The organism is Streptomyces sp. NPDC024017, assembly GCF_040638895.1.
GTDB lineage: Bacteria > Actinomycetota > Actinomycetes > Streptomycetales > Streptomycetaceae > Streptomyces.
This window is the reverse complement of sequence record NZ_JBEZYZ010000002.1, coordinates 622,765-680,128: the sequence shown is the minus strand read 5'-3', so window position 1 is coordinate 680,128 and position 57,364 is coordinate 622,765. Positions and strand designations below refer to the sequence as shown.

Here is a 57,364-nt window from a genome sequence, read left to right as displayed (position 1 = left end):
GGAGCTCACCTTCCGCGAGGCCCTGCGCCTCGGCCACAACTACATCGGCACCGAGCACATCCTGCTCGCCCTCCTGGAGCACGAGAACGGCGAGGGCGTCCTCAGCGGCCTCGGCATCGACAAGGAGCGGACCGAGCGGTACGTCGCGGCAGCGCTGGAGAAGATCGTGCAGGCGCAGCAGGACGTGCCGGGCGAGTCCTGACAGCGCCCGGCGCCGACGGGGCCGCGTTGTCAGACCCCCCTGGCACACTCGCAGCATGGCCGACCGGTGGGCGCTCGCTCCGGCCGAGGACGGTGGCGTGGACGTCGCCCCCCTCGGTCCGGACGGGCTGCCCTCCGGCCCGGTGCGGCGGGAAGCGGATCCCGCCGAGGCCGTGCGGAGCCGTCCCGGCGTCACGCGGTGGGTGTGGCGTTCCACCGCCGAGGTCTACCCGCGCCTGCTCGCCACGGGGGTGCGAGTCGAGCGGTGCTACGACATAGAGGCCGCCGAGACCCTCCTCCTCGGCCACGAGGGGCGGTACGGGGAACCACGCTCGGCCGCGGCCGCCCTGGCCCGGCTGCGCGGCGGCCCCGTACCGCCCGATCCGCCGCAGCGGTCCGCCGAACCGGGCTCCCAGTCCTCCCTGTTCGAGCCCCAGGGCGTCCACCTGCCCCTGCCCGACCTCCTCGCGGTCTACGCCGAGCAGCAGCGGCGCCACGAGAGCGCCGAGCACCCCGACCGCATGCGGCTGCTGACGGCAGCCGAGTCGGCGGGCATGCTGGTGGCCGCCGAGATGAACCGCGCGGGGCTGCCCTGGAGCACCGAGGTGCACCGCGCGCTCCTTCACGACCTGCTGGGCGAGCGGTACGCGGGCGGCGGCGAGCCGCGCCGCCTGGCCGAGCTGGCCGACGAGGTCTCCACCGCGTTCGGCCGCCGCGTCCGCCCCGACCTGCCCGCCGACGTGGTCAAGGCCTTCTCCCAGGCCGGCATCAAGGTCACCTCGACCCGCCGCTGGGAGCTCGAGTCGGTCGACCACCCTGCCGTGAAGCCCCTGATCGAGTACAAGAAGCTGTACCGCATCTGGGTCGCCCACGGCTGGTCCTGGCTCCAGGACTGGGTCCGCGAGGGCCGGTTCAGACCCGAGTTCCTCGCGGGCGGGACGGTGACCGGGCGCTGGGTCACCAACGGCGGAGGCGGACTCCAGATCCCCAAGGTGATCCGGCGGGCCGTGGTCGCCGACCCCGGCTGGCGGCTCGTCGTCGCCGACGCCGACCAGATGGAGCCGCGCGTCCTCGCGGCGATCTCCCGCGACCCCGGCCTGATGGAGGTCGCCGGCCGGGAGAGCGACCTGTACCAGTCCGTCTCCGACCGCGCCTTCTCCGGCGACCGCTCCCAGGCCAAACTCGCCGTGCTCGGCGCGGTCTACGGCCAGACCTCCGGCGACGGCCTGAAGAACCTCGCCGCGCTCAGACGCCGTTTCCCCAGGGCGGTGGCGTACGTCGACGACGCGGCCCGGGCCGGTGAGGAGGGCCGGCTCGTGCGGACCTGGCTCGGCCGGACCTGCCCGCCCGCGGCCCGGGGGACGGACGACGCGAGCGAGGAGGCCGGCATCCCGACGGCTGCCGTCGCCCCGGGGGAGGACGGCCAGCCGGACGGCGGGCAGTGGGTGCCCGGCTACGCCTCCACCAACGCCCGCGCCCGCGGCCGCTTCGCCCGCAACTTCGTCGTCCAGGGCAGCGCCGCCGACTGGGCGCTGCTGCTGCTCGCCGCGCTGCGGAAGACCTGCGCGGAGCTGGCGGCCGAGCTGGTCTTCTTCCAGCACGACGAGGTGATCGTGCACTGCCCCGAGGAGGAGACGGAGGCGGTCGTGGCGGCGATCCGCGAGGCGGCGGCCCTGGCCGGACGGCTGACCTTCGGGGAGACGCCGGTGCGGTTCCCGTTCACGACGGCGGTGGTGGAGTGCTACGCCGACGCCAAGTAGTCCGCCAGGGTGGGGTGTTGTGAGGACGGCAGCGGTCAGCCGACGGGCGCGAGCAACGCGCGCAGCTCCGTGACCACCGCCTGCTCGTCCGTCCCCTCCAGTGCCGCGAGAGCCGAGCCCCACTCCTCGCGCGCCTCGCCGATGTGTCCCCGCTCCCGCAGCAGCAGCCCGTGCTGGTGGCGGGCGAGAGCGGCGGTGTAGCGGTCGGCCCGGGCGTCGGCCCGGGCGAGCAGCTCGGCGCACTCGCGGGCGGCCCGCCCGCTGCGGCCCAGCAGACGCAGGGCGCGGACCAGGCCGAGCCGGGTCTGGGACTCGCCGTGCCAGTCGCCGTGCCCGCCCAGGATGCGCAGGCTCTCCTCGAAGTGCGGGAGAGCGGCGGCCGGTTCCCCGAGCCGCAGATGGGCGTACCCGATGTTGCAGTGCGCGGAGTGCCGCACGATCACGGCGCCGATCTCGTCCCCGAGCGCCAGCGACCGCCGGTGCTGCTCGATGGCGGCCCGCGGGTCGGTGTGCTCGAAGAGGTTGCCGAGGTGGCTGTGGGTGACGGCCTCGCCGTACGGGTCGTTCAGCCGCCGTGCGTACTCCAGGCTCCGCGTCAGCGCCTCGCCCGCCTCCCTGTGCCGGCCGAGCCCGTCCAGCAGCAGGCCGCGGTTGTTGAGGCAGCGGCGGATCCAGGACGGGTGGTCCAGCCGCCGCCAGATGACGAGCGCGCGGTCGTTGAGGGCGAGGGCGTCGTTCTGCCGGCCGGTCAGGAAGTGCAGCCCGGCGAGGTCGACCAGCGCGTACGCCTCCGCCGCCGCGTCACCGAGCCGCCTGGCCACCCGGAGGCCGGCCTGCCCGAGCACCTCCATCTCGGCGACGCGTCCCCGGCGATGCGCGTAGGGGAAGATCAGCCGGACGAGCGTGGAGACCAGGCTCGCGCGCTGCCCGGAGGGGTCGTCCGCGTACCGCTGAACCAGGGTGACGACGTTCTCCAGCTCCCCGTCTCCCCAGACGAAGGCCTCTTCGGGGCCGGCGAAGGGGGCGACGCTGTCGACGTGGGCCGGGTGGCCGCTCGGCCGGCTCGCGGTGGGCCGGCGGCGGTCGCTCTGGTCGGGTCCGGGTGCCACGATCGCGGCGAGGACGCGCTCGGCGACAGCGGCGTACCAGTGCAGCGCGGTGTCGACGGCGTCCCGCTCTCCGGCCAGTTCACGGGCGAAGTCACGCACCAGGTCGTGCGGTGCGTAGCGGCCGTACGTCGTCTCCTCCAGCAGGGCCACGTCGAGGAGCCGGTCCAGGGCGGCCTCGGCGCGGGGTTCGCCGGTGCCGGTGAGGTGGGCGAGCAGGCCGGCGCCGTAGGTGGGCAGGTCGAGCGCGCCGATACGGCGCAGGGTGCGGGCCGCGTCCCGGTCGGTCTCGCGCTCGGAGGCGGCGAGCGCGTCGTGCGCGACGGCCAGGGAGCGGCGGACGCTCAGGTCGTCGTACTCCAGGTGGTGCAATCGCCCGTCCTCGGCGGCGAGTTGTCCGGCGAGGGCGTCGGCGGTGAGGGCCCGGCGGGCGGCGAGCCGCGCGGCGACGACCCGCAGGGCCAGCGGGAGCCGGCCGGTGAGCTTGACGAGGAGCCGGGCGGCGTCCGTACCGTCCAGTCCGTCGCGGCCCGAAGCCCTGCGCAGGAGTTCGGCGCTCTCCTCGTCCGACAGCGGGGCGAGCGCGAACCGGACCGCGCCGTCGAGAGCGGTCAGCGGCGAACGGCTGGTGACGATCACCCCGCACCCGGCGCCGCCCGGCAGCAGCGGCCGCACCTGCGCGGCACTCGCGGCGTCGTCCAGCACCAGGAGCGTGCGCGTCGGCGCGAGCAGCGAACGCAGTAACGTGGCTGCGGCGTCCGGCCGTTCGGGGATGCGGCAGGGCTCGGTGCCGAGGTCAAGCAGCAGGGCGGTGAGGGCCTGAGCAGGGGTGAGAGGGGTCATGCCCGGGGTGGCGCCGTGCAGGTCGAGGTGGAGCTGCCCATCGGGGAAACGTTCCGCCAGCTGATGGGCGACATGCAGCGCGAGCGCGCTCTTGCCGACGCCGGCCATGCCGCTGATGACGGCGGCGGGATACGGATCGGGTGCCGTGAGCGTGCGATGCAGGGCGTCGCGTACGGCGGTGCGGCCGATGAAGTGGGTCGGGGGCGGGGGAAGTTGGGCGGGCGAGGGAATCGGCCCGCCCGGTTCACCCTGCTTCCCCGGACGCCCGTCCCCCGCGGCCCCCCGCAGCACCTCCACATGGGCCTCCCGCACCCCCGGCCCCGGCTCGATGCCGAGTTGGCCGACGAGGCGGGTGCGCAGCTCGCGGTGGACGGCCAGGGCCTCGGCCTGACGGCCGGTGCGGTGCAGGGCGAGCATGAGCTGCCGGTGGTACACCTCCCGCAGCGGATACTCGCCGGTCAACGCCGCCAGCTCCGGCACCAGCTCGTGCAGCCGCGGGCCGCCCAGCGCCAACTCGGCTTCGTAGCGCCACTCCAGAAGCAGCAGCCGGGCCTCGCACAGCCGCTGCGTGAACGCGTACCCGCCCACCTCGGGCGGCAGCCCGGCGAGCGGCGCGCCCCGCCACAGGGCGAGCGCTGCCGTGCACGCGCGCACGACCCGTTCCCGGTCCTGGCCGGTGTGCGCGGCACGCGCCTCGGTGACGTGGGCGTCGAAGACGTGGACGTCCAGCTCGCCCTCGTCGACCCGCAGCACGTACCCGGACGGTACGGTGCGCAGCCGTGCGGGATCGTCGAGCAGCCGCCGCAGCCGGGCGATGTGATTGTGCAGCGAGGCCTGGGCGGATACGGGCGGCGCCCCGCCCCACAGCGCGTCCTTGAGCGACTCGACGGAGACCACCCGCCCGGCGTCGAGGAGCAACGCGGCCAGCAGCACCCGGGACTTGGGGCTGGCGATGCCCCGGGCCTCACCCCGGCCGCCGCCCTGGACGTCGTGGAACAGCACCGGCGGCCCCAACAGCCCGAACCGCATCATCGCGCCCTTACCCCCCGTGCCCCGCCCCTTGACGAGTTTCCACCCCTGGGCAGCGGATTTCCGCCACCTCGGCCTCCGGCCGCTCCGCCGGGATCAGCCGTTGCCCAGGCCGTCGTCGACCTCGGTTCGGCGACTTCCGGCCAATCGGCAGACGACTCAACGGCGAACCGTTGGCCACATGTTAGCGATCCGTTGGCAAAGCCTGATGTGATCACTACATCGGATCTGGCCCGGCGGTGCGCGCGTCTGGACGCGCAACTCGGGGGAGTGTCGCCGCCGCGGCCGGGTCCGGGTCCCGGTCGGCGGAGGTGAACGGCCGGGGCCCACACCAACTTTTCAGCGCGTCGGACCGGCTCTTCAGCGCGTCGGACCGGCTCTTCAGCGCATCAGATGACGGGCGGCCGCCCCAGCCGGGTGAGCCGCCACACCGTCCGCCACCGCATCGGCCGCCGCTCCCCCGCCGGCTCCCGTACGCCTTCCACGAATCCGCCGAACCACGCACGCAGCCCGGCCCCCGACCGGTTCCGGGCGAGGGTGAGCAGCACCCACACGCCCAGGTGGACGGGGACGAGCGCGAGCGGCAGCCGGCGGCGGGCCAGCCAGACCCGGTTGCGGGCGTTCACCCGGTAGTAGATGGCGTGCCGTGCGGGCGAGGTCTTCGGATGCCGGAGCAGCAGCTCCGGCGCGTACAGGATCCGCCACCCGGCATCCACCGCGCGCCACGCCAGGTCGGTCTCCTCGTGCGCGAAGAAGAACTCGGCGGGCCAGTCGCCGACCTCGTCGAGCATCGCCATCCGCAGCGCGTGCCCGCCGCCGAGGAAGCCGGTGACGTAACCGCCCCGGTTCGGGTCCGAGTTGCCGATCCGGGGCACGTGCCGCTGCTGCGTCTCGCCGAGCTCGTCGGCAATGCGGAAGCCGACGATGCCGAGCCGCTCGTCGGTGGCGTACAGGTCCCGCACGCGGCGCAGCACATCGGGGTCGACGAGCAGACCGTCGTCGTCCAGGTCCACCACGACGTCGATGTCGCCGAACTCCCGCAACCGCGCCAGGGCCGCGTTGCGTCCGCCGGGGCAGCCGAGGTTCTCGTCGAGCTCGACGGCGGTGACCTCGCCGGGCAGCGACAGCCGCCCGGCGAAGTCCGGCAGCGGGCAGCCGTTGCCGACGATGACGATCCGCTCGGGTGGCACGTCCTGCTTGGCCACGGACTCCAGCAGGGCGTCGACCTCTTCGGGCCGGTTGCCCATCGTCACCACGGCGACGGCGATCCTGGGCGCCCCCATGTCCTCACCTCATCCGGTCGGCAACTGACGGGTTGACGGGCGATGCTAGCCGTTCACGGTGGGGACGCCTCCCATACTCCTGCCGGACGGCGGTTCGCCTACGTCGTTCGACGCAGACGGCACCCGACCGGAACGGGCACAGGATGTCGGGTGCGGCAGAGCACGCGCCGCCTAGCGTGAGGGCACGAAACGGAAGGAGACGGGACGTGCTGGATCAGCTCAACCAGGCGATGGACCGGATCGAACGGAACCTCGACCACACCATCGACGTGGCAGATCTGGCGCGTACGGCATGCACCTCGGAGTACCACCTGCGCCGCATGTTCTCCGCCCTGGCAGGCATGCCCTTGTCGGAGTATGTCCGCCGCCGCCGGCTGACGGTCGCGGGCGCGGAGGTGCTGTCGGGTGACGCGACGCTCCTGGAGATCGCGGTCCGCTACGGATACGGCTCCGGCGAGGCGTTCGCGCGGGCGTTCCGCACGATGCACGGCGTGGGCCCGGGCGAGGCCCGGCGCACCGGCGCCGCGCTCGTCTCCCAGCCCCGGTTGGCCTTCCGCCTCACCGTCGAAGGGAACAGCAGCATGCACTACCGCGTCGTGGACCGCCCGGCCTTCACCGTCACGGGCTTCAAGGCCCGGATCCCCCTGGTGCACTCCGGCCCGAACCAGGCGATCATCGACTTCGTCCGCGGCCTCGACAAGCCCGCCGTGGAACACCTGGAGAAGCTGTCCGACCAGGAGCCGCAGGGCATCGTCGCGGTCTGCGACGACCTGGACCCGAGCCGTGCGGAGGGTACGGAACTCGACTACTACCACGCCGTGATCACCTCGGCCTCGGCCCCCGACTCGGCCCCCGAAGGCACCACCACCCTCCCGGTCCCACCGGGCACCTGGGCGGTCTTCACCACGTCGGGCCCGGCCCCGCAGGCCATCCAGGAGCTGTGGCGCGACGTGTTCACCGAGTGGTTCCCGTCCAACCCGTACCGCACCCGCCCCGGCCCGGAGATCCTCCGCACCCGCATGTCGCCCGACGGCACGGAGGCGGACGCCGCGCTGTGGCTGCCGGTCGAACGGGAAACCACCCGCTGAATCACGCGAGAACCCCAGGCCGGATTCCGTCCGGCCTGGGGCGAGTGCCGACCCTGGGTGCTCAGGGGCGAGCGGCGGTGTGCTGAGGGCGTCAGCGCACGTCGACGTAGTCGGCCGCGCTGGTGGCGACGCCGGTCGTGGAGTTGCCGTAGTACACCCAGCGGAAGGAGCCGTCGACCGAGGCGGTGACCGTGGTCTTCAGCCCCCCGGTGCTGCTGGTGATGGCCTTCTTGACGGTCTTGAAGGCGTCGGCGCCCTTGGCGCGGAACTGGAGGCTGACCGTACGGCCGCTGTAGGCGTCGTACCTCTTCGTACTCCAGTTCGCCCGGGTCAGCTTGCCCGTGACGGTGATCGCCTTGCCCTTGGTGACCGGCTCCGGCGAGGCGTTGACGGTGGCCTTGGCCGCGCGCTTCAGCTGGGCGGTCAGGGACCGTGTCTCGAGCTCCCCGGTCTTGAGGCCGCCGTCGGCCTTCCACAGCCGTAGCGTTACGCCGACCTTCCACGTCGTGGCGTCGCTGTTGGAGTCGACGTGCTCCTGGCTCGGGTGCGGGTCGATGTAGAGGCCGCCCTCGCAGCGAGCATGCTTGGAGTCGGTCTCGTAGCAGGTGTAACTGCCCGGCCCGATGAAGTTCTCTCCCGTGTCGGCCGCCGTCGTGATGCCGCCGCGGTAGAGGAAGGGGTACGCGTCGTAGCGGGAGGGGTCAGCGGTGCTGTACCCGGAAGGCAGAGCGATGTCGAAACTGATGGGCGGCTCCACCTCCTTCGACGTGCCGACGACGATCGGCTTGCCGTTGTTGATGACGATGTTCGACACGGTGATACCTGTGTCCGCCGCCTGAGCCGCCGGCGCGTTCAGCACCGAGAACCCCAGCGCCCCCACGAGCGCGGCCACCGCGACGCTTCGTCTGCCTGTTTTCATTCACACCTCTTCAGGAGGATGCCATCACAAGAGGCGGCAGCCTATCTGACGAGTTCATGCCTGACACACCCGCTCTGCACGACGAAACCCCAGGTCGGAGTTACATCCGGCCTGGGGTTCCAGTGGAGCCGCCTTCGGGATTCGAACCCGAGACCTACGCATTACGAGTGCGTTGCTCTGGCCATCTGAGCTAAGGCGGCGCGCTGTCCGCACTATGGTGCGATCAGCAACGACGGTAAGTCTACACAGTTTCCGAGGGTGCTCCGCACCAGCCCCGGAGGCCTGCCCTCCGGGGCTGGGATCAGGGCTATGAGCAGCGCTTTCCGTCCGTGGGCGGGGTGCCGCGGAGGAGGTAGGCGTTGATCGTCCGGTCGATGCAGGAGCTGCCGCGGCCGTAGGCCGTGTGGCCGTCGCCCTCGTAGGTCAGCAGGCGCGCCGAGGACAGCTGGCCGGCCAGGGCCCGCGCCCAGCGGTAGGGGGTCGCGGGGTCCCGGGTCGTGCCGACCACGACGATGGGGGCCGCGCCCTTCGCCTCGATGCGGTGCGGCTCGCCCGTGGCGTGCACCGGCCAGTACGCGCAGTTCAGGGCGGCCCACGCCAGGCCCCTGCCGAAGACCGGCGAGGCCTTCTCGAACTCGGGCAGCGCCCTGCGCACTTCATCGGGGGTGTCGAAGGCGGCCGGCAGGTCCAGGCAGTTCACCGCCGCGTTGGCGAACATCAGGTTGCTGTAGGTGCCGTCGGCGTCCCGCTCGTAGTAGCCGTCGGACAGGACGAGGAGTCCGGAGCCGTCGTTCTCCTTCATCGCGGTCGTCAGCGCCTCGCGCAGCTGCTCCCAGGCGCCCTCGTCGTACATGGCCGCGATCACACCGGTCGTGGCGAGCGACTCGGTGAGCTTGCGGCCGCCGGCGTCGCCGGTGGGGACGGGCCGCCTGTCCAGCTTCCGGAAGAACGCCTTGAGGTTCTCGCCGACCCGCTCGGGCGGGGTGCCCTTGCCGCCCAGCGGACAGTCCGCTCGCCGTACGCAGTCCTTCGCGAACGACCGGAACGCCGTCTCGAAGCCCGCCGTCTGTTCGAGGTTCAGCCGCCGGGCCGGCAGCGACGGGTCCATCGCGCCGTCCAGCACCAGCCGTCCCGCCCGGTCCGGGAAGAGACCGGCGTACGTCGCCCCGAGGAACGTGCCGTACGAGGCACCGACGAAGTTCAGCTTCTCGTCGCCGAGCACCGCCCGCACGATGTCCATGTCCCGCGCCGCCTCCATGGTGGACACATGGCGCAGCAGCCGGGGCGCGCCCGCGCCGCAGCCCTCGGCGAACGTCCGGTACGCCGTGACCAGCCCGTCCCTCTCCCTGCCGTCGTCGGGCGTGGTGTCCGTCCGCGTGTACGTGTCCATCTCCGGCCCGTCCAGACACTCGACGGGCTCGCTGCGGGCCACGCCACGCGGGTCGACCGCCACCATGTCGTAGCGGGCCCGCACCTCGGCCGGGTAGCCGATGCCCGCGTACGCCTGCACGTAGCCGACCGCCGAGCCGCCCGGCCCGCCCGGGTTGACCAGCAGCGAGCCCAGCCGCTTGCCGGGGCCCGTGGCCTTCTTGCGGGTGAGGGCGAGCCGCACGTCACCGGAGGACGGCTTGGCGTAGTCGAGCGGTGCCTTGACGGTGGCGCACTCGAAGCCGGGGACACCGCAGCCGCGCCAGGCCGGCTTCTGCCCGTAGTACGACGAGAGCGCCGCGGGCGTGGCCTGCGGCAGCGCGACCAGCGCCGCCTCCGCCGCCGCGGACGCCGCGGACGTCGTCGCGCTCCCGGAGGAGCAGGCGGAGACGAGCAGCGCGGCCGTCGCGAGGAGACCGGCGGCGGTCTTGGCCCGGTTGCGTGGCCTGCGGTGGAGACCGCCGGAGCCGGAGGCGGAGCGGGGGGTGCGCCTTGTGTACATCCAGCGAGCGTAACTCTGGGCGACGGAATGGGTGCCCTGCGTGCGTGTCGTGCCACGTACGAGTTACGGCGTCAACCTCACGTGCGGCTCGTGCGGCGCCCGGTGCCCGCCCGGCCTCTTGGCCTCTTGGCTTCCCGGCCCGTGCTCAGCCCGCTCTGAGCGCCATCGTCATGGCCTCCACCGCCAGCAGCGGCGCCACGTTGCGGTCGAGGGCGTCGCGGCAGGCGCCGATCGCCTCGATGCGGCGGAGGGTGGACTCCGGGGAGCTGCCGCGGGCCAGCCGCTCCAGGGCGTCCTCGGCGTCCGCGTTGGCGATGGCCACGCGAGAGCCGAGCTGGAGGGCGAGGACATCGCGGTAGAAGGCCGTGAGGTCGGTCAGGGCGAGGTCGAGGCTGTCACGCTGCGTGCGCGTTCTGCGGCGCTTCTGCTTGTCCTCCAGGTCCTTCATCACGCCCGCGGTGCCCCGGGGCATGCGGCCGCCCTGGGCGGCGCCGAGAGCGGCCTTCAGCTCCTCGGTCTCCTTGGAGTCCGTCTCCTCCGCGAGCTGCTTGGCGTCCTCGGCGGCCGCGTCGACGAGTTCCTGGGCCGCCTTGAGCGCGCCGCCGATGTCCTCGACGCGCAGCGGCAGCCTGAGCACTGCGGCACGGCGTTCGCGCGCGGCCGGGTCGGTGGCCAGGCGGCGCGCCCGGTCGACGTGGCCCTGGGTCGCGCGGGCCGCAGCGGCGGCGACGTCCGGCTCGATGCCCTCGCGGCGGACGAGCATGTCGGCGATGGCGTCGACCCTCGGCGTGCTCAGGTTCAGGTGGCGGCAGCGGGAGCGGATGGTCGGCAGGACGTCCTCGATGGAGGGGGCGCACAGCAGCCAGACCGTGCGGGGGGCGGGCTCCTCCACGGCCTTGAGGACGGCGTTGGCCGACTTCTCGTTCAGCCGCTCGGCGTCCTCGACGAGGATGATCTGCCAGCGGCCGGTCGCCGGCGACGTGAACGACTTGCGGACGGTGTCGCGCATGTCGTCGGCGAGGATCTGGGCGCCGACGGCGGCGACGGTGGTGACGTCGGCGTGCGTGCCGATGAGTGCCGTGTGGCAGCCGTCGCAGAAGCCGCAGCCCGGGGAGCCGCCGAGGGCGCGGTCGGGGCTGACGCACTGCAGCGCCGCCGCGAACGCGCGCGCCGCCTGGTTCCGCCCGGCCCCGGGCGGGCCCGTGAACAGCCACGCGTGCGTCATCTTCGACGCCTCGGGCGGCGGGGTACGGGTGACGGCCGCGGTGACCAGGGCGTCGGCGTCCCGAGCGGCAGCGGCCAGCTGCTCGCTCACCCTCTCCTGCCCGACGAGGTCGTCCCACACGGTCATGGGTCACGCCGCCCTTCCGTCACGTACTGCGTTGCGAGAACCATTGTGGGGGCGGCCACTGACAACGCCTGCCGCCCCCACCCGGCCTCGCGGTCGGGAGTCCGGGCTCCTGCGTCGGTCCGCCGGGAGGCCTCAGCGCCCCCGGCCGCGCCTCCCCCGGCGTCCGCGGCCCTCGTCCGGCTCGTCGTCGTGCGGTCCGAGCAGCTCGTCCGCCAGCGAGGGCAGATCGTCCAGCGGTGTCTCCTCGGCCCAGTCGGACCTGCGGCGGCGCGGCGTTCCGTCGGCATCGACCTGGGGCATCTCCCGCGTACGGTCCTCGGTGCCGTCGGGCCGGGCGGCCGGGGCGTCCTTCCGGAAGTACCCGGGCGGAACCCGGTCCGCCGGTTCGTCCCCGCGCACCGGCGGGAGCACGGCCGTCTCCTCGGAGTCCTCCGGCCGGACCGGAGGCAGCACCGCCGTCTCGTCGGCCGCACCGGAGGCGTCCCGTTCGCGCACCCGCGGCAGCACCTCGGTCTCGTCGACGGCACGAGGAGAGACCGGCGGCAGGACCTCCGTCTCCTCCCCGGGCACCGGCGGCTTCGGCAGCTCGGCCGTCACCTCGGCATCGGACCCGCCGGAGGTCCGGCCCTGGCCCGCACCCTGCTCTTCGTCCCGCACCGGGCGCAGCACGGTCGTGTCGTCCCCCGCGCCACCCGGTGTCACCACCGGCGTGGGCACGGTCGCCGCGTCCTGACCGGCGGCGGAACCCGCGGCGCTCTTCGGAGCGGAACTCTTCGGAGCGGAGCTCTTCGGCCCGGCCTCGGCCGCGGCGGCCGCCGACTCCGCCAGCCGCCGGGCCTGCTCGGCCCGCAGCAGCGCCGCCTCGGCCTTGCGCTGCTTCTCCAGGCGGAGCGCCTCGGCCTCGGCACGCAGTCGCGCCTCCTCCTCGGCCTGCCGGCGACGCCGCTCCTCCTCAGCCTTGCGGCGGGCCTCCTCCTCGGCGCGGGCCTTCTCCTCCGCGAGGAGCCGTGCCCGCTCCTCCTCGGCCTTCTTGCGCGCTTCCTCGGCCCGGCGCCGGGCCTCCTCCGCCTGCCGTTCGGCCTCGCGGCGCTGCGCCTCCTCCAGCTCGCGGCGCTTGCGCTCCTCCTCCTCGGCGCGCAGCTTTGCGAGCTGCTCCTGGCGCTCGCGCTCCAGGCGCTCCTCCTCGGCCTTGCGGGCGGCCTCTTCCTCGGCCTTGCGGCGGGCTTCCTCCTCGGCCTTCTTCCGCGCTTCCTCCTGGGCCTTGATCTCGGCCTCGGACAGCGGCAGCACCTGGTCGAGCCGGTGCCGGATGACCGTCGTGACCGCCTCGGGCTCCTGGCCGGCGTCCACCACCAGGTACCGCCCGGCGTCGGCCGCGGCCAGGGTGAGGAAACCGGCCCGCACGCGCGCGTGGAACTCGGCGGGCTCCGACTCCAGCCGGTCCGGCGCCTCGGTGAACCGCTCGCGCGCGGTCTCCGGCGCGACGTCCAGCAGCACGGTCAGATGCGGCACGAGTCCGTTCGTCGCCCAGCGGTTGATCCGGGCGATCTCGGTCGGCGAGAGGTCGCGGCCGGCGCCCTGGTAGGCGACGGACGAGTCGATGTACCGGTCGGAGATGACGACCGCGCCGCGCTCCAGGGCGGGACGTACGACGGTGTCGATGTGCTCGGCCCGGTCGGCGGCGTACAGCAGCGCCTCCGCGCGGTGGGACAGACCCGCGCTCGACACGTCCAGCAGGATCGACCGCAGCCGCTTGCCCACCGGCGTCGCACCGGGCTCGCGCGTCAGCACGACCTCGTGGCCCTTGGCGCGGATCCACTCGGCGAGCGCCCCGGCCTGCGTGGACTTGCCGGCGCCGTCGCCGCCCTCCAGGGCGATGAAGAAGCCGGTGGCCGCGGCCCCCTGCCGGGGGTCGTCGCCGCCGAGCAGCGCGTCCTTCAGGTCCTGCCGCAGCGGCACACCGGAACGGTCGTCGACCTTGGCCAGCACCAGCGCGGCGACCGGCAGCAGCAGGGCGCCGGCCAGCATCAGCGTGAAGGCCGCGCCGCCGTGCGCGAAGACGAACTTGCCGCTCTCCAGCCGGTGCGGCCCGATCGCCGCCGCCACCAGCGGGGCGATCACCGCGCCGAGCGCCACGCAGACCCGGACGACCGCGTGCAGGTGCTCCGTGGTGCGGGAGCGCCGGTACTCCTCGGTCTCCTGGTCGAGCAGGGTGTGTCCGATGTTGGCGGACATGCCCGCGCCGACGCCGGCCAGCGCGAGGATCAGCAGCACGGTGGTGACGTCCGGGACCAGCCCGGCGGCCAGCAGGGCGACACCGGTGAAGGCGATCGTCAGCGCGAGCAGCCGGCGGCGCGACAGGGCGGGCATGAGCGCGGGCGCCGTACGGATGCCGACGACGACACCGCCGGTCAGCGCGGCCACGAACAGGCCGTAGAGCACCGGGCCGCCACCCAGGTCCTTGGCGTGCAGCACGGCCACGGCGACGGCGGCCGACACCGCCGCGGCGACGGCCGCGCAGGCCAGGACCAGCAGCGGCATCGCGCCGGTGCGGCCCTTGTCGGTGCCGGTGCCGGTCTTCGGGCGGCGCAGCCCCTCGAGCGGCGACCGCGCGCGCGGAGTGCGGGTGCCGGGCAGCTCCAGGAAGGTCAGCACGGACAGGGACGCGGCGAACAGCCCGGCGGCCACGTACGAGGCGAGGGCCGCCTGGTGCTGGCCGAACCAGTCGATGCCGGCGCCCAGCAGGTTGTTGAACAGGGCCGCGACGACCAGGGCGACCGCCGCGAGGGGGATCGCCACGAAGCCGGTGCGCAGCGACAGGCGGCGCAGGGCGTCCATGTGGTCGGGCAGCGGCCGGACCGTCGCGCCCTCCGGCGGCGGGGCGGGCAGCAGCGCGGGGGCCGCGCTCTCCCGGCACACCGTCCAGAACCGCTCGGCGACCCCGGCCACGAAGGCCGTGACGAGCAGGACGGCCAAGGCGTTCTCGGGCGTCCAGTCGATCCACAGGGGCGCGACGATGAGCAGCGCCGCGCGCAACCCGTCGGCGCCCACCATGGTCCAGCGTCGGTCGAGGGGGCCGTCCTGCGAGGTGAGCGCCGTGAGCGGGCCGAGCAGAACGGCGCCGAACAGGAGCGTCGCCAGGATGCGCACGCCGAAAACGGTCGCCACTGCGAACGCCACACCCCGGTAGCCGCCGCCGAACGATCCTTCGGCGACGGCTGCCTGGAGTGCGAGAACGACCAGTACGAGAAGGGCGAGGGTGTCCCCCACGCCGCCCACGAGCTGTGCGCTCCACAACCGCTTCAGCTGCGGTCGTCGCAGCAGGGCGCGGACGGCACGCTCGCGGGAGTCCGCGACCAGGGCGTCGTCGGGGGCGGGCTGAGGGGCCGTTGGGTGGTCGGCTCGCGTCATGCGTTCAGCCTATCGGGAGCCACCGACACCCTGGGGGGCGCGGTCTGGCATGCGCACGCCCCGACACCGAAGTGTTGCCGGGGCGTTCGCTTTCCGAACCCTGGGCGAAGATCCGGACGCGGAGGTCCGGATTCCGAACAGGGCTCGAACGGCCTCAGTCCTCCGCGGACTTGGAGGCGGTCGCCGTCTTGGCGGCCGTCTTCTTCGCGGTGGTGGTCTTCTTCGCCGTCGTCTTCTTCGCGGTCGTGGTCTTCTTCGCCGCGGTCTTCTTGGCCGTCGTCGTCTTCTTCGCCGGCGCCTTCTTGGCCGCCTTCTTCGCGGTCTTCTTCGCCGGCCCCTTGGCGCGCTTCTCGGCGAGCAGCTCGAAACCGCGCTCCGGGGTGATCTCCTCGACACTGTCGCCGGAGCGCAGGGTCGCGTTGGTCTCCCCGTCGGTGACGTACGGGCCGAAGCGGCCGTCCTTGACCACGACCGGCTTCTCGCTCACCGGGTCGGTGCCCAGCTCCTTCAGCGGCGGCTTGGCCGCGGCCCGGCCACGCTGCTTGGGCTGGGCGTAGATCGCCAGCGCCTCCTCCAGCGTGATCGTGAAGAGCTGTTCCTCGGCCTGGAGCGAGCGCGAGTCCGTGCCCTTCTTCAGGTACGGGCCGTAGCGGCCGTTCTGCGCGGTGATCTCCTGGCCCTCGGCGTCGGCGCCGACGACGCGCGGCAGCGACATCAGCTTCAGGGCCTCGTCGAGGGTCACCGTGTCCAGGGACATCGTCTTGAACAGGGACGCCGTGCGCGGCTTGACCGCGTTCTTGCCCGTCTTCGGGGTGCCCTCGGGGAGGACCTCCGTCACATACGGGCCGTAGCGGCCGTCCTTGGCGACGATCGTGTGGCCGGTGGCCGGGTCCGTGCCCAGCTCGTAGTCGCCGCTCGGCTTGGCGAGCAGCTCCTCCGCGAGGTCGACGGTCAGCTCGTCGGGCGCGAGGTCGTCGGGGATGTCGGCGCGCTGGTGCTGCTCGGTGTCCTTCTCGCCGCGCTCGATGTACGGCCCGTAGCGGCCGACCCGCAGCACGATGTCGTTGGCCACCGGGAACGACGAGACCTCGCGCGCGTCGATCGCGCCCAGGTCCGTCACCAGCTCCTTGAGGCCGCCGAGGTGGTCCCCGTCGCCGTTGCCGGCTTCGGCCGCGCCGCCGCCGGCCGTGCCCTCGCCGAAGTAGAACCGCTTCAGCCACGGCACGGCCTGCGCCTCGCCGCGGGCGATGCGGTCGAGGTCGTCCTCCATCTTGGCGGTGAAGTCGTAGTCGACGAGCCGCCCGAAGTGCTTCTCCAGGAGGTTGACCACGGCGAAGGACAGGAAGGACGGCACCAGGGCCGTGCCCTTCTTGAACACGTAGCCGCGGTCGAGGATCGTGCCGATGATCGACGCGTACGTCGACGGGCGGCCGATCTCGCGCTCTTCCAGCTCCTTGACCAGGGAGGCCTCGGTGTAGCGGGCCGGGGGCTTGGTGGCGTGCCCGTCGACCGTGATCTCCTGGGCGCTCAGGGCGTCGCCCTCGGAGACCTGCGGCAGCCGGCGCTCGCGGTCGTCCAGCTCGGCGTTCGGGTCGTCGGCACCCTCGACGTAGGCCTTCAGGAAGCCGTGGAAGGTGATCGTCTTGCCGGACGCGCTGAACTCGACGTCCCGGCCGTCGGCCGCCGTGCCGCCGATCTTCACCGTGACGCTGTTGCCGGTCGCGTCCTTCATCTGGGAGGCGACGGTCCGCTTCCAGATCAGCTCGTAGAGCTTGAACTGGTCACCGGTCAGTCCGGTCTCGGCGGGAGTGCGGAAACGATCACCCGAGGGGCGGATCGCCTCGTGGGCCTCCTGCGCGTTCTTGACCTTCCCGGCGTACGTCCTCGGCTGCGGCGGCAGGTAGTCGGCGCCGTACAGCTGCGTGACCTGGGCGCGGGCGGCGGAGACCGCCGTGTCGCTCAGGGTCGTGGAGTCCGTACGCATGTAGGTGATGTAGCCGTTCTCGTACAGCTTCTGCGCGACCTGCATCGTGGCCTTCGCGCCGAAGCCGAGCTTGCGGCTGGCCTCCTGCTGCAGCGTCGTCGTACGGAACGGGGCGTACGGCGAGCGGCGGTACGGCTTGGACTCGACGGAGCGCACCGCGAACCGCGTGTCCTCGAGGGCGGCGGCCAGGGCGCGGGCGTTCGCCTCGTCGAGGTGGAGGGTGTTCGCGCTCTTCAGCTGTCCCAGGGAGTCGAAGTCACGGCCCTGCGCGACCCGCCTGCCGTCGACGGTCTGCAGGCGCGCGACCAGCGACGACGGGTCCGACGAGTCTCCTGCGCGGCCGGTCGCGAAGGTGCCCGTCAGGTCCCAGTACTCAGCCGAACGAAAGGCGATGCGCTCGCGTTCCCGCTCCACCACGAGACGTGTGGCGACCGACTGGACACGGCCCGCGGACAGCCGCGGCATGACCTTCTTCCACAGGACCGGCGAGACCTCGTAGCCGTAGAGGCGGTCGAGGATGCGGCGGGTCTCCTGGGCGTCGACGAGCTTCTGGTTGAGCTGGCGCGGGTTGGCCACGGCGGCCTGGATCGCGGCCTTGGTGATCTCGTGGAAGACCATCCGCTTGACCGGAACCTTGGGCTTCAGCACTTCCTGAAGGTGCCAGGCGATGGCCTCGCCCTCGCGGTCCTCATCGGTGGCGAGGAAGAGTTCGTCGGACTCCTTCAGCAGGTCCTTGAGCTTCTTGACCTGTGCCTTCTTGTCGGCGTTGACCACATAGATCGGCTGGAAGTCGTGTTCGACGTCCACACCGAGGCGGCGGACCTCGCCGGTGTACTTGTCGGGCACCTCGGCGGCGCCGTTGGGAAGGTCGCGGATGTGCCCGACGCTCGCCTCGACGGTGTATCCGGGGCCGAGATAGCCCTTGATCGTCTTCGCCTTGGCAGGCGACTCGACGATGACGAGTCGGCGGCCGCCGTTCGCGGTCTCGCTGGTCGGGGACAACTTCGCTCTTCTCTCCGGTCGACGCTGGGGCCTCCCCGGAGTCGCTCACCGGGGCTGGGTACGTGGTGACGCTGCGGAGTGTGACGGTACATCCCGCCCCCGTGTCAAACGGGAAAAGCCCGCAACGGCCACTCGAACGGTAACCCGACTACCACCAATCCTGCCGCCCGGAGTGCCGGGACCAGGTCGGGCCTTATGCGGAGTGCGACCTCCCGGTTACCGGCAGGCACGTCGCCGGAGCGGGCCTCAGAGGAGGCTGAAGCACCAGGTTCCGATCGCCAGGGCGAGCACGGCGACGACGCTCGCGAGGGTCGCCGACGGGACGAGGCTCACACCCTCGGCGACGGGCCTCTGCCGGCGCACGCGTGTCGCGGTCCACGCCAGCAGTCCGCCTCCGAACAGGGAGAACACCGCTCCCGTGAAGATCGCCGGTCCGCTCTCCATGGCCCGCCGCGCCCCTTTTCCCCGGTCCGTACGTCCCCAGCCCAGGGAGGCTGACACGCGCGGACGGCGGGCAGGCGAACCCGAGGTGAACGCCGGGGCGACACGGAGGTGGATCAAGAGCGTCCGGTTCCTCACGACTGTCTCGGACGAGGTGTTCAATTCGACTCGAATTTGTTGGCGAGTCTCCTCGACGGGCTCCCGGAAGCGGCCTCCCGGCGGGCGGTCTCCCTCCGGCCCGCCCTCTCAGCGGACCGGCTCCAGGAATCCCTGCTCGACCAGCAGCCGGATCTGGGCAGGAGTGCGGTCGCGCAGCAGGACCGGGTCCTCTCCGATCAGCTGGGCGATGGCGTCGAGGATGCGGCCCGCGCTCATCGAGCCGTCGCAGACGCCCGCGAAGCCCGCGCCCACCGTGTCCACCCGGGTCGCCCGGCGCATGCCACGGTTCTGGCGCAGCACGACATGCTCGGGGTCCTCCGCGCCGGGCAGCCCGACCTGCTCCTGCACGATCTCGGCGGCGAGCCGGAAATGTCCTTCGAGGAGGGCGGCGTCGTCGTGGTCGCGCAGGTGGTCGAGCCGGTCGAAGTGGGCCCGGATCGTGTCACCGAGGGGCTGCTCGACCGGGTGCGGCCACTCCTCGACCGTGAGCGAGGGCACGGCGGCACCGGTCCTGCGCAGGGTGATCCAGCCGAAGCCGACGGCCTTGACCTTGCGCGCCTCGAACTCGTCGAGCCATGCGTCGTACCGCGCCTGGTACTGCGCCGTGTCGCCCTGGTGGTCGCCCGCGTCACGCAGCCACAGCTCGGCGTACTGATTGACGTCCTGCACCTCGCGCTGCACGATCCACGCGTCGCAGCCCCGGGGCACCCACGACCTGAGCCGGTCCTGCCAGTCCTCCCCTTCCACGTGCTGCCAGTTGGCGAGGAACTGCGCGAACCCGCCCTCGTTCAGGCGGTCGCCCGCTTGCTGAACGAGCGTGCGGCACAGATCGTCCCCGCCCATCCCGCCGTCGCGGTAGGTGAGCCGGGCGCCGGGTGAGATGACGAACGGCGGGTTGGACACGATCAGGTCGTACGTCTCGTCGTCCCGGACCGGTTCGAAGAGGGAGCCCTCGCGCAGCTCGACGGCCGAGGCCCCGGACAGCGCCAGCGTGAGGGCGGTGATGTGCAGGGCACGCGGATTGAGGTCGGTGGCCACCACGCGTGTGGCGTGCTGCGCGGCGTGCAGAGCCTGGATGCCGGAGCCGGTGCCGAGGTCGAGCGCGGCGGCGACGGGCGTGCGGACGGTGATGCCGGCGAGGGTCGTGGAGGCGCCGCCGACGCCGAGGACGACTCCCTCGTCATGCCGGCCGATGCCGCCGGCGCCGCCGACCGCGCAGCCGAGGTCCGACACGATGAACCAGTCCTCGCCGCCGGGCCCGCCGTAGGGCCGGACGTCCACCGTGGCGGCGAGTTCGTCCCCGCCGACCGGGGCCAGCCAGCCGCTCTCCAGGCAGGCGTCGACGGGCAGGACGTCCGCCACGCGCGCGTGCGGCACGGGCTGCTGGAGCAGGAACAGCCGGACGAGCATCTCCAGCGGCGTGTCCCCGCGCGTCGCCCGGAGCGCGGGCACGGTCTCGCTCCGGGCCAGCGCCGCGTACGCGGGGGCGCCGAGCAGTTCGAGCAGTCCGTCGGCGGTGAAGGAGACCGCGAGCAGGGCGTCCCGGAGCCGGGCGGCGACATCGGGACGGTCGGAGGCGGGCAGCGGGGGCAGGGGTGACTGGCTGGCGTTACTCACGCCCCCATTGTGGCCGCCGGTGCGGGTGCCGGTGCCGGACGTGCCGGTGCCGGACACGCCGGTGCCGGGGATCGGGTTCGCTTCTTCACTCGGCACCGGCGGGCACCCTCGGCACGGGCACAGCAGTCACCTGCGACTCAGCGGTCGCGGCCCTCGCTCAGCCGTCGTACTACCGGCGCCGCGCGCCGCCTGCTGCTCCGCCCCTCAGCTCTGCGTGGCCCCGGCCGACGCCGTGGCCGCCTTGCAGCTGGACTGCTGGGCCATCGCCTGGCCGACCTCGCCCTCCTCCAGGTTCCTCAGGGCGTCGTTCCCGCTCTGGCTCAGCTTGTCCAGCTCGGTGGCGATGTCCTTCAGACCGTCGGCGAACTTGGACTGGTCCTTGGTGTCGAGCCCGTCGACCTGCTTCTTCAAGGAGGCGTACGAGGTGGAGATCGCGTTGAGCTCCTTGACCGCGTCCTGCTGCTTCTTCTCGCCGTTCTCGACGTCCGGAGCCCCGGCCTTGTTCACGGCGGTCCCGATCGCCTTGTAGGCGTCGGACATGTCCTGGAAGGCCTGTGCGTCGGTCTTCTGGACGTCCTTCGGCGTGCTGTTGTCCGAGGTCTCCTTCTGGATCGCGGCATTGGCCGACTCGATCTTCTTGGCCTGCGGCTGTACGGCGTCACAGACCTGCTTGGCCCAGGAGTCCAGCTTGTCGTTGTCGTCGCCGCCGCAACCCGACAGCGCCAGTACCAGTACCGCACCGCCGGACAGTGCGGCCGCGAGCTTCTTGTTCACCGGTTTGGTCCCTTCCATGGCTCTCGGCCCCGGAACATACACGCCAGATGCACGGCAACCGCACGCCGAACGTCTATTAAAACCGTTTTGTAACCTTTTGCACCAAGCGAGATAAGGCTCACGCGTCATCGTGTATTCACACAGCGCGGGCGGGCGACGCGTCAACGCGCGCCGCCCGCCCGCACCTTGAGCTGGGGCTCGGAGGACCTCCCTACGAAACCACCGCCGGATCGGCGGACTTGGGCTCCGACCCGGCGTTGTCTTCGTCACCCATGGCGATTCCGCGCCGCTTTGACACGTACACCGCCCCGGCGATCACAAGGAATGCGAGGACGGCGACCAGAATCCGCACCCCGATGCTCTTGTCCGGGCCGTAGGAGAACTTGATCACCGCGGGCGCGATGAGCAGCGACACCAGGTTCATGACCTTCAGCAGCGGGTTGATCGCGGGGCCCGCGGTGTCCTTGAAGGGGTCGCCGACCGTGTCTCCGATCACGGTCGCCGCGTGCGCCTCACTTCCCTTGCCTCCGTGGTGGCCGTCCTCGACGAGCTTCTTGGCGTTGTCCCAGGCGCCACCGGAGTTGGCGAGGAACACCGCCATCAGCGTGCCCGCGCCGATCGCGCCCGCCAGGAACGCGCCGAGTGGGCCGACGCCGAGCGTGAACCCGATGAAGATGGGCGCCATCACGGCCAGCAGACCGGGCGTGGCGAGCTCGCGCAGGGCGTCCTTGGTGCAGATGTCGACGACCTTGCCGTACTCCGGAGTCTCGGTGTAGTCCATGATCCCGGGCTTCTCGCGGAACTGACGCCGCACCTCGTAGACCACGGAACCCGCCGACCGCGACACGGCGTTGATCGCCAGCCCGGAGAAGAGGAAGACGACCGCCGCGCCGGCGATGAGACCCACGAGGTTGTTGGGCTGCGAGATGTCCATCATCAGACTCATCGGGGCGCCTTCCCCGCTGAGTTTCTCGCCCACGTCCCGCGCGCCGGTGAAGATCGCGTCGCGGTACGACCCGAACAGCGCCGCCGCCGCGAGCACGGCCGTGGCGATCGCGATGCCCTTGGTGATCGCCTTGGTGGTGTTGCCGACCGCGTCCAGGTTGGTGAGCACCTGGGCGCCCGCGCCCTCGACGTCGCCGGACATCTCCGCGATGCCCTGCGCGTTGTCGGAGACCGGCCCGAAGGTGTCCATCGCGACGATCACACCGACCGTGGTGAGCAGGCCGGTGCCGGCCAGCGCCACCGCGAACAGCGCCAGCATGATCGACGTCCCGCCGAGCAGGAACGCCCCGTACACACCGAGAGCGATCAACAAGGCGGTGTAGACGGCGGATTCGAGACCGACGGAGATACCGGCGAGGACGACGGTGGCCGGGCCGGTGAGCGAGGTCTTGCCGATGTCCCGGACGGGCCGGCGGGTGGTCTCGGTGAAGTAGCCGGTCAGTTGCTGGATGAGGGCGGCGAGCACGATGCCGATGGCCACCGCGACGAGGGCGAGGACCCGCGGGTCGCCGTCCTTGCCTTGGATCGCGGCGTCGGTCACACCGTCCAGCTCGGAGTACTTCCCGGGCAGGTAGACGAAGACGGCCACCGCCACCAGCACGACCGAGATCACCGCGGAGATGAAGAATCCGCGGTTGATGGCGCTCATGCCGCTGCGGTCGGACCGCCTGGGCGCCACCGCGAAGATGCCGATCATGGCGGTGATCACACCGATCGCCGGCACGAGCAGCGGGAAGCCGAGCCCGGCGTCGCCGAAGGCCGCGGAACCGAGGATCAGCGCGGCGACCAGGGTCACGGCGTACGACTCGAAGAGGTCGGCCGCCATGCCCGCGCAGTCGCCGACGTTGTCGCCCACGTTGTCGGCGATGGTCGCGGCATTGCGCGGATCGTCCTCCGGAATGCCCTGTTCGACCTTGCCGACCAGGTCGGCGCCGACGTCGGCGGCCTTGGTGAAGATGCCGCCGCCGACACGCATGAACATCGCGATCAGCGCGGCTCCGAGGCCGAAGCCCTCGAGCACCTTCGGCGCGTCGGCCGCGTACACCAGCACCACGCAGGAAGCGCCGAGCAGGCCGAGGCCGACCGTGAACATGCCGACCACACCGCCCGTACGGAAAGCGATCTTCATCGCCTTGTGCGAGACGGCGGTCAGATCCTTTTCCGGCTCGCCTTCCGCCGGGGTGGCTTCGCGCGCCGCCGCGGCGACGCGCACATTGCTGCGTACGGCGAGCCACATGCCGATATAGCCGGTGGCCGCCGAGAACGCCGCTCCGATCAGGAAGAACACCGACCGTCCGGCACGCTGATTCCAGTCGTCCGCGGGCAGCAGCATGAGCAGGAAGAACACGACCACGGCGAATACGCCGAGCGTGCGCAGCTGACGGGCCAGATAGGCGTTCGCGCCTTCCTGGACCGCTGCCGCGATCTTCTTCATGCTGTCGGTGCCCTCGCCGGCCGCGAGTACCTGGCGCACCAGGACGCCCGCGACCGCCAGTGCCGCCAGTGCGACGACCGCGATGACCACGATGAGGACGCGGTTGCCATCGGTCAGTACGGCGGCTGCGAGGTCTGTGGGATGGCCCGACTGTCGTGAGAGGTAAAGCCCCGCCATTCGTCCTCCTTGACGCTTGGGCTGAGCTCAAGATGTGGACGGGATTGTAGGTACCGGAACCTGATCAAAACAGAGCGCGATAAACGGAATTAGCCTGCCGAGGTAATGCCCTGAAAGCATTCGGAGACTGCCGGAGAGCGCGCGAATGATCGTGAACGAATTCACGCGATGAACGGCACAGGAACTACTGTAAAGGCGAGCACTGACACCCGCACATGACGAAGGGCCCCACGAGTGGGGCCCTTCGGAAGAACGGTGTGTGCGGTGGCGGGGTCAGACCAGGATCGTCGGCGGCGGCGTGGTCGGCCAGGTCATCTTGATCAGCCCGCCGTGCTCACCCGCGCTGACCTCGACGTCGTCGACGAGTCCACTGATGACCGCGAGGCCCATCTCGTCCTCGTCGGCCTCCCCGTCGGGGTCGCCGGGTCCGGCGCCGGGGGCGCGCTCGCCGGAGACCGCGTGCGGGGCCTCGTCGCCGACCTCGATGGAGAACTGCTTCTCCTCCTCGATCAGCAGCACCTTCACCGGTGCCGAGATCCCGCCGGTCTGGTGCAGCCCGACGGCTCGGGTGCACGCCTCGCCGACGGCGAGCCTGACTTCGTCGAGGACGGCCTCGTCCACTCCGGCCCTGCGCGCCACCGCCGCCGCCACCAGCCGGGCGGTTCTGACATGCTCGGGCAGCGCGCTGAAGCGGAGCTCAACGGTGGCCATGCATCCCCCTCGCAACTACGGGCGTGCTGTCGAGAGGCACCGGGCCGCCGAAAGCCCGGGCCCCCTCGGTCTTCACTTCTGCCGAACGTCGGCCGGCCCGGGCACAGGGCCCGGGACCGGTGTCAGTCGGTGGCCGCAACCGCTTCCTCGACCGAGGTGTGAATCGGGAACACCTTGGTGAGGCCGGTGATACGGAAGATCTTCAGAATGCGCTCCTGGTTGCAGACCAGGCGCAGGGAGCCCTCATGGGCACGTACGCGCTTCAGGCCGCCGACCAGTACGCCGAGCCCGGTGGAGTCGAGGAAGTCCACGCCCTCCATGTCGACGACAAGGTGGAAACTGCCGTCGTTCACCAGCTCGACCAACTGCTCGCGCAGCTTGGGCGCGGTATATACGTCGATTTCGCCACCGACCCTGACGATCGTGCGATCGCCCATGGTTTCGGTCGACAGGGACAGGTCCACGGATCCTCCAGCACCTTGCTATCGAGCGGTCGCCCTAGGGGCATTCGGCTTCAGCCCCTGGACGCTTCGCCAGCCGCGATGGCATTCAATCACTTACCGGCAGGCGTGCACGACGCCTTGGCTCCATTGTCCGTCACGCCAGTGACACACTCGGTGCCGATGGCCAAGAATCACCGATCCGATCGAACCCCGACGGACCCCGCCTCCCGACCCGCGCCGGGCGCGGTCCTGGACCGGCTCGCGTCCGGTCCGGGCAGGGCTTCGCGCATTACTCATACGGAGCACTTGCCCCCACGTGAGGGTCGGCATGCCGTCTGGCCGGACCGGATCCGCGCGGAGGTCGTCGCGGCCGTGCGAGCCGCGGGCATCGAGCATCCCTGGGCCCACCAGGCACGCGCGGCGGAGCACGCCCTGGACGGCGACTCGGTCGTCGTCGCCACCGGCACCGCCTCCGGCAAGTCCCTGGCCTACCTCGTGCCAGTACTGTCCACCCTTCTGGAGGGCGCGGAGGCCCCGAACGGCCGCGGCGCGACCACCCTCTACCTTTCTCCCACCAAAGCTCTCGCGGCGGACCAGTGCCGTTCCGTGAAGGAACTTTCACATCCCCTGGGCAATTCCGTACGCGCAGCCGTGTACGACGGCGATACTCCGTTCGAGGAACGCGAGTGGATCCGCCAGTACGCCAACTACGTCCTGACCAACCCGGACATGCTGCACCGCGGCATCCTGCCGTCCCACCCCCGCTGGTCCTCCTTCCTGAAGTCGCTGAAGTACGTCGTCGTCGACGAGTGCCACACCTACCGCGGCGTCTTCGGCTCGAACGTCGCCCAAGTGCTGCGCCGGTTGCGCCGTCTGTGTGCCCGCTACGGCGCGTCGCCCGTGTTCCTGCTGGCCTCCGCGACCGCCGCCGAGCCCGCGGTGGCCGCCCGCCGCCTCACCGGCCTGCCGGTCCTGGAGGTGGCCGACGACGCCTCCCCACGCGGTGAACTGGTGTTCGCCCTCTGGGAACCGCCGCTGACCGAGCTGCACGGCGAGAAGGGCGCCCCCGTCCGCCGTACGGCCACCGCCGAGGCCGCCGACCTGCTGACCGATCTCACCGTGCAGGGCGTGCGCTCGGTCGCCTTCGTCCGTTCCCGGCGCGGGGCCGAGCTGATCTCGGTCATTTCCCAGGAGCGTCTCGCCGAGGTCGACCGGTCGCTGGCCCGGCGTGTCGCGGCGTACCGGGGCGGCTATCTCCCCGAGGAACGCCGCGCTCTCGAACAAGCCCTCCATTCGGGTGAACTGCTGGGCCTCGCCGCGACGAACGCCCTCGAACTCGGCATCGACATCTCCGGTCTCGACGCGGTCGTCATCGCCGGTTACCCGGGCACGCGTGCCTCCCTGTGGCAGCAGGCGGGCCGGGCCGGGCGGGCCGGGCAGGGGGCGCTGGCCGTCCTGGTCGCCCGCGACGACCCGCTGGACACCTTCCTCGTCCACCACCCCGAGGCCCTGTTCGACCAGCCCGTCGAATCGACCGTCCTCGACCCGGACAATCCCTACGTGCTGGCCCCGCACCTGTGCGCGGCCGCCGCGGAGCTGCCCCTGACGGACGAGGACCTCGACCTGTTCGGGCCGGCCAGCGCGGGCCTGCTGCCCCAGCTGGAGGCCGCGAAGCTGCTGCGCCGCCGCACCAGGGCCTGGCACTGGACCCGCCGTGAGCGCGCCGCCGACCTGACCGACATCCGCGGTGAGGGCGGACGACCGGTCCAGGTCGTCGAGACCGGCACGGGCCGGCTGCTCGGCACGGTCGACGCGGGCGCCGCGCACTCGACGGTGCACGAGGGGGCGGTCCACCTCCACCAGGGCCGCACGTACCTGGTGCGGTCGCTGGACCTGGAGGACTCCGTCGCCCTCGTCGAGGAGGCCGCCCCGCCGTACTCCACGGTCGCCCGCGACACGACGGCGATCTCCGTCCTGGAGACGGACGTCGAGATCCCCTGGGGCGACGGCCGTCTCTGCTACGGCTCCGTCGAGGTCACCAACCAGGTCGTCTCCTTCCTGCGTCGTCGGCTCATCACGGGTGAAGTCCTGGGCGAGACGAAACTCGACCTCCCTCCTCGTACGCTGCGCACCCGCGCCGTGTGGTGGACCGTCACCGAGGACCAGCTGGACCGGGCCCGGATCAACCCGGAGATCCTCGGCGGCTCCCTGCACGCCGCCGAACACGCGTCGATCGGCCTGCTGCCCCTCTTCGCCACCTGCGACCGCTGGGACATCGGCGGCGTGTCGATCCCGCTCCACCCCGACACGCTCCTGCCCACGGTCTTCGTCTACGACGGCCATCCGGGTGGCGCGGGCTTCGCGGAGCGCGCCTTCCACACCGCCCGCACCTGGCTGACCGCCACCCGCCAGGCCATCGCCTCCTGCGAGTGCGACGCCGGCTGCCCGTCCTGCATCCAGTCCCCCAAGTGCGGCAACGGCAACGACCCGCTGCACAAGAGGGGGGCGGTGCGGCTCCTCACGGTGCTGCTGGAGGGGGCTCCGGACGAGAAGGAGACGGTGCACGAGGCGCCTGAGCAGCCGTCGGCAGATCCAGCGGAGCCGTCGGAGGCCCCGCCCGCGCCCTGACCTCCGCCGTGAACGGCCCTCGCCCCGACGCCGCCGTCACGTCCGAGATCTCCCCGGCGACCTCGCATCGCACGAGCCGCACGCCCTGGGCCCGGGCGACCCGGTCGGCCCGGGCGCAGGCCGCCGTACCGCCATCGGCCCAGTGGTCCGCCGCGGCGAGCGCGGCGAGATCCGCACCGCCCGCCGCACGATGCCGGATGACGACGGCCTGCCCGAGCGCGAGAACGACTCCGAACACCACGCACAGGAGGGCGATCGCCCCCACGCTCCAGACGCTGGCGGACCCTCTGTCCGAGCCGGCGCCCTCCACCGTGGCGAGCCCCCCGCCGGAACCGGCGCCCCGGACGGTAGCCGGTCCCTGGCCGGGATCGGCGCACCCGACGATGGACGGCCCTCGGCCAGAACCGGCGCCCCCGGCAGCGACCGGTCCCCGGCGGGAATCGGCGCACCCGACGGCGCCCACCCTCCGGTCCGAACCCGCGCACCCCACCGAGCCCGACGCCCGTTCCGAACCGGCGCGCCCCACCGAGCCCGGCCCTGGGTCAGAACCGGCGCTCCCATCCGCGGCAGGCCCCTGGCCCGAGCAGGCCCTCGCTCTGCCCCGTCTCATGTGCCCACCGCCTCCTCCACCGACGCCACGGCCTCTTCGCGCACGGTGAAGGACAGACCGCGCAGCACCGGCGGCTCGGCCACGACGACCACCCGGACGTGCTTCGCATCCCGGCTGACGGTCACCTTCGCGCCGGGCGGCGCCGCCTCGCGGGTCAGCTTCACGACCGCGCCGGGCGGGTCCTGGCGGGCCGCCGCACGCGCGCCCGTCCGCGCCGCGTCCACGCACTGGATCTGCGCGGCCACGGCCAGCAGCCCCCACACCAGCGCCATCGCGAACATCACCAGGACGGGCAGCACCACGGCCGACTCCGCCGTGACGAACCCCCGGTCAGCGCCCCGCTCACATCCGCGCATTGAGGGCGTCCTTCACGATGTTCTGGAGTTCCGCGCTGACCGGGCCGCTCGTGACGACCTTGTAGAGCACCACCGCGAACGCCACCGCCGCGACGATTCCCATCGCGTACTCGGAGGTGACCATCCCCGCGTCCCTCCGCGCCGCGCGCATCCCGCACACCAGGGCACGCAGCCGTGCCCGTACCGCCTGATACATCTCAACCCCCGTAGGAAAGAGTCCGAACTTCTGTTGGTTGTCGCTCACTTGCTTCCGGTCGGTCACCGCGTCATCCACCACCCCCTCCGAGCACCCCGCCCGCGAGCCCGATCACCACGGGCAGCACACCGACCGCGATGAACGCCGGCAGGAAGCACAGCCCGACCGGCGCACTGACCATCACGCCCGCTCGGCGGCCCCTGGCCGTCGCGGCGCGGCCCCAGTCGGCCCTGGCCTCCGCGGCGAGCCGCGCGACCGGTACGGCCGCGGGCAGTCCGGACACATCGGCCCGTTCGAGCAGCCGGGCCAGCCCTCCGGCGCCGGGGACGGCGCCCAACCTCCGCCAGGCAGCGTCCGGTTCGCCGCCCAACCGCACCTCCGCCGCGCCCCGGGCGAGGGCGTCGCCGACGGGTCCGCCCAGGGCCTCCCCCACCGCCTGAGCCGCGATCACCGGGCCGGCGCCCGCCGCGATGCAGGCCGCCAGCAGGTCGGCGGCAAGGGGCAGTTGCCGCGCCCCCTCGGCGAGGTCGGATGCCCCCGGGTCCGCGCCGGCCTCCTCCTGCCTCAGCCGCCACCGCCACAGCCCCACCGCCCCGGCCACTCCCACGGCGGCTCCGGCGAGTCCTCCGACCAGCGCCCATCCGGCACACACCACGCCCACGGGGACCAGCCATGTCCGCGCGACCTCGCGCAATGCCGGCCGCGGGAAAGGAACAGCCGCTTCCCGGACCCCGGACAGCTCGGTCAGGCGCCTGCGCATCCTCCGGCGGCGCCGCGCCTCCACCAGCCACCGCGCCAACCATCCGCAGGCCAGCACGATCCCCACGGCCACCCCCAGCCTGTGGACAACTTCCCCGCTCACGCCGCCTCCTCCGCGCCCCGCACGATCCCCTGCACCCACCACAGCCCCAGGCCCTCCAGCACCCCGCCGGCGGCGAGACAGCCCAGCCCCGCCCCGGTGTGCAGCAGGACATGGAGGGGATCAGCGCCGAGGGCGGTGCCGATGAGAAGCCCCAGGGCCGGCAGCCCGGCGAGCATCACCGCCGTGGCCCGGGCGCCCGCCAACTGGGCTCGCAGGTCGGACCGTTGGTCCCGTTCGGCCCGCAGGGCCGCGGCGAGCCGGTCGAGCCCGGCCGCGAGCCCCGCACCCTGGTCCACAGCCACCCGCCAGCACGCCGCGAGTCCCCGCAGTCCCTCGGCACCCGGTTGCCGTGCTGCCGTCGCGAGTGCGTCCGGCACGTCACCGCCGAACCGCGCCGCCGCCAGCACCGTCGCCTGCGCATCCGCGAGCCCGCCGCAGTCCCGCGCGGCCCGCAGCAGCGCCTCACCCGGCTGGCGTCCGGCCCGCACCTCGCCGGCCAGCGCCCCGCACAACGCGATCACCGCATCGGCCCGGCGCTCCCGGTCCCGCCGCTCCCGGCCGGCCAGGCGGGCCCGCCGCAGCAACGGCACCCCGGCCGCCCCCAGGACGGCCGGCAGCACCGACGCCCCGAGCACCGCCAGCACCAGCCCGGCCACCGGCGACCACCACTCGGCCCGCAGCCGCCCACGGACGCGCCGCAGCCCACCGGTCATCCGCCGCCACCCGCGCGGCCCGCTCCCGACGGCTCCGCCACCCGCGAACAGCAGCCTCGCCCGCCGTGCCACCTCCTCACGCTCACCCAGCAGCCAGACAGCCGCCCCCATGCACGCCACCGCCGCCCCCATCGACATCTCAGGCACCCCCGTCATGACTCGTCCCCTCCACCACGGCCGCACCCGGCCCCCTCCCGCTCGCCTCGCCCCGAAGCAGCCCCCGCAGCCGCTCCCACCCCCGCTCGCGCACGAACGCCTCCGCTCCCCACCGCAGCGCCGGCACCGTCCGCACGAGACCTGACGGATCCCGCTCCAGCACGTGCACCTCGGCGATCCGCCGCCGCCCGGCCCGGTCGCGCACCAGGTGCAACACCACGGAGAGGGCGGCCGCCAACTGACTGTGCAGCGCCGCCCGGTCGAGCCCGGCGGCCGTGCCGAGCGCCTCCAGCCGGGCCGGTACATCGGCGGCGGCGTTGGCGTGCACGGTCCCGCACCCGCCCTCGTGGCCCGTGTTCAACGCGGCCAGCAGATGCACCACTTCGGGTCCGCGCACCTCCCCCACGACCAGCCGGTCGGGCCGCATCCGCAGCGCCTGGCGCACCAGGTCCTCGAGGGTGACGAGGCCCGCGCCCTCCTGGTTGGCGGGTCTGGTCTCCAGCCGCACGACGTGCGGATGGTCGGGCCGCAGTTCCGCCGAGTCCTCGGCGAGGACGATCCGCTCGTCCGGCCCCACGAGCCCCAGCAGGGCACTCAGCAGCGTGGTCTTGCCGGTGCCGGTGCCGCCGCTGACGAGGAAGGACAGGCGGGCATCGAGCAGGGCGCGCAACATGCGGTCCCCGCCCGGCGGCACCGTGCCCGCCGCGACCAGCTCGCCGAGCGTGAAGGCACGCGGCCGTACGACCCGCAGAGACAGGCAGGCGCAGCCCACGGCCACCGGTGGCAGCACCGCGTGCAGCCGGGTCCCGTCGGGCAGCCGGGCATCGGCCCAGGGCCGGGCGTCGTCCAGGCGGCGCCCGGCCACGGCGGCGAGGCGCTGGGCGAGCCGTCGTACGGCCGCCGCGTCCGCGAACCGCACCGACGTCAGTTCCAGTCCGCCGCCCCGGTCCACCCAGACCCGGTCCGGGGCCGACACCAGCACGTCCGTCACCGACGGATCGGCGAGGAGCGGCTCCAGCGGTCCGCTGCCGACCAGCTCGGACCGCAACTGGGCGGCGGCTCCCAGGACTTCGGCGTCCCCGAGGACCCGCCCCTGCTCCCGCAGGGCCTGCGCCACGCGCGCGGGGGTCGGCTCGGCCCCGCTCTCGGCGAGCCACCGCCGCACCCCGTCGAGCAGCGCCGAGCCCTCGAGTCCGGCCAGGGTGCTCATGCCGCACCCGCCTCGACGAGCGCCCGCTCCCAGAACTGCCTGCAGAACCGGGCGAGGGGCCCGCGCGGGGCGGCACCCGGTGGCGCCGTGCCCTCGTCCGGGCGCGACAGCCCCGGCTCGACCGGTACCTCGCCGACCAGGGGCAGTCCGAGCAGCCGGGCCACCTCACGGTCGTCGAGCCCCGGCGGGTACGGCCCGCGGACCGCCACCCGCAGATCCCGCAGGACCATGCCGACCGCGGAGGCCACCCGCCCCGCGGCCGCGACGGCCCGCAGCTCGGCGGGCACCACCAGCACGCCCACGTCCAGCTGGGTGAGCACCTCGGCGACACCGTCGTCGATCCGGCGCGGCAGGTCGACCACGACCGTGCCGCCCCGGCGCCGGGCGGCCGCGAGCACCGCGCGCACCGCCTGCGGCGGGACGGCGATCCGGTCGCCGCGGTCCCAGCTGAGCACCCGCAGTGAATGCAGCTCGGGCAGCGACTCCTCCAGGGCTCCCCCGCCGACCCGTCCGCGCGAGGAGGCGAACGCGGGCCAGCGCAGCCCTTCCGCCGTCTCTCCGCCGAGGAGTACGTCGAGTCCGCCGCCCAGCGGATCGGCGTCCACGAGGAGGGTGCGCAGTCCCTCCCGCGCGGAGGTGACGGCGAGGGCGCACGCGAGCGTGGACGCTCCGGCCCCGCCCCGGCCCCCGATGACGCCCACGGTGAGGGCGGGCCGGCCGACGCCCTCGGCCACGTCGGCGATCCGGTCGACCAGCCACTGCTCGCCGTCGGGCAGCATCAGGACGTGCTCGGCGCCGATCTCGACGGCCCGCCGCCAGACCCCGGAGTCGTCCTGGTCCCGGCCGACGAGGACGACGCCCCTTCTGCGCACGGCCCCGCGTACCCGCCGCGCGGCGTCGTCGCCGACCAGGACGAGGGGTGCGGACTCCCAACTGCCTCGGCGCTCCGGCACCCCGTGGTGCACCTCGGGTGTGGCGCCCGCCGCCGCGCACAGGCGCAGCAGGTCGTCGAGGAGTTCGGTGTCCTCGGTGACGATCAGCGGTCCGCCCTGCCGCCCTCCGGCGGCCGGCGGCGGATCGTGTGTGACGGTTCCGGCCACGATTTCCATCCCCCTTCGCTGCATGACTCGCGCGGCCCCCTGCGGCCCCGCGATTCCCAAACGTGGGAAGAACCGACAAGCGGCCTCCCTGTGAACGGCCGGCAGAAACCGGCCAAACGCTCCCGGGTACTCGGAACCGGCCATGAACTCGCCGCGAGCGGGACGCGCTGGAATCACGGTGCAGCGATCCCGGAAATCGTGTGGATCTTGGTGGATAACTGTGGACGTCCCGGGGGTTGTGAATATCGCCGTCACCCATCCCGGTGAGCCGCTCACGGCCTCTGTGTGACCTCCACAGAGCAGTCCGTCAACTACCCAGCGTGACTCTTCATGTGCATGTCAACAGCCTGCACAGGGGCCGCATCGGAGCGGCTTTCAGGGCGTGCGAAGAGGGCGAAAACCCATCCGGACATGCGACGACCCCCGCCGGGGGGGAGAGCGGGGGTCGTCCCCACGGCCGACTCGGGGGGGGAGGAGTCGGGCCGGGTTAGCACGGTCGCGAACGATCCGTGACTTCCATGGTGTACCCGAGAGCCTTCTCAGGCAAACCCACGCGCCCCACCTTACGCCGAATGGGCTGCCCCTATGCTCTGGGACGTGGAAAACCACTCGATGCCCCGCACAGCCGCCTTCTTTGACCTGGACAAGACGGTCATTGCGAAGTCGAGCACGCTCACGTTCAGCAAGTCGTTCTACCAAGGCGGTCTGATCAACCGCAGGGCCGTCTTGCGCACCGCATATGCCCAGTTCGTCTTCCTGGCCGGCGGCGCCGACCACGACCAGATGGAGCGCATGCGCGCATATCTGTCCGCCCTGTGCCGCGGCTGGAACGTGCAGCAGGTCAAGGAGATCGTCGCCGAGACGCTGCACGACCTGATCGACCCGATCATCTACGACGAGGCCGCCTCCCTCATCGAGGAGCACCACACCGCCGGCCGCGACGTCGTGATCGTGTCCACCTCGGGCGCGGAGGTGGTCGAGCCGATCGGCGAGCTGCTGGGCGCGGACCGCGTGGTCGCCACCCGCATGGTCGTGGGCGACGACGGCTGCTTCACCGGCGAGGTGGAGTACTACGCGTACGGCCCGACCAAGGCCGAGGCCGTCAGGGAGCTGGCCGAGTCCGAGGGGTACGACCTCAGCCGCTGCTACGCCTACAGCGACTCGGCGACCGATGTGCCGATGCTGGAGTCCGTCGGCAATCCGCATGCCGTGAATCCGGACCGGGCGCTGCGCCGCGAGGCCCTCGCGCGTGGCTGGCCGATCCTGGACTTCCACCGCCCGGTCCGGCTCAAGCAGCGCCTTCCCGCGTTCTCCGTACCGCCGCGTCCGGCGCTCGTCGCGGTCGCTGCGATAGGCGCCGCGGCGGCCACCGCGGGACTCGTCTGGTACGCGAACAGGCGCCGGGCGACGGTCGCTTGACCTGCGGCGACGCCAACCTCTATGTGAATCCGAAAGTAAAGAAGTGCGGCCTGGACTTCCGCTTGCTCCGGGGCAGGAGTACAAAGGACTCAACGGCCCGCGAGACCAAGGACATCCGAGAGGATCACCTTTTTAACGCATTTGGCCCCACGGACCGAGCATGAACACCGGGCACCCACGCGACGTCGACCCGTCGAATACGGGCCAGCCGCACCAGGTAACGGGCAAAGTTCCCGGCCTGATGGGCATATATCGAGGACGCTTGGTAACCCGATGCTCATGCCAGCGGCGGTACGAGAACTCGTACCGCCGCATCATTTTTCCGGCCGGCCGAGGTCACGCCGCTCCGCGCTGCAGCGCCTCGCACACCGCCATCGACTCGCGGGCCCCCAGTTCGACCGCCCTGCCACAGTGGGCGATCCAGGCGGCGAGGCCCTCCGGGGTACCGGAGACGTACCCGTCGAGGGCTTCCAGGTAGGCGTCGCGTCCCAGCTCGGCGTGGCCGACCTCGGCCGCGCAGACCGACTTCGGGTCCAGGCCGCTGCCGACCAGGACGATGCGCTCGGCCGTGCGGGCGACCAGGCCGTTGTGGGACGTGAAGGGGCGCAGCGCGAGCAGTTCGCCATGCACGACGGCGGCCGTCACCAGCGCCGGTGCGGAGCCGCCCGCGATGATCAGTCCGGCCAGTCCGTCCAGCCTGCCGTGCGTCTCGGCGGCGCTCGGCAGCGGCAGCCCGACGAGCGGCTCGTCGACCGGCTCGCCCTCCTTGCGGGGCCGCCCCACCTGGTCGGCCTTGTCCGCGGCCGCCACCAGGTGCAGCCGGGCCAGCACCCGCAGGGGCGACTGCCGCCAGATCGACAGCAGCTGGCCCGCCTCCGCGGTGAGCCGTAGGGCGGCACCCACGGTGCGGGCCTCGTCGTCGCCGCTGAAGTCCGTACGCCGGCGCACCTCCTCCAGGGCCCAGTCCGCTCCGGACAGTGCGGCCGAGCCGCGGGCGCCGCGCAGAGCGGCCTCGGAGGTGATCGCATTGCTGCGCCGCCGCATGACCCGGTGCCCGTAGACCCGGTCCACGGCCTTGCGTACGGACTCCACGGAATCGGCCACTCCGGGCAGCGACCCCAGGGCCGCGAGGGGATCGGCGGTCGCGCCTTCTGTACTCATGAGTACGACCCTACGCACCCCGGGCACCCGTCCCACGGCGGAGTGGCCTTCTTCACGCGCGCGTGCGCCAGGCGGTGTCCGCCCGGAGGGCTACTTCCCGGCCGCCGGAGCCCCGGGTACGCCCTTGGGTGCCGGGGCCGGCCGGTCCGACAGGAAGGACGCCCAGCCCTCCTTAGGCGCCTGTCCGACCTGGAGGGTGCGCAGCTTCTCCAGCGTCTTCGGATCCTGGGCGTCCAGCCAGTCGACGAGCTGCCGGAAGGAGACGCAGCGCACCTCCTCCTTGGTGCACACCGCCTCGATGACCTCCTCGACGGCCCGCATGTAGGTGCCGCCGTTCCAGGACTCGAAGTGGTTGCCGATGATCAGGGGCGCGCGGTTGCCGTGGTAGGCCCGTGAGAAGCCCTTGAGCAGGCCGTCACGCATCTGGTCGCCCCAGAAGTCGAACTTGGCGGGGTTGCCCTGGGTGGTGGTGCCCGACTGGTTGACCATGAAGTTGTAGTCCATGGTGAGCTGCTCGAAGGAGTGGCCGGGGAACGGCACGAGCTGCATGGACACGTCCCACAGGCCCTGCTTCTGCTTCGGCCAGACCTGGTCGTTGACACCGCTGGTGTCATAGCGGAAGCCCAGGTCGCGGGCGGCCCTCATGAAGTTGCGCTGACCCTCCAGACAGGGCGTGCGGGCGCCGATGAGCTCCTTGTCGTAGTCGAAGGGCAGCGGGGGCGCGCCCTTCAGGCCGGTGTTGGTCTTCCAGGTCTTCACGAACCGCTTGGCCTGGGAGATCTCGTCCTTCCAGTCCTCGACCGACCACTCGCCGACGCCACCGCCGCTGCCGCAGAAGTGGCCGTTGAAATGGGTGCCGATCTCGTTGCCCTCCAGCCACGCCAGACGCAGCTGCTTCGCGGTGGCGGCGATGCCGCGGCGGTCGTTGAAGCCGATGTCGGAGCGGCCCGGCGAGTGCTGCGGCGGCCGGTACTGGTCGCGCTCCTCGTCCGGCAGCATGTACACGCCGCTCAGGAAGTACGTCATGGTCGCGTTGTTCTCCCTGGCGACCTTGCGGAAGTGGGAGAACAGCTTCTGGCTGTCCTCGCCCGCGCCGTCCCAGGAGAAGACGACGAACTGCGGGGGCTTCTGGCCGGGCCGCAGGCGTTCGGGCTTGGGCAGGTGCGGCTGGGCTCCGGTGTAGGCGGTGGAGCCGTCTCCGATCAGCCGGACCGCGCTCTTCGGCGCCTGTGCCGGCGTCGCCTTCCTCGGTTGGGGGGTCTCCTGCCGGGGGGTGCCGGTCGCGCAGCCGGCGAGCGATGCGGCGCAGACCGCGGCGATCACGGAGCCCGCGGCGATCCTGTGGGTGGCGGCCATGTTCCGCCCACCTTCTTCCTTCTCTCGGGTGCGGACAGCGCCGCCAAATTCGCACGAGATCGAGAAGGAATTAGTACGACAAGCCGATCGAATAGCCACTTCACTCTTCTAGGTGATCTATTCACCCATTTGCCCGTAAAGTCTATGCTCGTCCTTTACTCTGCATTACGATCCGTTTACCGAGCGTTGATTCATCCCGCCGATTTACGCCGTGACCGCCGCGACCGACCCCGCCCCGTGCGGGATCCCTCAGTTACGCGACCGCGCAGCCCCGGAGGAGACGGGAACCCATGTCAGCCTGCGTCCCCACACGCGCCGCCGACCCGAACCGAACCGAGCGCACTCATCCGCCCCACAGTCCGCCGCCGACCGGACCCCGCCGATTCCGGATCGCGGGTGCCGATGTGTCGGCCTCGATCGCGGTCTTCCTGATCGCCCTGCCCCTGTCCCTGGGCATCGCCCTCGCGACCGGCGCCCCCCTCCAGGCCGGCCTCGTCGCCGCCGCCGTGGGCGGGCTGGTCGCCGGGCGGCTCGGCGGCTCCCCGCTCCAGGTGAGCGGACCGGCCGCCGGACTCACCGTCGTCACCGCCGACCTCATCCAGCGCTACGGCTGGCGTACGACCTGCGCCATCACCGTCCTCGCCGGCCTCGCCCAACTCGGCCTGGGCTGCCTGCGCGTGGCCCGTGGCGCCCTCGCCGTCAGCCCCGCCATCGTGCACGGCATGCTCGCCGGGATCGGCGTCACCATCGCCGTCGCCCAGTTGCACATCGTGCTCGGCGGCACCCCGCAGAGTTCCGTCCCGGACAACCTCCGCGCGCTGCCCGCCCAGTTGGCGCACATGCGCCCCGCGGCCGTGTCGGTGAGCGTATTGACCCTGGCGCTGCTGCTGCTCTGGCCGAGACTGCCCGGCCGGGCCGGGCGCCTGCTGCGCACGGTCCCGGCCGCTCTCGTCGCCGTCGCCGGGGCGACAGCGGCCGCCGCCCTCGCCGGGCTCCGCCTGCCCAAGGTCGACCTGCCGTCCTGGAGCAACCACGCCCTGGCCGGACTGCCCGACGGGCCGGTGCTCGGCCTGGTCGCCGCCGTGCTCACCACCACGCTGGTGTGCAGTGTGCAGTCGCTGCTCGGCGCGGTCGCCGTGGACAAGCTGGTGGCCGGCCGCCCGGGCCTGTCCGCCCGTGTCGGGCGTTCCCGCCTCGACCGCGAACTGCTCGGGCAGGGTGCCGCCAACATCGTCTCCGGCTCGCTCGGCGGACTGCCCATCGCCGGTGTCGCCGTGCGAAGTTCGGCGAATGTGCACGCCGGAGCGGTCAGCCGGAACTCCACGATGCTGCACGGCGTTCTCGTAGTGATCGCCGCGCTGCTGATGGTCCCGATCCTGGAGCTCATCCCGCTCGCCTCGCTCGCCGCCCTGGTGATGGCCGTCGGCATCCAGATGGTGTCCCTGAACCACATCCGCACGGTGACCCGCCACCGGGAAGTCTGGGTCTACGCCGTCACCACCCTCGGCGTGGTCTCCCTCGGCGTCCTGGAGGGCGTGGCGCTCGGCATCGCCATGGCCGTCGGCGTCGCCCTGCACCGCCTCACCCGCACCCGCATCACGCACGAAGAGAGGGAAGGAGTCCATCACGTACACGTCAGAGGCCAGTTGACCTTCCTCGCGGTGCCCCGGCTGAGCCGGGTCCTGCATCGCGTGCCCCACGGTGTCGACGCCGTCGTCGAGCTGGACGGCTCGTTCATGGACCACGCGGCGTTCGAGACGTTGCAGGACTGGCAGAAGACGCACACCGCGCAGGGGGGCACCGTGGAGATCACCGGCCGCCATTCCGGCACCCGTATCTCCGAGCCCCAGACCTTCACCAGCTGCCGCTGCCGGCCCTGGACACCCTGGCTCAACCACCAGTGCGACCGCCCCCAGTCCGCATCCCCCTCCGGCGAGAACCCGGACGGGGCGGACCGCTCCGAGCCGGACCCGACGGGCACGGGCGGAGCCGGCGGGCACGAACTGGCGCGTGGCATCAGCGCGTTCCAGCGCAACACCGCACCCCTGGTGCGCACCGAGCTGGCCCGGCTGGCGCGTGAGGGGCAGCGGCCTTCGCAGCTCTTCCTGACCTGCGCCGACTCCCGGCTGGTCACATCGATGATCACCTCCAGTGGTCCGGGCGACCTGTTCGTCGTGCGCAACGTGGGCAACCTCGTCCCGCGTCCGGGCGAGGAGAGCGGCGACGACTCGGTTTCGGCCGCGATCGAGTACGCCGTGGACGTGCTCCAGGTGCGGTCCATCACGGTGTGCGGGCACTCGGGTTGCGGCGCCATGCAGGCGCTGCTCGACTCCGAGCCCGGCGGCGCCCGGACCCCGCTCAAGCGATGGCTGCGGCACGGACTGCCGAGCCTGGAGCGCATGGCCGACGACCGACTGCTCTGGGGCAGGCTGGCCGGGCGCTCCCCCGAGGACGCGGTCGAGCAGCTCTGCCTGACGAACGTCGTCCAGCAGCTGGAGCACCTGCGCGCCCACGACTCGGTGGCCCGGGCCATCGAGAAGGGCGCCCTGGAGCTGCACGGGATGTACTTCCACGTGGGCGAGGCCCAGGCGTACCTGCTCACCGAGACGGACACCGGCGGTGTCTTCGACCGCGTACGGGAGTCGGACCTGACGGCGTGATCCGGGCGCCGGGTCGGGATGTGTGCCCGCCCGGCACCGGATGAGGGTGTGCCCCCGGCCGACCCCGGGGGCACACCCTGTGGAACGCCGGACCGGACCGCCCCCCCTTCCCCCCGGACGGCTGCCGACCGCTCAACGCCCCCGTCCGGCCGTTCGGCCCTCCTGAACGCCGCCGCGCCTCCCCCTCGGTTCCGCCGCGATGCGGGTGACGGGCAGCAGACGTACTGAACTTTCCCTGGTCGGCGTCCGTGGGTACGGATGACCCCGGTCCCCGACAGCACCGCCCGAGAGGTCTAAACCAATCGGCGGTCGGCCCTTGTCATCGCACCCCCGGGTCTGATGAGCTGTGGCCTGGGACACAACGGACACCCTGGGAAAGGCAGATGCCGTGAGCAACGAGAGCCTGGCCAACCTGCTCAAGGAAGAGCGCAGGTTCGCACCTCCCGCCGACCTGGCCGCGAACGCCAACGTCACCGCGGAGGCGTATGAACAGGCCAAGGCTGACAGGCTCGGCTTCTGGGCCGCGCAGGCCCGTCGGCTGACCTGGGCCAAGGAGCCCACCGAGACCCTCGACTGGTCGAACCCGCCCTTCGCCAAGTGGTTCAAGGACGGCGAGCTCAACGTCGCCTACAACTGCGTCGACCGGCATGTCGAGGCGGGGCACGGCGACCGGGTCGCGATCCACTTCGAGGGCGAGCCCGGCGACAGCCGCGCGATCACCTACGCCGAGCTGAAGGACGAGGTCTCCAAGGCCGCCAACGCCCTGCTGGAGCTGGGAGTCCAGGCGGGCGACCGGGTCGCCGTCTACATGCCGATGATCCCCGAGACGGCGATCGCGATGCTGGCCTGCGCCCGGATCGGCGCCGCCCACTCGGTCGTCTTCGGCGGCTTCTCCTCGGACGCGCTCGCCACCCGCATCCAGGACGCCGACGCGCGCGTGATCATCACCTCCGACGGCGGCTACCGGCGCGGCAAGCCGTCCGCGCTCAAGCCGGCCGTGGACGAGGCCGTCGAGAAGGCGGGCATCGTCGAGCACGTCCTGGTCGTGCGCCGCACGGGCCAGGAGGTCGCCTTCACCGAGGGCCGCGACGTGTGGTGGCACGACCTGGTGGGGCGGCAGAGCGCGGAGCACACCCCGCAGGCCTTCAACGCCGAGCACCCGCTGTTCATCCTCTACACCTCGGGCACCACGGGTAAGCCGAAGGGCATCCTGCACACCTCCGGCGGCTACCTCACGCAGACCGCCTACACCCACCACGCCGTCTTCGACCTCAAGCCGGAGACCGACGTCTACTGGTGCACCGCCGACGTCGGCTGGGTCACCGGCCACTCGTACATCGTCTACGGCCCGTTGGCGAACGGCGCGACGCAGGTCATGTACGAGGGCACGCCCGACACCCCGCACCAGGGCCGCTTCTGGGAGATCGTGCAGAAGTACGGCGTGACGATCCTCTACACCGCGCCGACCGCGATCCGTACGTTCATGAAGTGGGGCGACGACATCCCCGCCAAGTTCGACCTGTCCAGCCTGCGTGTGCTGGGCTCGGTGGGCGAGCCGATCAACCCCGAGGCGTGGATCTGGTACCGCAAGAACATCGGCGGCGACCGCACCCCGGTCGTCGACACCTGGTGGCAGACCGAGACCGGCTCCATGATGATCACCCCGCTGCCGGGCGTGACCGCGACGAAGCCCGGCTCGGCGCAGACGCCGCTGCCCGGCATCGCCGCGACGGTCGTCGACGACGAGGCCAACGAGGTGCCGAACGGCGGGGGCGGCTACCTGGTGCTGACCGAGCCGTGGCCGTCGATGCTGCGCACCATCTGGGGCGACGACCAGCGCTTCATCGACACCTACTGGTCGCGCTTCGAGGGCAAGTACTTCGCCGGTGACGGCGCCAAGAAGGACGACGACGGCGACATCTGGCTGCTGGGCCGGGTCGACGACGTCATGCTCGTCTCCGGGCACAACATCTCCACCACCGAGGTGGAGTCCGCGCTCGTCTCCCACCCCTCGGTCGCCGAGGCGGCCGTGGTCGGCGCGGCGGACGAGACGACCGGACAGGCCATCGTCGCCTTCGTCATCCTGCGCGGCACGGCCACCGAGACCGAGACACTGGTCGCCGAACTGCGCACCCACGTCGGCAACACCCTCGGCCCGATCGCCAAGCCCAAGCGGATCCTGCCGGTGGCCGAGCTGCCCAAGACCCGCTCCGGCAAGATCATGCGCCGTCTGCTGCGGGACGTCGCCGAGAACCGCCAGCTGGGTGACGTCACCACGCTGACCGACTCCACGGTCATGGACCTCATCCAGGCCAAGCTGCCCGCCGCGCCCAGCGAGGACTGATCGCGGCACCGGCATGGCGAAGCTGACGGAGGGCACCCGCACGATCGGGTGCCCTCGGTCAGGGCGCCGCGGCGGCGAAGACCGCGGATGCGCACGGCCGTACGTTTACCTAAACTAAGCAACACAAGTGCTCCATGGTGCGCCGGGAAGTCTGGTCGGCATGCGTTTCGTCCTGCCCACCGACCGGAGGTCTCCCCCGTGACCGCGCCCCGTTCCAACACCCCCCACAAACTCTTCGGCCGGTTGTCGCTGCCCGAGCGGACCTATGTGGCGGACGCGCTGCGCACCGAGACCGTCGGCGGGGTGCTACTGCTCGTCGCCGCGGTCACCGCGCTGCTCTGGGCGAACATCCCCGCGCTGCACGACAGCTACGAGAGCGTCTCCCACTTCCACCTGGGCCCCGCCGCCCTCGGCCTCGACCTGTCCGTCGCGCACTGGGCCGCCGACGGACTGCTGGCGGTGTTCTTCTTCGTCGCCGGGATCGAGCTCAAGCGGGAACTCGTCGCGGGCGACCTGCGCGACCCGAAGGCCGCCGCACTCCCGGTCGTCGCCGCCCTGTGCGGCATGGCCGTACCGGCGCTCGTCTACACCCTCACCAACGTCACCGGCGGTGGCTCCCTGGCCGGCTGGGCCGTGCCGACCGCCACCGACATCGCCTTCGCGCTCGCCGTGCTCGCCGTCATCGGGACGTCCCTGCCGAGCGCGCTGCGGGCCTTCCTGCTCACGCTGGCCGTCGTCGACGACCTCTTCGCGATCCTGATCATCGCCGTCTTCTTCACGGCCGACCTGAACTTCGCCGCGCTCGGCGGCGCCGTCGCCGGACTGGTGCTCTTCTGGCTGCTGCTGCGCAAGGGCGTACGCGGCTGGTACGTGTACGTGCCGCTCGCCCTCGTCGTCTGGGCGCTGATGTACAACAGCGGCATCCACGCCACCATCGCCGGCGTCGCCATGGGCCTGATGCTGCGCTGCCACCGCCGCGAGGGCGAGGACCGCTCCCCCGGCGAGCGCGTCGAGCACCTCGTACGACCCCTGTCGGCGGGGCTGGCCGTCCCGCTGTTCGCTCTGTTCAGCGCGGGTGTCGCAGTGTCCGGCGGAGCGCTCGCCGACGTGTTCACCAGGCCCGAGACCCTCGGTGTGGTCCTCGGGCTCGTCCTCGGCAAGGCCCTCGGCATCTTCGGCGGGACGTGGCTGGCCGCCCGTTTCACCCGGGCGTCACTCAGCGACGACCTCGCCTGGGCGGACGTGTTCGCCGTGGCGGCCCTCGCCGGCATCGGGTTCACCGTCTCGCTGCTCATCGGCGAACTCGCCTTCGAGGGCGACCAGGCGATGACGAACGAGGTCAAGGCGGCCGTCCTGCTGGGCTCGCTGATCGCCGCGACACTCGCGACCGTCCTGCTGAAAATGCGGAACGCCAAGTACCGCCGTCTGTGGGAGGAAGAGGAGCGCGACGAGGACGCCGACGGCATCCCGGACATCTACGAGGAGGACGAGCCGGCGTACCACCTGCGGCTCGCCGCGCTCTACGAGCGCAAGGCCGCCGAACACCGCCGGATCGCCCAGGAGAAGGCAGCCGAGCGCCACGGGCTTGCCGAAGTACCGGGCGGGGCAGGCGATGACCACCACCGTCCGGCATGATCTGACGAGACGGTACAAAAGACGGGACCGTACGCAGCCGGGCCGTACGCAGTCGGACGACTGTGGCGAGTCAGGCAGAAGACGCGGACATCGGACCGTACGCAGAAGAGGGAGACCGCGATGAGCGCACCCGACGGCAGCCCGGTCGGCGCCGAACGCAGCATCGGCCAGCTGTTCGCCTCGGCGACGACGGAAATGTCGGCGCTGGTGCACGACGAGATCGCGCTGGCGAAGGCGCAGCTCAAGCAGGACGTGAAGCGCGGCGCGACCAGCGGCGGCGCCTTCTCGGCGGCCGGCGCGGTGCTGCTCTTCTCCCTGCCGATGCTGAACTTCGCGCTGGCCTACGGCATCCGCACCTGGAGCGACTGGAACCTCGCGGTCTGCTTCCTGCTGTCGTTCGCGGCGAACGTGCTGGTCGCCCTCGTGCTCGCGCTGGTCGGCATGGTCTTCGCGAAGAAGGCCAAGAAGAGCAAGGGCCCGCAGAAGGTCGCCGCCTCGATGAAGGAGAGTGCGGTCGTGCTGCAGAAGGCCAAGCCGCACCCGCGTCCGGAGCTCCCGCAGGACCGGGTCCCCGAGGCCATCGAGGCTGTGGCACGCTCGTCCTCATGACGGACCCCGACACACCCCCGGCACCACCGGCTCCGGCCGTCCTGCTCGACGGCCCCTGGAGCCATCGCGACGTCGCCGCCAACGGCGCCCGCTTCCACATCGCCGAGCTGGGCGACGGGCCGCTGGTGCTGCTGCTGCACGGCTTCCCGCAGTTCTGGTGGACGTGGCGGCACCAGCTGGTGGCACTCGCCGACGCGGGCTTCCGGGCCGTCGCCATGGACCTGCGGGGCGTCGGCGGCAGCGACCGCACACCACGCGGCTACGACCCCGCCAACCTCGCGCTCGACGTCACCGGTGTCATCCGCTCCCTCGGCGAGCCCGACGCCGCGCTGGTCGGCCACGACCTGGGCGGATACCTCGCGTGGACGGCGGCCGCGATGCGCCCCAAGCTGGTGCGGCGGCTGGCGGTCGCGTCCATGCCGCACCCGCGGCGCTGGCGCTCGGCCATGCTGCGAGACGTCAAGCAGACCCGCGCCGGTTCACACATCTGGGGGTTCCAGCGGCCCTGGATCCCGGAGCGGCAGCTCACCGCCGACGACGGGGCGCTCGTGGCAGAGCTGATCCAGGAGTGGTCCGGGCCGCGACCGCCCGAGGACGAGGCGCTGGAGACGTACCGCCGCGCCATGTGCATCCCCTCCGCGGCGCACTGCGCGGTCGAGCCGTACCGCTGGATGGTGCGCTCCCTGGCGCGCCCGGACGGCATCCAGTTCAACCGGCGGATGAAGCGGCCCGTGCGGGTGCCGACCCTCCATCTGCACGGCTCGCTCGACCCCGTGATGCGCACGCGCAGCGCGGCCGGGTCCGGCGAGTACGTCGAAGCCCCCTATCGCTGGCGCCTGTTCGACGGCCTCGGCCACTTCCCGCACGAGGAGGACCCGGTCGCGTTCTCCTCGGAACTCATCAACTGGCTGCGGGATCCCGAACCCGATCGGTGACCGATCAACCCCGCCCGGTACCGCCCCGTGAACGCTTGTCCTACGAACGGCCACTTGCCTGGCGCATAGGCCAATTGGACGCCCCTGGCGCGGTTATGGACCATGGGGCGGGGGCAGACGTCGGGGTATGGGCTGGACGCACGACTACAGTGACGCAACCCGCAATCGCCGCTCGGCGGGCGGTGCGAACCCCCACCGGCGAAGCGGCGCACCGCACATGGCGACCGCGGATCCCAGGGTCGGGATTCCGCGTATCCTCCGCCGCCGGGCCCGCTGGGTCTCCGTACGTCTGCGCCACACACGCGACTGAGGTGTCCCTCGCGCGAGTGACACCCCGACACCCGCCGTTCCAGGGCCGTCCCTAGAGGGCGCAGCTGTCGCTGCCCACCTGTCGGTTGGCGGTGCGCCCCTTGGTGATGTCGTCCTGGATCTCGTCCACGGTCAGCGCGTATCCCGTCTCGGCGTCGTCGAGCGACTTGGCGAAGACGACGCCGTAGACCTTGCCGTCGGGTGTGAGCAGCGGGCCGCCGGAGTTGCCCTGGCGGACGGTGGCGTAGAGGGAGTAGACGTCGCGGCGGACCGTGCCGCGGTGGTAGATGTCCGGGCCGTTGGCCGTGATGCGGCCACGCACGCGTGCGGCCCGCACGTCGTACGCGCCGTTCTCCGGGAAGCCCGCGACGATGGCGTTGTCGCCGCTGCTCGCGTCCTTCGGGGTGAACCGCAGCACGGGCGCCCTGAGATCGGGCACGTCGAGGACGGCGATGTCGCGCCGCCAGTCGTAGAGCACGACCTTGGCGTCGTACTTCTTGCCCTCGCCGCCTATCTGCACGGTCGGTTCGTCGACTCCGCCCACCACGTGCGCGTTGGTCATCACGCGGCGGTCGGCGAAGACGAAGCCGGTGCCCTCCAGGACCTTGCCGCAGCTCGGGGCGGTGCCCATGACCTTGACGATGGAGCGCTGGGCGCGGGCGGCCACCGGGCTGTCGGCCAGCGCCGGGTCCGGGGGCCGGACGTCGGTGATCGGCTCGTTCGAGAACGGGCTGAAGACCTGCGGGAAGCCGTTCTGCGCGAGGACGGAGGAGAAGTCCGCGAACCAGGTGGCGGCCTGGTCCGGCAGGGCCTGTGAGACGCCCAGCAGCACCTTGGAGTTGCGGACTTCCTTGCCGAGCGTCGGCAGCGTCGTGCCCGCGAGGGCGGAGCCGATCAGCCAGGCGACCAGGAGCATCGCCACGACGTTGACCAGGGCGCCGCCGGTGGCGTCGAGGGCCCGGGCCGGGGACCAGGTGATGTGCCGGCGCAGCTTGTTGCCGAGGTGGGTGGTGAGGGCCTGGCCGACGGATGCGCAGACGATGACGACGACGACCGCGACGACGGCGGCGGTCGTGCTCACCTCCGCGTTGTCGGTCAGCGCGTCCCAGATGACGGGCAGCACGTAGACGGCTACGAGGCCGCCGCCCAGGAAGCCGATCACCGACAGGATGCCGACGACGAACCCCTGGCGGTACCCCACGACCGCGAACCACACGGCGGCGACCAGCAACAAGATGTCCAGCACGTTCACGGAGGCCACCCTGTCATGCGCGCCAGTCGAGCGGGACCTGCTTCTCGCGGTCCCAGGGCCGCTCCCAGCCCGCGAAGTGCAGCAGCCGGTCGATGATTCCGGCCGTGAAACCCCAGACAAGGGCTGATTCGACCAGGAATGCCGGACCTCGGTGGCCGCTGGGGTGGACGGCGGTCGCCCGGTTGGCCGGATCCGTGAGATCCACCACGGGGACGGTGAAGACCCTGGCGGTTTCGTTCGGATCGACGACTCCGACCGGGCTCGGTTCGCGCCACCAGCCCAGCACGGGGGTGACGACGAAGCCGCTGACCGGGATGTAGAGCCTGGGCAGGGCGCCGAAGAGCTGGACGCCGGAGGGGTCGAGGCCGGTCTCCTCCTCGGCCTCGCGCAGCGCGGCCCGCAGCGGGCCGTCACCGCTCGGGTCGCCGTCCTCCGGGTCGAGGGCGCCGCCCGGGAAGGAGGGCTGGCCGGCGTGCGAGCGCAGGGAGCTCGCGCGCTCCATGAGCAACAGCTCCGGTCCGCGCGCGCCCTCGCCGAACAGGACCAGCACGGCGGACTGCCGCCCCGCCCCGTCCTCCGGCGGCAGGAACCGGCTCAGCTGCCTCGGCCGGACCGTCTCCACGGCGTGCACCACCGGGTCCAGCCAGCCGGGCAGCCCGTCCTTGCTCAGCGCCACCGGCCCACCCTGTGTGTCGCTCGCACGCGTCATCGCCACCCCCGTCGTCCTGCCGCATCCAACGCACCACGGCCCTGAGATCGTTCCGCGGACGCCCGGGATCCCCTGAACGGGCGGCGCGTCGGGCGGCTCGCGCAGGTCATCCGGCCCCCAGCGGCGGCGCCGGTTTGCCGCCCGCGTCCAGGTAGGCCTGTGGGGGTTTCAGGCGCTGGCCCGGGAAGCCGCCCTTCTCGTACTTGAGGAGCTTCTTCGCCTTCTCCGGGTCGGTCTCGCCCTCGCCGTAGGCCGGGCAGAGCGGGGCGATCGGGCAGGCGCCGCACGCGGGCTTGCGGGCGTGGCAGATGCGGCGGCCGTGCCAGATCACGTGATGCGAGAGATCCGTCCAGTCGCTCTTCGGGAAGAGCGCACCGATGGCGGCCTCGATCTTGTCCGGGTCGGTCTCGCCGGTCCACTGCCAGCGGCGCACCAGGCGCTGGAAGTGGGTGTCCACGGTGATGCCGGGGCGCCCGAAGGCGTTGCCGAGCACGACGAACGCGGTCTTGCGGCCGACGCCGGGCAGCTTGACCAGGTCCTCGAGCCGGCCGGGCACCTCACCGCCGAAGTCCTCCACGAGGGCCTTCGACAGCCCTATCACCGACTTCGTCTTGGCCCGGAAGAAGCCGCACGGGCGGAGGATCTCCTCCACCTCCTCGGGGTTGGCGGCGGCCAGGTCCTCCGGGGTCGGGTACTTGGCGAAGAGGGAGGGTGTCGTCTGGTTGACGCGCAGGTCGGTCGTCTGGGCGGACAGGACCGTGGCGACGACCAGTTGGAAGGGGTTCTCGAAGTCCAGCTCGGGGTGCGCGTACGGAAAGACCTCGGCGAGCTCGCGGTTGATGCGGCGGGCCCGGCGGACCAGGGCGGTGCGCGACTCGTCGCCCGGCGGGTGGACGACCGTCTTGGCGGGGGCGGTGCCCTTGAGGCGGGCGGTGGCCTTCTTGGGCGCGACCACGACCTTCTTGGCGGCCGGGGCCTTCTTCACGGCGGCGCCCTTCGAGGCCTTCTTGGCCGCGGACGTCGCGGACGCCGCGGACGTCCTGGAGGCAGCCTTCTTCGCCGTCGCCGCCTTCTTCGTGGACGTGGCCTTCTTGGCCGTCGCCGCCTTCTTCGCGGAAGCGGCCTTCTTCACCGGTTCCGTCTTGTTCTCTTTCGCCGTTTTCCTACCGCCATCGGGGCTCCGTTCGCCCACAGCGGAATCGCGACGTACAACCACCCGCGCAGCCCCCTCGGCCTGTGCTCTCACCGGCGATTTGGACACCCGGCCAGCCTAAGGCCCGGCACCGGCATCCGCCCCGGCCCCTGAAGATCGGCGCCCAATTGGACCCCTGCCGCGTACCCCGGGACACGTGTGCGGCATCCTTGTGACAGATCACACTGTTTGGACCGCCCGACAAAATGGGCACCACGGTCCCTCGGTACACGGGGGAGCAAGATCCCCTGAGCAGGTCGAATAGGAGAGAACTCGTGGACGACGTTCTGCGGCGCAATCCGCTCTTCGCGGCGCTCGATGACGAGCAGGCCGCGGAGCTCCGCGCCTCCATGAGTGAGGTGACCCTCGCCCGCGGTGACTCGCTGTTCCATGAGGGCGACCCCGGTGACCGCCTGTACGTGGTCACGGAGGGCAAGGTGAAGCTCCACCGCACGTCCCCCGACGGCCGCGAGAACATGCTGGCCGTGGTCGGCCCCAGCGAGCTCATCGGCGAGCTGTCGCTGTTCGACCCGGGCCCGCGCACCGCGACCGCCACGGCACTGACCGAGGTCAAGCTGCTCGGCCTCGGCCACGGCGACCTCCAGCCCTGGCTGAACGCCCGCCCGGAGGTGGCCACGGCACTGCTGCGCGCTGTCGCACGCCGGCTGCGCAAGACCAACGACGCGATGTCGGACCTCGTCTTCTCGGACGTCCCGGGCCGTGTCGCCCGCGCCCTGCTCGACCTGTCGCGCCGGTTCGGCGTGCAGTCCGAGGAGGGCATCCACGTCGTGCACGACCTCACGCAGGAGGAGCTGGCCCAACTGGTCGGCGCGTCCCGCGAGACGGTCAACAAGGCCCTCGCGGACTTCGCCCAGCGCGGCTGGCTGCGCCTGGAGGCCCGCGCGGTGATCCTCCTGGACGTGGAACGCCTCGCCAAGCGCTCACGCTGACGCGCACATCTGGCCGTACGTCATCGGGCCCCGTCTCCTCACGAGACGGGGCCCGACGTCGTGTCCGGCTGGGTCGGACGGGCCCGTGCTAGATGAGCCCGTGCTCCTCCAGATAGTCCATCTGCGCGCGTACCGACAGTTCCGCCGCCGGCCACAGGGAGCGGTCCACGTCGGCGTAGACGCGGGCGACGACCTGCGGAGCGGTGCGGTAGCCGTCCTCGACGGCCGTCTCGACCTGAGCCAGGCGGGTGGCGCGGTGGGCGAGGTAGTACTCGACGGCCCCCTGGGCGTCGTCCAGCACCGGGCCGTGGCCCGGCAGGACCGTGTGGACGCCGTCGTCGACCGTGAGGGAGCGCAGGCGGCGCAGGGAGTCCAGGTAGTCACCGAGGCGGCCGTCGGGGTGGGCCACGACTGTCGTGCCGCGGCCGAGGATCGTGTCGCCGGTGAGGACCGCCTGGTCGGCCGGGAGGTGGAAACAGAGGGAGTCGGCGGTGTGGCCGGGGGTCGGCACGACGCGCAGTTCCAGGCCGCCGGTGGTGACGACGTCTCCGGCGCCCAGTCCCTCGTCGCCCAGCCGCAGGGCCGGGTCGAGGGCACGCACGCGCGTGCCGGTCAGTTCGGCGAACCGGGCGGCGCCCTCGGCGTGGTCGGGGTGGCCGTGGGTCAGCAGGGTGAGGGCGACGCGCTTGCCGGCCTGCTCGGCCGTGGCGACGACCTGGCGCAGGTGTCCGTCGTCCAGCGGCCCCGGGTCGACCACCACGGCCAGGTCCGAATCGGGCTCGGAGACGATCCAGGTGTTGGTGCCGTCCAGGGTCATCGCCGACGCGTTGGGGGCCAGCACGTTGACGGCTCGCGCGGTGGCGGGCCCCGAGAGGACCCCGCCGCGGGGCTGTCCGGGAAGGGCGCTTGCGTCCGTCATGCGGTGGCTCCACCGGTCGCGATGTGCTTGGTGAACTCGTCGTGGCCCGGCCAGGAGAGCACGATCTCCCCGTCCACCAGGCGGGCGGTGGCCAGGACGGGCGTGAGGTCACGCCCCGGGGCGGCATCGAGCGCCTGGGAGGGCGTCTCGTACGCCGTCAGCTGGCGCAGGGTCGCGATGGTCGGCGGCATCATCAGCAGCTCGCCCTTGTCGTACCCGGCCGCCGCCTCGCGCGGGGCGATCCACACCGTGCGGTCGGCTTCCGTGGAGGCGTTGCGGGTGCGCTGGCCCTCGGGGAGCGCGGCCACGAAGAACCAGGTGTCGTAGCGGCGGGCCTCGAACTCCGGGGTGATCCAGCGGGTCCAGGCGCCGAGCAGGTCGGAGCGCAGGACCAGGCCGCGCCGGTCCAGGAACTCCGCGAAGGACAGGTCCCGGGCGACCAGGGCGGCCCGGTCCGCCTCCCAGTCGGCTCCCGTGGTGTCACCGACGACCGAGTCGGAGGCCGGCCCGGCGAGCAGCACGCCCGCCTCCTCGTACGTCTCGCGTACGGCCGCGCAGACGATCGCCTGGGCCGCCGTCTCGTCGACGCCGAGCCGGTCCGCCCACCACGCGCGCGTGGGGCCCGCCCAGCGGACGTGGTGGTCGTCGTCGCGCGGGTCGACACCGCCGCCCGGATACGCGTACGCGCCCCCGGCGAAGGCCATGGAGGCGCGTCTGCGCAGCATGTGGACGGCCGTGCCGCTGCCGGTGTCCTTCAGGAGCATGACGGTGGCCGCGCGCTTCGGGGTCACCGGGGTGAGGGTGCCGGCCGCGAGTGCACGGATGCGGTCCGGCCACTCCGGGGGGTACCACTGACCGTTCGCCATGGGCGCGAGGCTATCCCGTGACGGGCGGATGTTCGAGTGACCCCGGGGACGGATTCCGCAGCTGGGACCGCCGAAGGGAGTGCTGGGCGGGTGCTACGCGAGCTCCACCTGGATCTCGACCTCGACCGGTGCGTCCAGCGGCAGCACCGCGACACCCACCGCGCTGCGCGCGTGCACGCCCTTGTCGCCGAGGACCTCGCCGAGCAGCTCGCTCGCGCCGTTCAGCACCGCGGGCTGCCCCGTGAAGTCCGACGCCGAGGCCACGAAGCCGACGACCTTCACCACGCGCGCGATGCGGTCCAGGTCACCGGCGACGGACTTGACGGCGGCCAGGGCGTTCAGCGCACACGTGCGTGCCAGCTCCTTGGCCTCCTCCGGGGTGACCTCGGCGCCGACCTTGCCGGTGACCGGAAGCTTGCCCTCCACCATGGGGAGCTGCCCGGCGGTGTAGACGTACGGACCGGACTGCACGGCCGGCTGGTACGCGGCGAGCGGCGGGACCACGTCGGGCAGGCTCAGGCCGAGCTCGGCCAGCTTCGCCTCGACGGCGCCCATCACTGCTTCTCCCGCTTCAGGTAGGCGACGAGCTGCTCGGGGTTGTTCGGCCCGGGCACGACCTGGACGAGCTCCCAGCCGTCCTCGCCCCAGGTGTCCAGAATCTGCTTCGTGGCGTGGACGAGCAGCGGCACGGTTGAGTATTCCCACTTGGTCATGCGGCCGACTTTAGCCCCTGTCCGAGCGGGGTCGCGGACGCGGTCGGGGGCCGGCCTCGGCATGGGTTGTCCACAGCCTCCCGCGTAGCCCGGGCGCGGACTGGTTAGGCTCGAATACGTGAGCAGGCTCCAGGTCGTCAGCGGCAAGGGCGGTACCGGTAAGACCACGGTGGCCGCCGCACTAGCACTGGCTCTCGCCACGGAGGGGAAGCGGACGCTTCTCGTCGAGGTCGAGGGCCGTCAGGGCATCGCGCAGCTCTTCGAGACGCAGGCGCTGCCCTATGAGGAGCGGAAGATCGCCGTCGCTCCCGGGGGCGGGGAGGTGTACGCACTGGCCATCGACCCCGAACTGGCCCTTCTAGACTACCTCCAGATGTTCTACAAGCTGGGCAGTGCCGGACGGGCCCTGAAGAAGCTCGGCGCGATCGACTTCGCCACCACCATCGCGCCCGGCCTCAGGGACGTCCTCCTGACCGGCAAGGCGTGCGAAGCGGTGCGCCGCAAGGACCGCAGCGGGCGGTTCGCCTACGACTACGTCGTCATGGACGCCCCGCCGACCGGGCGGATCACGCGCTTCCTGAACGTGAACGACGAGGTCGCGGGCCTCGCCAAGATCGGCCCGATACACAATCAGGCGCAGGCCGTGATGCGGGTGCTGAAGTCGCCCGAGACGGCCGTGCACCTGGTGACGCTGCTGGAGGAGATGCCCGTCCAGGAGACCGTGGACGGCATCGCCGAGCTGCGTTCGGCCCGGCTGCCGGTGGGGCGGATCATCGTGAACATGGTCCGGCCGGAGGTGTTGGACGAGGCCGACCTGGAACTCGTACGGACGGTCCCGCGTTCCACTGTCGCGCGGTCCCTGTCGTCCGCGGGGCTCGGCGGGGCGCGGCGCGGCGGGCGTGCCGAGCGGCTGGTGGACCCGCTGCTGACGCAGGCCGAGGAGTACGCCGAGCGGTACACGTTGGAGCACGAGCAGCGTGCGGTCCTGGCCGAGCTGGACCTGCCGCTGCACGAACTGCCGCTGTTCGCCGAGGGCATGGACCTGGCGGGGCTGTACGAGCTGGCCCGCGAGCTGCGCGAGCAGGGCGTGTCATGAGCCAGGACAGACACGCAAGGCCCGTCATGAGTCGGAAGCAGGGGATGTCATGAGTCGTCCGGACCCGGCCCACACCCACGACCCGGCCCGCCCTCACCTCACCCCCGCGCGCCTGCTCGACATCGACCCGCTGCTGGAGAACCCGAAGACCCGGATCGTGGTCTGCTGCGGCTCGGGCGGGGTCGGCAAGACCACGACCGCGGCGGCCCTGGGCCTGCGCGCGGCCGAGCGGGGCCGCAAGGTGGTCGTCCTGACCATCGACCCGGCCCGCCGACTCGCCCAGTCCATGGGCATCGACTCCCTGGACAACACCCCGCGCCGGGTGAAGGGCATCGACGACTCCGCGGGCGGCGAGCTGCACGCGATGATGCTCGACATGAAGCGCACCTTCGACGAGATCGTCGAGGCGCACGCGGACCCCGAGCGGGCGGCCGCCATCCTGGCCAACCCCTTCTACCAGTCGCTCTCGGCGGGCTTCGCGGGCACGCAGGAGTACATGGCGATGGAGAAGCTCGGGCAGCTGCGCGCCCGGGACGAGTGGGACCTGATCGTCGTCGACACCCCGCCGTCCCGCTCGGCGCTGGACTTCCTGGACGCGCCCAAGCGGCTCGGCTCGTTCCTGGACGGCCGGCTGATCCGGCTGCTGACGGCTCCGGCGAAGCTGGGCGGCCGCGCCGGGATGAAGTTCCTGAACGTCGGGATGTCGATGATGACCGGCACCCTCGGCAAGCTGCTCGGCGGTCAGCTCCTCAAGGACGTCCAGACGTTCGTGTCCGCGATGGACACCACCTTCGGCGGCTTCCGTACCCGCGCGGACGCGACGTTCAAGCTGCTCCAGGCACCCGGCACGGCGTTCCTCGTGGTCGCGGCCCCGGAGCGGGACGCGCTGCGCGAGGCCGCGTACTTCGTGGAGCGGCTGGCCGCGGAGGACATGCCGCTCGCCGGGCTGGTGCTCAACCGGGTGCACGGCAGCGGAGCCGAACGGCTGTCGGCCGAGCGGGCGCTCGCCGCCGCGGAAAATCTTGAAGAGCCCCGCATTGTGGATCAGGAGGGCGGGAAAGCAGTACTTCGTAACTCCCCCGACGCACAGGACAGTTCAGACTCTCCCACGCCCGGAACACCAGCTCAGGCTCCGGCATCGGCTCCCGAAGGTGGCTCCCCCGCCGAAGACGCCGAGGACACCGGGAACACCGAGCGGTCCGTCGACCAGCTCACCGCAGGCCTGCTGAGGCTGCACGCCGATCGCATGCAGCTGCTCTCCCGTGAGCAGCACACGCGGGACCGCTTCACCGCGCTCCACCCCGAGGTGGCCGTGACGGAAGTGGGCGCGCTGCCCGGCGACGTGCACGACCTCGCGGGACTGCGCGACATCGGCGACCGGCTCGCGGCCGGCGAGCGCGAGCTTCCCGACTCCGCCGACCAGCCGGAGCCGCCCGAGGCGAGTGCCTGAGGGCAACCCGGCGAGGGCGCAGGGCTCGTGAGCGAGGCGAAGGACTGGCAGGCGATGGCGAAGGGCCCGGGAAGGGCCCTCAGACCTGGACCTGGGGAGCTCCCCGAGGGGACTCCTCAGCTCACCGCCGCATAGTTCTCGTAGATCTCGTCGTCGTCGAGGGGCAGAACACCGCACCCCCGCTCGTACTCCGAGCGCGCCGTCTCCAGCAGCCGGCGCCAGGAGGTCACCGTGGGACGCCTGCGCAGCAGTGCGCGGCGCTCCCGCTCCGTCATGCCTCCCCACACACCGAACTCGACGCGGTTGTCGAGCGCGTCGGCCAGGCACTCCGTACGCACCGGGCATCCGGTGCACACCGCCTTGGCCCTGTTCTGCGCTGCTCCTTGAACGAACAGTTCATCCGGATCGGTAGTGCGGCAGGCCGCCTGCGCACTCCAGTCGACTACCCAGCCCATACCGGCGCCGTCCTCTCCCGAATCGAGGCTCCCCCACGGCGGCAGCGGCATATTCACCGCCGCCAGTTGAGGACGTTACGGAAGGTGGGCACAGCGCAACACCCCCTTCGGGCCCAATCTTGAATGGCCCGAACGGACTATGGGTAAGCGGCAGATCACCCGGGGGAGTGAGCTGGCGGCATACGTAACTTTCCCGGCAAACCGGGACAGTTCAGCTGCGTCACAACGGACGCCGTATGACACACAAGGCGGATTCGGACACGGCCCCACCAAAAAAGTTGGGGAACACCCGGAACGATTCGGGGTCGCCGGACGTATTGATACGTGGCCTCACTGCTGTGACAGTTGTGAGCAGCTTAGGCCAAGGCCTATACGCCTGTCCGGCGAATGAGAACGTAGGCTGCCCTCATGCCAAAGAAGCGCTCGGGCGGTGGTCTGTCTCCCACGCAGCAGGCCGCCAAGTTCCTCGGTGTCAGTGTCCTCGCGGGAGCCGTGCTGGCGGGCATCGCGCTCCCGGCGGTGGGCGCGCTGGGCCTGGCGGCCAAGGGATCGGTGGAGAGCTTCGACGAGCTCCCGGCCAACATGAAGACCCCGCCGCTGAGTCAGCGCACCACGATCCTCGACGCCGACGGCGGCCAGATCGCCACGGTCTACTCGCGCGACCGCACGGTGGTCCCCCTCAAGGACGTCTCGCCGTACATGCAGAAGGCGATCGTCGCGATCGAGGACTCGCGCTTCTACCAGCACGGCGCGGTCGACCTGAAGGGCGTCCTGCGCGCCCTCAACAAGAACGCGCAGACCGGCGGGGTCTCCGAGGGCGCCTCCACCCTGACGCAGCAGTACGTGAAGAACGTCTTCGTCGAGGAGGCGGGCGACGACCCGACCAAGGTCGCGCAGGCCACCCAGCAGACCATCGGCCGCAAGATCCGCGAGCTCAAGTACGCGATCCAGGTCGAGGAGGAGCTGGGCAAGAAGAAGATCCTCGAGAACTACCTGAACATCACGTTCTTCGGCCAGCAGGCCTACGGCGTCGAGGCCGCGGCCCAGCGCTACTTCTCCAAATCCGCCAAGGACCTCAGCCTGGAGCAGGCCGCCCTGCTCGCCGGCATCGTGCAGTCGCCCAGCCGGTACGACCCGGTCAACGACGAGACGGAGGCCACCAAGCGCCGCAACACCGTGCTGGAGCGCATGGCGGCCGTCGGCGACATCTCCAGGGCGCAGGCAGCCGAAGCGATGAAGGCACCGCTCGGCCTGAAGGTCAGCAAGCCCAAGAACGGCTGCATCACGGCGGTCAAGGGCGCGGGCTTCTTCTGTGACTACGTGCGCGAGGTCTTCCTGAACGACCCGGTCTTCGGCAAGAGCAAGGAGAAGCGCGCGAAGATCTGGAACCAGGGCGGCCTCACCGTCCGCACGACCATGGACCCGAAGGCCCAGAAGTCGGCGCAGCGGTCCATCAAGGACCACGTCTACAAGAGCGACGAGGTGGCCACGGCCGTCTCCCTCGTCCAGCCGGGCACCGGCAAGATCCTCGCCATGGGCCAGTCGCGTCCGTACGGCTTCAAGAAGAACGAGACGCAGATCAACCTGTCCGTCGACCAGTCGATGGGCGGCGGCATGGGCTACCAGCCCGGTTCGACGTTCAAGCCGATCGTGGCCGCCGCGGCCATCGAGGACGGCATGCCGGCGAACAAGACGTACGCGTCGCCGTACCAGATGGCGTACCCGAGCCCCGTCTCGGCGTGTGACGGCAAGCAGTGGGTGAACGACCCCAACGCTCCGGCCAAGCTCGAGAACGAGAACTCCTCCGAGGTCGGCCCGTACGACATGCGGGAGGCGACCGCCAAGTCGGTCAACACCTACTACGTGCAGATGATCAGCGACATCGGCATCTGCCCGGTGACGACGATGGCGAAGAAGATGGGCGTCGTGCGGGCCGACGGCGACAAGATGCCCCAGGTTCCCTCCATCGCCCTCGGCACCCAGGAGATGTCCCCGCTGACCATGGCGAACGCGTACGCGACCTTCGCCTCGCGCGGGATGCACTGCACGCCGGTCGCCATCGAGTCGGTCAGCCGGCGGGTCGGTGACAAGACCTCGTCGCTCCCGGTGCCGAAGTCGACCTGCTCGCGCGCCATGTCGGAGAACACCGCGGACACGATCAACACGCTGCTGAAGGGCGTCGTCGAGGACGGCACGGGCTCCAAGGCCGGTCTCGGCAGCCGTCCCAGCGCGGGCAAGACCGGTACGACCGACGAGCGCTACGCGGCCTGGTTCGTGGGCTACACGCCGAACATGGCCGGCGCGGTGTGGGTCGGCGACCCGGCGCACAAGCGGAAGATGACCGGCATCACCATCGGCGGCCGGTCGTACGGCAAGGTCTTCGGTGGCGAGGTCCCCGGCCCGATCTGGCGCGACATGATGTCCGGCGCGCTGGAGGGCAAGCCCGTCGAGGACTTCAACACCGTCCACATCCCCGACAGCAAGCCCCGGGACCGCGGTGACGGGGACGAGGACGACGGCGATCGTGACGACGGGGGCAACGGCGACAACGACGGCTTCATCGGTGGCCTGGTCGGCGGCAACAACAACGGCGGAGGGGGCGGCGAGCCCACGCCTTCGTTCTCCATCCCGGAGGGCTTCATCCGGGGCCAGGGCAACGGCGGGAACGGCAACGGCGGCCGGTTCGGCTGAGCCGGCGGTGTGACAGAACGGCCCCCTCCTGCCCGTGGGCAGGAGGGGGCCGTCTTCGTTCCGCTGAAAGGTCAGCCGGCCAGCAGCTTCTTCACCGCGGCGGCGACGCGGCCGCCCTCGGCCTGCCCGGCCACCTTCGGGTT

46 protein-coding genes and 1 tRNA gene (2 of these 47 running past the window's edge) are annotated in these 57,364 nt (G+C 71.8%); 15 read left to right on the top strand and 32 right to left on the bottom strand.

The genetic code is table 11. The features are described 5' to 3' along the window. Positions 1 to 202, top strand: partial view of a Clp protease N-terminal domain-containing protein gene (locus tag AB0G20_RS07880; protein ID WP_361297424.1) — the end only. Its footprint begins 539 nt before the window's first position; the window shows 202 of its 741 coding nt (coding positions 540-741); its start codon lies off the left edge, out of view; its stop codon occupies positions 200 to 202. Positions 203 to 257: 55 nt separating this feature from the next. Then, the gene (locus AB0G20_RS07875) at positions 258 to 1,961 is read left to right on the top strand and encodes a bifunctional 3'-5' exonuclease/DNA polymerase (RefSeq protein ID WP_361297421.1); all 1,704 of its coding nucleotides are present in this window, start codon (positions 258 to 260) and stop codon (positions 1,959 to 1,961) included. 35 nt (positions 1,962 to 1,996) lie between these two features. Here the strand turns inward: AB0G20_RS07875 and AB0G20_RS07870 are convergent, their stop codons facing one another. Both AB0G20_RS07870 and AB0G20_RS07865 read right to left on the bottom strand, forming a co-directional pair. Beyond that, positions 1,997 to 4,942 carry a BTAD domain-containing putative transcriptional regulator gene (locus tag AB0G20_RS07870; protein ID WP_361297418.1) on the bottom strand — a complete coding sequence of 982 codons (2,946 nt, stop codon included), beginning with the start codon at positions 4,940 to 4,942 and terminating at the stop codon, positions 1,997 to 1,999. Between the two features lie 386 nt (positions 4,943 to 5,328). Further along, positions 5,329 to 6,222, bottom strand: coding sequence for a glycosyltransferase (locus tag AB0G20_RS07865; protein ID WP_361297415.1), 894 nt, complete (start codon positions 6,220 to 6,222; stop codon positions 5,329 to 5,331). Positions 6,223 to 6,428: 206 nt separating this feature from the next. Between AB0G20_RS07865 and AB0G20_RS07860 the strand changes: the two genes are divergently transcribed. Further along, positions 6,429 to 7,310 (top strand): AraC family transcriptional regulator, encoded by an 882-nt coding sequence (locus tag AB0G20_RS07860; RefSeq protein WP_361297412.1) that lies wholly within the window; start codon positions 6,429 to 6,431, stop codon positions 7,308 to 7,310. Between the two features lie 91 nt (positions 7,311 to 7,401). Here AB0G20_RS07860 and AB0G20_RS07855 read toward each other — a convergent pair whose 3' ends face one another. The 12 genes from AB0G20_RS07855 to bldG form a co-directional block, all read right to left on the bottom strand. After that, complete coding sequence (locus tag AB0G20_RS07855; RefSeq protein WP_361297409.1) at positions 7,402 to 8,229, bottom strand: hypothetical protein; 828 nt, start codon at positions 8,227 to 8,229, stop codon at positions 7,402 to 7,404. A 123-nt stretch (positions 8,230 to 8,352) separates the two neighbouring features. Next, positions 8,353 to 8,429, bottom strand: a tRNA-Thr gene (locus tag AB0G20_RS07850). A 107-nt stretch (positions 8,430 to 8,536) separates the two neighbouring features. Next, entirely contained in the window at positions 8,537 to 10,159 is a 1,623-nt protein-coding gene (locus tag AB0G20_RS07845) for an alpha/beta hydrolase (protein ID WP_361297406.1), read from the bottom strand. Positions 10,160 to 10,304: 145 nt separating this feature from the next. After that, the gene (locus tag AB0G20_RS07840) at positions 10,305 to 11,510 is read right to left on the bottom strand and encodes a DNA polymerase III subunit delta' (protein ID WP_361297403.1); all 1,206 of its coding nucleotides are present in this window, start codon (positions 11,508 to 11,510) and stop codon (positions 10,305 to 10,307) included. Positions 11,511 to 11,642: 132 nt separating this feature from the next. Next, positions 11,643 to 14,921, bottom strand: coding sequence for a dTMP kinase (tmk, locus tag AB0G20_RS07835; RefSeq protein ID WP_361297400.1), 3,279 nt, complete (start codon positions 14,919 to 14,921; stop codon positions 11,643 to 11,645). Between the two features lie 154 nt (positions 14,922 to 15,075). Beyond that, the gene (topA, locus tag AB0G20_RS07830) at positions 15,076 to 17,907 is read right to left on the bottom strand and encodes a type I DNA topoisomerase (RefSeq protein WP_361297397.1); all 2,832 of its coding nucleotides are present in this window, start codon (positions 17,905 to 17,907) and stop codon (positions 15,076 to 15,078) included. Positions 17,908 to 18,153: 246 nt separating this feature from the next. Next, positions 18,154 to 18,351 carry a hypothetical protein gene (locus tag AB0G20_RS07825; protein WP_361297394.1) on the bottom strand — a complete coding sequence of 66 codons (198 nt, stop codon included), beginning with the start codon at positions 18,349 to 18,351 and terminating at the stop codon, positions 18,154 to 18,156. A gap of 243 nt (positions 18,352 to 18,594) precedes the next feature. After that, complete coding sequence (locus tag AB0G20_RS07820; RefSeq protein ID WP_361297391.1) at positions 18,595 to 20,124, bottom strand: class I SAM-dependent methyltransferase; 1,530 nt, start codon at positions 20,122 to 20,124, stop codon at positions 18,595 to 18,597. Between the two features lie 204 nt (positions 20,125 to 20,328). Further along, positions 20,329 to 20,916, bottom strand: coding sequence for a small secreted protein (locus AB0G20_RS07815; RefSeq protein WP_361297388.1), 588 nt, complete (start codon positions 20,914 to 20,916; stop codon positions 20,329 to 20,331). Between the two features lie 193 nt (positions 20,917 to 21,109). Next, positions 21,110 to 23,515 (bottom strand): sodium-translocating pyrophosphatase, encoded by a 2,406-nt coding sequence (locus AB0G20_RS07810; protein ID WP_361297385.1) that lies wholly within the window; start codon positions 23,513 to 23,515, stop codon positions 21,110 to 21,112. 273 nt (positions 23,516 to 23,788) lie between these two features. Beyond that, positions 23,789 to 24,226 carry an ATP-binding protein gene (locus tag AB0G20_RS07805; RefSeq protein ID WP_248510047.1) on the bottom strand — a complete coding sequence of 146 codons (438 nt, stop codon included), beginning with the start codon at positions 24,224 to 24,226 and terminating at the stop codon, positions 23,789 to 23,791. A 122-nt stretch (positions 24,227 to 24,348) separates the two neighbouring features. Beyond that, positions 24,349 to 24,690: an anti-sigma factor antagonist BldG gene (gene bldG, locus AB0G20_RS07800; RefSeq protein WP_003991900.1), complete on the bottom strand. Its 342-nt coding sequence runs from the start codon at positions 24,688 to 24,690 to the stop codon at positions 24,349 to 24,351. A gap of 78 nt (positions 24,691 to 24,768) precedes the next feature. On the opposite strand from bldG, the gene AB0G20_RS07795 reads away from it, so the two are divergent. After that, the gene (locus tag AB0G20_RS07795) at positions 24,769 to 27,297 is read left to right on the top strand and encodes a DEAD/DEAH box helicase (protein ID WP_361297380.1); all 2,529 of its coding nucleotides are present in this window, start codon (positions 24,769 to 24,771) and stop codon (positions 27,295 to 27,297) included. On the opposite strand, the gene AB0G20_RS07790 is transcribed toward AB0G20_RS07795, so the two are convergent. From AB0G20_RS07790 to ssd, 7 genes are all read right to left on the bottom strand, one after another. Then, positions 27,188 to 27,607 carry an Rv3654c family TadE-like protein gene (locus AB0G20_RS07790; RefSeq protein ID WP_361297377.1) on the bottom strand — a complete coding sequence of 140 codons (420 nt, stop codon included), beginning with the start codon at positions 27,605 to 27,607 and terminating at the stop codon, positions 27,188 to 27,190. The genes AB0G20_RS07795 and AB0G20_RS07790 overlap by 110 nt on opposite strands. 296 nt (positions 27,608 to 27,903) lie before the next feature. Beyond that, entirely contained in the window at positions 27,904 to 28,263 is a 360-nt protein-coding gene (locus AB0G20_RS07785) for a TadE family type IV pilus minor pilin (protein WP_361297374.1), read from the bottom strand. Next, complete coding sequence (locus tag AB0G20_RS07780; RefSeq protein WP_030846096.1) at positions 28,250 to 28,459, bottom strand: DUF4244 domain-containing protein; 210 nt, start codon at positions 28,457 to 28,459, stop codon at positions 28,250 to 28,252. The genes AB0G20_RS07785 and AB0G20_RS07780 overlap by 14 nt, the downstream gene beginning before the upstream one ends. Positions 28,460 to 28,529: 70 nt before the next feature. Further along, positions 28,530 to 29,321 carry a type II secretion system F family protein gene (locus tag AB0G20_RS07775; RefSeq protein ID WP_361297371.1) on the bottom strand — a complete coding sequence of 264 codons (792 nt, stop codon included), beginning with the start codon at positions 29,319 to 29,321 and terminating at the stop codon, positions 28,530 to 28,532. Continuing rightward, positions 29,318 to 30,190, bottom strand: a complete 873-nt coding sequence (locus tag AB0G20_RS07770; RefSeq protein WP_361297368.1) for a type II secretion system F family protein — start codon at positions 30,188 to 30,190, stop codon at positions 29,318 to 29,320. The genes AB0G20_RS07775 and AB0G20_RS07770 overlap by 4 nt, the downstream gene beginning before the upstream one ends. Then, complete coding sequence (locus AB0G20_RS07765; protein ID WP_361297365.1) at positions 30,174 to 31,400, bottom strand: TadA family conjugal transfer-associated ATPase; 1,227 nt, start codon at positions 31,398 to 31,400, stop codon at positions 30,174 to 30,176. The genes AB0G20_RS07770 and AB0G20_RS07765 overlap by 17 nt, the downstream gene beginning before the upstream one ends. After that, a complete protein-coding gene (gene ssd, locus AB0G20_RS07760) occupies positions 31,397 to 32,509 on the bottom strand; it encodes a septum site-determining protein Ssd (RefSeq protein ID WP_361297362.1) in 1,113 nt (370 codons plus the stop codon). The genes AB0G20_RS07765 and ssd overlap by 4 nt, the downstream gene beginning before the upstream one ends. A gap of 576 nt (positions 32,510 to 33,085) precedes the next feature. Here ssd and AB0G20_RS07755 point away from each other — a divergent pair. Next, positions 33,086 to 33,919, top strand: coding sequence for an HAD-IB family hydrolase (locus AB0G20_RS07755; RefSeq protein ID WP_361297359.1), 834 nt, complete (start codon positions 33,086 to 33,088; stop codon positions 33,917 to 33,919). Positions 33,920 to 34,255: 336 nt separating this feature from the next. On the opposite strand, the gene AB0G20_RS07750 is transcribed toward AB0G20_RS07755, so the two are convergent. Both AB0G20_RS07750 and AB0G20_RS07745 read right to left on the bottom strand, forming a co-directional pair. After that, positions 34,256 to 35,080, bottom strand: coding sequence for an oxidoreductase (locus AB0G20_RS07750; RefSeq protein ID WP_361297356.1), 825 nt, complete (start codon positions 35,078 to 35,080; stop codon positions 34,256 to 34,258). Between the two features lie 90 nt (positions 35,081 to 35,170). Further along, positions 35,171 to 36,436 (bottom strand): hypothetical protein, encoded by a 1,266-nt coding sequence (locus AB0G20_RS07745; protein ID WP_361297353.1) that lies wholly within the window; start codon positions 36,434 to 36,436, stop codon positions 35,171 to 35,173. A gap of 290 nt (positions 36,437 to 36,726) precedes the next feature. On the opposite strand from AB0G20_RS07745, the gene AB0G20_RS07740 reads away from it, so the two are divergent. The 6 genes from AB0G20_RS07740 (at position 36,727) to AB0G20_RS07715 (ending at position 44,929) form a co-directional block, all read left to right on the top strand. Continuing rightward, on the top strand, positions 36,727 to 39,096 hold the full coding sequence (locus AB0G20_RS07740) for a SulP family inorganic anion transporter (RefSeq protein WP_361297350.1): 2,370 nt from the start codon (positions 36,727 to 36,729) through the stop codon (positions 39,094 to 39,096). A gap of 388 nt (positions 39,097 to 39,484) precedes the next feature. After that, on the top strand, positions 39,485 to 41,440 hold the full coding sequence (gene acs / locus AB0G20_RS07735; RefSeq protein WP_361297347.1) for an acetate--CoA ligase: 1,956 nt from the start codon (positions 39,485 to 39,487) through the stop codon (positions 41,438 to 41,440). A gap of 198 nt (positions 41,441 to 41,638) precedes the next feature. Further along, positions 41,639 to 43,075, top strand: a complete 1,437-nt coding sequence (nhaA, locus tag AB0G20_RS07730; RefSeq protein ID WP_361297344.1) for a Na+/H+ antiporter NhaA — start codon at positions 41,639 to 41,641, stop codon at positions 43,073 to 43,075. A gap of 120 nt (positions 43,076 to 43,195) precedes the next feature. After that, entirely contained in the window at positions 43,196 to 43,684 is a 489-nt protein-coding gene (locus AB0G20_RS07725; RefSeq protein ID WP_361297341.1) for a phage holin family protein, read from the top strand. Further along, complete coding sequence (locus AB0G20_RS07720; protein ID WP_248510011.1) at positions 43,681 to 44,619, top strand: alpha/beta hydrolase; 939 nt, start codon at positions 43,681 to 43,683, stop codon at positions 44,617 to 44,619. The genes AB0G20_RS07725 and AB0G20_RS07720 overlap by 4 nt, the downstream gene beginning before the upstream one ends. A gap of 127 nt (positions 44,620 to 44,746) precedes the next feature. Further along, positions 44,747 to 44,929, top strand: a complete 183-nt coding sequence (locus AB0G20_RS07715; protein WP_361297337.1) for a hypothetical protein — start codon at positions 44,747 to 44,749, stop codon at positions 44,927 to 44,929. 51 nt (positions 44,930 to 44,980) lie between these two features. On the opposite strand, the gene AB0G20_RS07710 is transcribed toward AB0G20_RS07715, so the two are convergent. From AB0G20_RS07710 to nth, 3 genes are all read right to left on the bottom strand, one after another. Continuing rightward, complete coding sequence (locus AB0G20_RS07710) at positions 44,981 to 46,180, bottom strand: MarP family serine protease (protein WP_361297334.1); 1,200 nt, start codon at positions 46,178 to 46,180, stop codon at positions 44,981 to 44,983. A 13-nt stretch (positions 46,181 to 46,193) separates the two neighbouring features. Next, positions 46,194 to 46,889, bottom strand: a complete 696-nt coding sequence (locus tag AB0G20_RS07705) for a CoA pyrophosphatase (RefSeq protein WP_361297331.1) — start codon at positions 46,887 to 46,889, stop codon at positions 46,194 to 46,196. Positions 46,890 to 46,995: 106 nt separating this feature from the next. Next, positions 46,996 to 48,021, bottom strand: coding sequence for an endonuclease III (gene nth / locus AB0G20_RS07700; RefSeq protein WP_361297328.1), 1,026 nt, complete (start codon positions 48,019 to 48,021; stop codon positions 46,996 to 46,998). 335 nt (positions 48,022 to 48,356) lie between these two features. On the opposite strand from nth, the gene AB0G20_RS07695 reads away from it, so the two are divergent. Further along, positions 48,357 to 49,031, top strand: coding sequence for a Crp/Fnr family transcriptional regulator (locus AB0G20_RS07695; protein ID WP_020129286.1), 675 nt, complete (start codon positions 48,357 to 48,359; stop codon positions 49,029 to 49,031). An 88-nt stretch (positions 49,032 to 49,119) separates the two neighbouring features. Here the strand turns inward: AB0G20_RS07695 and AB0G20_RS07690 are convergent, their stop codons facing one another. From AB0G20_RS07690 to AB0G20_RS07675, 4 genes are all read right to left on the bottom strand, one after another. Next, positions 49,120 to 49,950, bottom strand: a complete 831-nt coding sequence (locus AB0G20_RS07690; protein WP_361297324.1) for an MBL fold metallo-hydrolase — start codon at positions 49,948 to 49,950, stop codon at positions 49,120 to 49,122. Next, positions 49,947 to 50,816 carry an NUDIX hydrolase gene (locus tag AB0G20_RS07685; protein WP_361297321.1) on the bottom strand — a complete coding sequence of 290 codons (870 nt, stop codon included), beginning with the start codon at positions 50,814 to 50,816 and terminating at the stop codon, positions 49,947 to 49,949. The genes AB0G20_RS07690 and AB0G20_RS07685 overlap by 4 nt, the downstream gene beginning before the upstream one ends. Before the next feature lie 93 nt (positions 50,817 to 50,909). Then, complete coding sequence (locus AB0G20_RS07680) at positions 50,910 to 51,371, bottom strand: RidA family protein (RefSeq protein WP_175433869.1); 462 nt, start codon at positions 51,369 to 51,371, stop codon at positions 50,910 to 50,912. Next, a complete protein-coding gene (locus AB0G20_RS07675) occupies positions 51,371 to 51,529 on the bottom strand; it encodes a DUF4177 domain-containing protein (protein ID WP_097218487.1) in 159 nt (52 codons plus the stop codon). The genes AB0G20_RS07680 and AB0G20_RS07675 overlap by 1 nt, the downstream gene beginning before the upstream one ends. Before the next feature lie 118 nt (positions 51,530 to 51,647). On the opposite strand from AB0G20_RS07675, the gene AB0G20_RS07670 reads away from it, so the two are divergent. After that, entirely contained in the window at positions 51,648 to 52,625 is a 978-nt protein-coding gene (locus tag AB0G20_RS07670; RefSeq protein ID WP_361297316.1) for an ArsA-related P-loop ATPase, read from the top strand. A gap of 49 nt (positions 52,626 to 52,674) precedes the next feature. Next, positions 52,675 to 54,075: an ArsA-related P-loop ATPase gene (locus AB0G20_RS07665; protein ID WP_361297313.1), complete on the top strand. Its 1,401-nt coding sequence runs from the start codon at positions 52,675 to 52,677 to the stop codon at positions 54,073 to 54,075. A 116-nt stretch (positions 54,076 to 54,191) separates the two neighbouring features. On the opposite strand, the gene wblA is transcribed toward AB0G20_RS07665, so the two are convergent. Next, positions 54,192 to 54,530 (bottom strand): transcriptional regulator WblA, encoded by a 339-nt coding sequence (gene wblA, locus AB0G20_RS07660; protein ID WP_053669668.1) that lies wholly within the window; start codon positions 54,528 to 54,530, stop codon positions 54,192 to 54,194. A 408-nt stretch (positions 54,531 to 54,938) separates the two neighbouring features. On the opposite strand from wblA, the gene AB0G20_RS07655 reads away from it, so the two are divergent. Then, entirely contained in the window at positions 54,939 to 57,221 is a 2,283-nt protein-coding gene (locus AB0G20_RS07655; RefSeq protein WP_361297309.1) for a transglycosylase domain-containing protein, read from the top strand. Between the two features lie 71 nt (positions 57,222 to 57,292). On the opposite strand, the gene AB0G20_RS07650 is transcribed toward AB0G20_RS07655, so the two are convergent. Further along, a protein-coding gene (locus AB0G20_RS07650) for a GatB/YqeY domain-containing protein (RefSeq protein WP_361297306.1) crosses the window boundary here: on the bottom strand, positions 57,293 to 57,364 show its end. The gene runs 393 nt beyond the window's last position; 72 of the gene's 465 nt are visible here — the last part of the coding sequence; its start codon lies off the right edge, out of view — the gene reads right to left on this strand; the stop codon is at positions 57,293 to 57,295.

What these genes read in the sequence shown, in the direction of transcription:
- AB0G20_RS07875 (WP_361297421.1), top strand. Translation starts at nt 258, where the DNA reads ATGGCCGACCGGTGGGCGCTCGCTCCGGCCGAGGACGGTGGCGTGGAC.
- AB0G20_RS07870 (WP_361297418.1), bottom strand. Translation starts at nt 4,942, where the DNA reads ATGATGCGGTTCGGGCTGTTGGGGCCGCCGGTGCTGTTCCACGACGTC.
- AB0G20_RS07865 (WP_361297415.1), bottom strand. Translation starts at nt 6,222, where the DNA reads ATGGGGGCGCCCAGGATCGCCGTCGCCGTGGTGACGATGGGCAACCGG.
- AB0G20_RS07855 (WP_361297409.1), bottom strand. Translation starts at nt 8,229, where the DNA reads ATGAAAACAGGCAGACGAAGCGTCGCGGTGGCCGCGCTCGTGGGGGCG.
- AB0G20_RS07845 (WP_361297406.1), bottom strand. Translation starts at nt 10,159, where the DNA reads ATGTACACAAGGCGCACCCCCCGCTCCGCCTCCGGCTCCGGCGGTCTC.
- AB0G20_RS07840 (WP_361297403.1), bottom strand. Translation starts at nt 11,510, where the DNA reads ATGACCGTGTGGGACGACCTCGTCGGGCAGGAGAGGGTGAGCGAGCAG.
- tmk (WP_361297400.1), bottom strand. Translation starts at nt 14,921, where the DNA reads ATGACGCGAGCCGACCACCCAACGGCCCCTCAGCCCGCCCCCGACGAC.
- AB0G20_RS07825 (WP_361297394.1), bottom strand. Translation starts at nt 18,351, where the DNA reads ATGGAGAGCGGACCGGCGATCTTCACGGGAGCGGTGTTCTCCCTGTTC.
- AB0G20_RS07815 (WP_361297388.1), bottom strand. Translation starts at nt 20,916, where the DNA reads ATGGAAGGGACCAAACCGGTGAACAAGAAGCTCGCGGCCGCACTGTCC.
- AB0G20_RS07810 (WP_361297385.1), bottom strand. Translation starts at nt 23,515, where the DNA reads ATGGCGGGGCTTTACCTCTCACGACAGTCGGGCCATCCCACAGACCTC.
- AB0G20_RS07805 (WP_248510047.1), bottom strand. Translation starts at nt 24,226, where the DNA reads ATGGCCACCGTTGAGCTCCGCTTCAGCGCGCTGCCCGAGCATGTCAGA.
- AB0G20_RS07795 (WP_361297380.1), top strand. Translation starts at nt 24,769, where the DNA reads ATGGCATTCAATCACTTACCGGCAGGCGTGCACGACGCCTTGGCTCCA.
- AB0G20_RS07785 (WP_361297374.1), bottom strand. Translation starts at nt 28,263, where the DNA reads ATGCGCGGATGTGAGCGGGGCGCTGACCGGGGGTTCGTCACGGCGGAG.
- AB0G20_RS07780 (WP_030846096.1), bottom strand. Translation starts at nt 28,459, where the DNA reads ATGTATCAGGCGGTACGGGCACGGCTGCGTGCCCTGGTGTGCGGGATG.
- AB0G20_RS07770 (WP_361297368.1), bottom strand. Translation starts at nt 30,190, where the DNA reads ATGACGGGGGTGCCTGAGATGTCGATGGGGGCGGCGGTGGCGTGCATG.
- AB0G20_RS07765 (WP_361297365.1), bottom strand. Translation starts at nt 31,400, where the DNA reads ATGAGCACCCTGGCCGGACTCGAGGGCTCGGCGCTGCTCGACGGGGTG.
- ssd (WP_361297362.1), bottom strand. Translation starts at nt 32,509, where the DNA reads ATGGAAATCGTGGCCGGAACCGTCACACACGATCCGCCGCCGGCCGCC.
- AB0G20_RS07755 (WP_361297359.1), top strand. Translation starts at nt 33,086, where the DNA reads ATGCTCTGGGACGTGGAAAACCACTCGATGCCCCGCACAGCCGCCTTC.
- AB0G20_RS07750 (WP_361297356.1), bottom strand. Translation starts at nt 35,080, where the DNA reads ATGAGTACAGAAGGCGCGACCGCCGATCCCCTCGCGGCCCTGGGGTCG.
- AB0G20_RS07745 (WP_361297353.1), bottom strand. Translation starts at nt 36,436, where the DNA reads ATGGCCGCCACCCACAGGATCGCCGCGGGCTCCGTGATCGCCGCGGTC.
- AB0G20_RS07740 (WP_361297350.1), top strand. Translation starts at nt 36,727, where the DNA reads ATGTCAGCCTGCGTCCCCACACGCGCCGCCGACCCGAACCGAACCGAG.
- AB0G20_RS07725 (WP_361297341.1), top strand. Translation starts at nt 43,196, where the DNA reads ATGAGCGCACCCGACGGCAGCCCGGTCGGCGCCGAACGCAGCATCGGC.
- AB0G20_RS07720 (WP_248510011.1), top strand. Translation starts at nt 43,681, where the DNA reads ATGACGGACCCCGACACACCCCCGGCACCACCGGCTCCGGCCGTCCTG.
- AB0G20_RS07715 (WP_361297337.1), top strand. Translation starts at nt 44,747, where the DNA reads ATGGGCTGGACGCACGACTACAGTGACGCAACCCGCAATCGCCGCTCG.
- AB0G20_RS07705 (WP_361297331.1), bottom strand. Translation starts at nt 46,889, where the DNA reads ATGACGCGTGCGAGCGACACACAGGGTGGGCCGGTGGCGCTGAGCAAG.
- AB0G20_RS07690 (WP_361297324.1), bottom strand. Translation starts at nt 49,950, where the DNA reads ATGACGGACGCAAGCGCCCTTCCCGGACAGCCCCGCGGCGGGGTCCTC.
- AB0G20_RS07685 (WP_361297321.1), bottom strand. Translation starts at nt 50,816, where the DNA reads ATGGCGAACGGTCAGTGGTACCCCCCGGAGTGGCCGGACCGCATCCGT.
- AB0G20_RS07680 (WP_175433869.1), bottom strand. Translation starts at nt 51,371, where the DNA reads ATGGGCGCCGTCGAGGCGAAGCTGGCCGAGCTCGGCCTGAGCCTGCCC.
- AB0G20_RS07675 (WP_097218487.1), bottom strand. Translation starts at nt 51,529, where the DNA reads ATGACCAAGTGGGAATACTCAACCGTGCCGCTGCTCGTCCACGCCACG.
- AB0G20_RS07665 (WP_361297313.1), top strand. Translation starts at nt 52,675, where the DNA reads ATGAGTCGTCCGGACCCGGCCCACACCCACGACCCGGCCCGCCCTCAC.
- wblA (WP_053669668.1), bottom strand. Translation starts at nt 54,530, where the DNA reads ATGGGCTGGGTAGTCGACTGGAGTGCGCAGGCGGCCTGCCGCACTACC.
- AB0G20_RS07655 (WP_361297309.1), top strand. Translation starts at nt 54,939, where the DNA reads ATGCCAAAGAAGCGCTCGGGCGGTGGTCTGTCTCCCACGCAGCAGGCC.